This is a genomic window from Pseudomonas sp. C32, assembly GCF_030417915.1.
In the GTDB taxonomy this organism is placed as follows: domain Bacteria; phylum Pseudomonadota; class Gammaproteobacteria; order Pseudomonadales; family Pseudomonadaceae; genus Aquipseudomonas.
Window position 1 is genome coordinate 57,672 of the sequence record NZ_JAUHUK010000017.1, and the last position, 55,355, is coordinate 113,026.

General features: G+C 58.6%; 58 protein-coding genes and 1 pseudogene (2 of these 59 cut by a window edge). 28 read left to right on the plus strand and 31 right to left on the minus strand.

Annotated elements, in window-relative coordinates:
* Positions 1–78 carry the final stretch of a YgdI/YgdR family lipoprotein gene (locus QYH43_RS19440; RefSeq protein WP_095060777.1) on the plus strand. The gene continues 144 nt to the left of window position 1, outside the view, so 78 of the gene's 222 nt are visible here — the last part of the coding sequence; the start codon falls outside the window, past its left edge; it ends in the stop codon at positions 76–78.
* 51 nt (positions 79–129) lie between these two features.
* Here the strand turns inward: QYH43_RS19440 and QYH43_RS19445 are convergent.
* The 6 genes and pseudogenes from QYH43_RS19445 to QYH43_RS19470 form a co-directional block, all read right to left on the minus strand.
* Positions 130–345 (minus strand): annotated as a pseudogene (locus QYH43_RS19445) (IS4 family transposase); the annotation flags it as partial.
* A 238-nt stretch (positions 346–583) separates the two neighbouring features.
* Complete coding sequence (locus tag QYH43_RS19450) at positions 584–1,045, minus strand: glycine zipper domain-containing protein (RefSeq protein WP_095060779.1); 462 nt, start codon at positions 1,043–1,045, stop codon at positions 584–586.
* Between the two features lie 298 nt (positions 1,046–1,343).
* On the minus strand, positions 1,344–2,234 hold the full coding sequence (locus QYH43_RS19455) for a pseudouridine synthase (protein ID WP_301157850.1): 891 nt from the start codon (positions 2,232–2,234) through the stop codon (positions 1,344–1,346).
* A gap of 71 nt (positions 2,235–2,305) precedes the next feature.
* Positions 2,306–2,623: a transcriptional regulator gene (locus tag QYH43_RS19460; RefSeq protein ID WP_095061074.1), complete on the minus strand. Its 318-nt coding sequence runs from the start codon at positions 2,621–2,623 to the stop codon at positions 2,306–2,308.
* Positions 2,624–2,794: 171 nt separating this feature from the next.
* A complete protein-coding gene (locus QYH43_RS19465; RefSeq protein WP_095061076.1) occupies positions 2,795–3,031 on the minus strand; it encodes a glutaredoxin family protein in 237 nt (78 codons plus the stop codon).
* Between the two features lie 93 nt (positions 3,032–3,124).
* Positions 3,125–4,333: an ammonium transporter gene (locus QYH43_RS19470; RefSeq protein ID WP_301157851.1), complete on the minus strand. Its 1,209-nt coding sequence runs from the start codon at positions 4,331–4,333 to the stop codon at positions 3,125–3,127.
* Between the two features lie 326 nt (positions 4,334–4,659).
* Between QYH43_RS19470 and QYH43_RS19475 the strand changes: the two genes are divergently transcribed.
* The 8 genes from QYH43_RS19475 to QYH43_RS19510 all read left to right on the plus strand — a co-directional run bounded on the left by QYH43_RS19475 (position 4,660) and on the right by QYH43_RS19510 (position 15,299).
* Complete coding sequence (locus tag QYH43_RS19475) at positions 4,660–4,974, plus strand: YqjD family protein (protein WP_095061080.1); 315 nt, start codon at positions 4,660–4,662, stop codon at positions 4,972–4,974.
* A 1-nt stretch (position 4,975) separates the two neighbouring features.
* Positions 4,976–5,359 (plus strand): phage holin family protein, encoded by a 384-nt coding sequence (locus QYH43_RS19480; protein ID WP_301157852.1) that lies wholly within the window; start codon positions 4,976–4,978, stop codon positions 5,357–5,359.
* The gene (locus tag QYH43_RS19485; protein WP_095061084.1) at positions 5,356–5,700 is read left to right on the plus strand and encodes a hypothetical protein; all 345 of its coding nucleotides are present in this window, start codon (positions 5,356–5,358) and stop codon (positions 5,698–5,700) included. Before QYH43_RS19480 ends, QYH43_RS19485 begins: the two co-directional genes overlap by 4 nt.
* A 184-nt stretch (positions 5,701–5,884) precedes the next feature.
* Positions 5,885–7,213 carry a deoxyguanosinetriphosphate triphosphohydrolase gene (locus tag QYH43_RS19490; protein WP_301157853.1) on the plus strand — a complete coding sequence of 443 codons (1,329 nt, stop codon included), beginning with the start codon at positions 5,885–5,887 and terminating at the stop codon, positions 7,211–7,213.
* Positions 7,214–7,392: 179 nt separating this feature from the next.
* The gene (locus QYH43_RS19495; protein ID WP_301157854.1) at positions 7,393–7,785 is read left to right on the plus strand and encodes a response regulator; all 393 of its coding nucleotides are present in this window, start codon (positions 7,393–7,395) and stop codon (positions 7,783–7,785) included.
* Positions 7,786–8,028: 243 nt separating this feature from the next.
* On the plus strand, positions 8,029–8,655 hold the full coding sequence (locus tag QYH43_RS19500; protein WP_095061090.1) for a response regulator transcription factor: 627 nt from the start codon (positions 8,029–8,031) through the stop codon (positions 8,653–8,655).
* Between the two features lie 8 nt (positions 8,656–8,663).
* Positions 8,664–12,305 (plus strand): transporter substrate-binding domain-containing protein, encoded by a 3,642-nt coding sequence (locus QYH43_RS19505; RefSeq protein WP_301157855.1) that lies wholly within the window; start codon positions 8,664–8,666, stop codon positions 12,303–12,305.
* A gap of 48 nt (positions 12,306–12,353) precedes the next feature.
* Positions 12,354–15,299 carry an HD domain-containing phosphohydrolase gene (locus tag QYH43_RS19510; RefSeq protein ID WP_301157856.1) on the plus strand — a complete coding sequence of 982 codons (2,946 nt, stop codon included), beginning with the start codon at positions 12,354–12,356 and terminating at the stop codon, positions 15,297–15,299.
* Here the strand turns inward: QYH43_RS19510 and QYH43_RS19515 are convergent, their stop codons facing one another.
* A complete protein-coding gene (locus tag QYH43_RS19515) occupies positions 15,300–15,782 on the minus strand; it encodes a GAF domain-containing protein (RefSeq protein WP_301157857.1) in 483 nt (160 codons plus the stop codon).
* Positions 15,779–16,669, minus strand: a complete 891-nt coding sequence (locus QYH43_RS19520; protein ID WP_095152882.1) for an ATP-binding protein — start codon at positions 16,667–16,669, stop codon at positions 15,779–15,781. The genes QYH43_RS19515 and QYH43_RS19520 overlap by 4 nt, the downstream gene beginning before the upstream one ends.
* Positions 16,670–16,833: 164 nt before the next feature.
* Here QYH43_RS19520 and QYH43_RS19525 point away from each other — a divergent pair, with 164 nt between their 5' ends.
* Positions 16,834–19,155 carry a response regulator gene (locus QYH43_RS19525; protein WP_301157881.1) on the plus strand — a complete coding sequence of 774 codons (2,322 nt, stop codon included), beginning with the start codon at positions 16,834–16,836 and terminating at the stop codon, positions 19,153–19,155.
* On the opposite strand, the gene QYH43_RS19530 is transcribed toward QYH43_RS19525, so the two are convergent.
* The 3 genes from QYH43_RS19530 to msrB all read right to left on the minus strand — a co-directional run bounded on the left by QYH43_RS19530 (position 19,139) and on the right by msrB (position 20,678).
* Complete coding sequence (locus QYH43_RS19530; RefSeq protein ID WP_301157858.1) at positions 19,139–19,600, minus strand: MarR family winged helix-turn-helix transcriptional regulator; 462 nt, start codon at positions 19,598–19,600, stop codon at positions 19,139–19,141. The genes QYH43_RS19525 and QYH43_RS19530 overlap by 17 nt on opposite strands.
* Positions 19,597–20,082, minus strand: coding sequence for a glutathione peroxidase (locus QYH43_RS19535; RefSeq protein ID WP_095061102.1), 486 nt, complete (start codon positions 20,080–20,082; stop codon positions 19,597–19,599). The genes QYH43_RS19530 and QYH43_RS19535 overlap by 4 nt, the downstream gene beginning before the upstream one ends.
* A 200-nt stretch (positions 20,083–20,282) precedes the next feature.
* Positions 20,283–20,678, minus strand: a complete 396-nt coding sequence (gene msrB, locus QYH43_RS19540; RefSeq protein ID WP_095061103.1) for a peptide-methionine (R)-S-oxide reductase MsrB — start codon at positions 20,676–20,678, stop codon at positions 20,283–20,285.
* Between the two features lie 226 nt (positions 20,679–20,904).
* On the opposite strand from msrB, the gene QYH43_RS19545 reads away from it, so the two are divergent.
* Positions 20,905–22,116 carry a pyridoxal phosphate-dependent aminotransferase gene (locus tag QYH43_RS19545; protein ID WP_008030363.1) on the plus strand — a complete coding sequence of 404 codons (1,212 nt, stop codon included), beginning with the start codon at positions 20,905–20,907 and terminating at the stop codon, positions 22,114–22,116.
* A 311-nt stretch (positions 22,117–22,427) separates the two neighbouring features.
* The gene (gene htpX / locus QYH43_RS19550) at positions 22,428–23,318 is read left to right on the plus strand and encodes a protease HtpX (RefSeq protein WP_095061105.1); all 891 of its coding nucleotides are present in this window, start codon (positions 22,428–22,430) and stop codon (positions 23,316–23,318) included.
* A gap of 182 nt (positions 23,319–23,500) precedes the next feature.
* Here the strand turns inward: htpX and QYH43_RS19555 are convergent, their stop codons facing one another.
* Entirely contained in the window at positions 23,501–24,157 is a 657-nt protein-coding gene (locus QYH43_RS19555; RefSeq protein WP_301157882.1) for a thiopurine S-methyltransferase, read from the minus strand.
* A gap of 102 nt (positions 24,158–24,259) precedes the next feature.
* On the opposite strand from QYH43_RS19555, the gene QYH43_RS19560 reads away from it, so the two are divergent.
* Positions 24,260–25,027, plus strand: coding sequence for a class III extradiol ring-cleavage dioxygenase (locus tag QYH43_RS19560; protein ID WP_301157859.1), 768 nt, complete (start codon positions 24,260–24,262; stop codon positions 25,025–25,027).
* A gap of 77 nt (positions 25,028–25,104) precedes the next feature.
* On the opposite strand, the gene QYH43_RS19565 is transcribed toward QYH43_RS19560, so the two are convergent.
* On the minus strand, positions 25,105–26,778 hold the full coding sequence (locus tag QYH43_RS19565) for a DEAD/DEAH box helicase (protein ID WP_095061111.1): 1,674 nt from the start codon (positions 26,776–26,778) through the stop codon (positions 25,105–25,107).
* 423 nt (positions 26,779–27,201) lie between these two features.
* On the opposite strand from QYH43_RS19565, the gene QYH43_RS19570 reads away from it, so the two are divergent.
* Positions 27,202–27,993, plus strand: a complete 792-nt coding sequence (locus QYH43_RS19570) for a crotonase/enoyl-CoA hydratase family protein (RefSeq protein ID WP_301157860.1) — start codon at positions 27,202–27,204, stop codon at positions 27,991–27,993.
* A 55-nt stretch (positions 27,994–28,048) separates the two neighbouring features.
* Here QYH43_RS19570 and QYH43_RS19575 read toward each other — a convergent pair whose 3' ends face one another.
* Positions 28,049–28,804: a spermidine synthase gene (locus QYH43_RS19575; RefSeq protein WP_301157861.1), complete on the minus strand. Its 756-nt coding sequence runs from the start codon at positions 28,802–28,804 to the stop codon at positions 28,049–28,051.
* 148 nt (positions 28,805–28,952) lie between these two features.
* On the opposite strand from QYH43_RS19575, the gene QYH43_RS19580 reads away from it, so the two are divergent.
* The gene (locus QYH43_RS19580; protein WP_095061118.1) at positions 28,953–30,299 is read left to right on the plus strand and encodes a class II 3-deoxy-7-phosphoheptulonate synthase; all 1,347 of its coding nucleotides are present in this window, start codon (positions 28,953–28,955) and stop codon (positions 30,297–30,299) included.
* Positions 30,300–30,386: 87 nt separating this feature from the next.
* Here the strand turns inward: QYH43_RS19580 and QYH43_RS19585 are convergent, their stop codons facing one another.
* Positions 30,387–31,616, minus strand: coding sequence for a winged helix-turn-helix domain-containing protein (locus QYH43_RS19585; RefSeq protein WP_095061120.1), 1,230 nt, complete (start codon positions 31,614–31,616; stop codon positions 30,387–30,389).
* Between the two features lie 64 nt (positions 31,617–31,680).
* Positions 31,681–31,896 (minus strand): DUF1127 domain-containing protein, encoded by a 216-nt coding sequence (locus QYH43_RS19590; RefSeq protein ID WP_095152881.1) that lies wholly within the window; start codon positions 31,894–31,896, stop codon positions 31,681–31,683.
* Between the two features lie 95 nt (positions 31,897–31,991).
* Here QYH43_RS19590 and QYH43_RS19595 point away from each other — a divergent pair, with 95 nt between their 5' ends.
* Positions 31,992–32,846 (plus strand): LysR substrate-binding domain-containing protein, encoded by an 855-nt coding sequence (locus QYH43_RS19595; protein WP_301157862.1) that lies wholly within the window; start codon positions 31,992–31,994, stop codon positions 32,844–32,846.
* On the opposite strand, the gene QYH43_RS19600 is transcribed toward QYH43_RS19595, so the two are convergent.
* Positions 32,836–33,585: a sulfite exporter TauE/SafE family protein gene (locus QYH43_RS19600; RefSeq protein ID WP_095061126.1), complete on the minus strand. Its 750-nt coding sequence runs from the start codon at positions 33,583–33,585 to the stop codon at positions 32,836–32,838. The genes QYH43_RS19595 and QYH43_RS19600 overlap by 11 nt on opposite strands.
* A gap of 170 nt (positions 33,586–33,755) precedes the next feature.
* Between QYH43_RS19600 and QYH43_RS19605 the strand changes: the two genes are divergently transcribed.
* Entirely contained in the window at positions 33,756–34,217 is a 462-nt protein-coding gene (locus tag QYH43_RS19605; protein WP_095061128.1) for a MarR family winged helix-turn-helix transcriptional regulator, read from the plus strand.
* A gap of 294 nt (positions 34,218–34,511) precedes the next feature.
* Positions 34,512–34,931 (plus strand): organic hydroperoxide resistance protein, encoded by a 420-nt coding sequence (locus QYH43_RS19610; RefSeq protein WP_095061130.1) that lies wholly within the window; start codon positions 34,512–34,514, stop codon positions 34,929–34,931.
* Positions 34,932–35,017: 86 nt separating this feature from the next.
* Here QYH43_RS19610 and QYH43_RS19615 read toward each other — a convergent pair whose 3' ends face one another.
* The gene (locus QYH43_RS19615) at positions 35,018–35,587 is read right to left on the minus strand and encodes an elongation factor P (protein WP_003404205.1); all 570 of its coding nucleotides are present in this window, start codon (positions 35,585–35,587) and stop codon (positions 35,018–35,020) included.
* A 48-nt stretch (positions 35,588–35,635) separates the two neighbouring features.
* On the minus strand, positions 35,636–36,778 hold the full coding sequence (gene earP / locus QYH43_RS19620; protein WP_301157863.1) for an elongation factor P maturation arginine rhamnosyltransferase EarP: 1,143 nt from the start codon (positions 36,776–36,778) through the stop codon (positions 35,636–35,638).
* Between the two features lie 124 nt (positions 36,779–36,902).
* Between earP and QYH43_RS19625 the strand changes: the two genes are divergently transcribed.
* Together QYH43_RS19625 and QYH43_RS19630 are read left to right on the plus strand one after the other, a co-directional pair.
* Positions 36,903–37,328 carry a hypothetical protein gene (locus QYH43_RS19625; protein WP_301157864.1) on the plus strand — a complete coding sequence of 142 codons (426 nt, stop codon included), beginning with the start codon at positions 36,903–36,905 and terminating at the stop codon, positions 37,326–37,328.
* Positions 37,321–37,803 carry a GreA/GreB family elongation factor gene (locus QYH43_RS19630; protein ID WP_095061136.1) on the plus strand — a complete coding sequence of 161 codons (483 nt, stop codon included), beginning with the start codon at positions 37,321–37,323 and terminating at the stop codon, positions 37,801–37,803. Before QYH43_RS19625 ends, QYH43_RS19630 begins: the two co-directional genes overlap by 8 nt.
* A 6-nt stretch (positions 37,804–37,809) precedes the next feature.
* On the opposite strand, the gene cysB is transcribed toward QYH43_RS19630, so the two are convergent.
* From cysB to QYH43_RS19655, 5 genes are all read right to left on the minus strand, one after another.
* The gene (gene cysB, locus QYH43_RS19635; RefSeq protein ID WP_053161674.1) at positions 37,810–38,784 is read right to left on the minus strand and encodes an HTH-type transcriptional regulator CysB; all 975 of its coding nucleotides are present in this window, start codon (positions 38,782–38,784) and stop codon (positions 37,810–37,812) included.
* Between the two features lie 113 nt (positions 38,785–38,897).
* Positions 38,898–39,401: a universal stress protein gene (locus tag QYH43_RS19640; protein WP_095061138.1), complete on the minus strand. Its 504-nt coding sequence runs from the start codon at positions 39,399–39,401 to the stop codon at positions 38,898–38,900.
* Between the two features lie 95 nt (positions 39,402–39,496).
* Positions 39,497–40,402: a 5'-nucleotidase gene (locus tag QYH43_RS19645; RefSeq protein WP_095061140.1), complete on the minus strand. Its 906-nt coding sequence runs from the start codon at positions 40,400–40,402 to the stop codon at positions 39,497–39,499.
* 25 nt (positions 40,403–40,427) lie between these two features.
* The gene (locus QYH43_RS19650) at positions 40,428–41,381 is read right to left on the minus strand and encodes a putative 2-dehydropantoate 2-reductase (protein ID WP_095061142.1); all 954 of its coding nucleotides are present in this window, start codon (positions 41,379–41,381) and stop codon (positions 40,428–40,430) included.
* Positions 41,378–41,764, minus strand: coding sequence for a co-chaperone YbbN (locus tag QYH43_RS19655; RefSeq protein ID WP_095061144.1), 387 nt, complete (start codon positions 41,762–41,764; stop codon positions 41,378–41,380). The genes QYH43_RS19650 and QYH43_RS19655 overlap by 4 nt, the downstream gene beginning before the upstream one ends.
* On the opposite strand from QYH43_RS19655, the gene QYH43_RS19660 reads away from it, so the two are divergent.
* Positions 41,763–42,206, plus strand: a complete 444-nt coding sequence (locus QYH43_RS19660; RefSeq protein WP_095061146.1) for a PilZ domain-containing protein — start codon at positions 41,763–41,765, stop codon at positions 42,204–42,206. The genes QYH43_RS19655 and QYH43_RS19660 overlap by 2 nt on opposite strands.
* A gap of 128 nt (positions 42,207–42,334) precedes the next feature.
* Positions 42,335–43,411 carry a 3-deoxy-7-phosphoheptulonate synthase gene (locus QYH43_RS19665; RefSeq protein ID WP_095061148.1) on the plus strand — a complete coding sequence of 359 codons (1,077 nt, stop codon included), beginning with the start codon at positions 42,335–42,337 and terminating at the stop codon, positions 43,409–43,411.
* Positions 43,412–43,483: 72 nt separating this feature from the next.
* Here the strand turns inward: QYH43_RS19665 and QYH43_RS19670 are convergent, their stop codons facing one another.
* The gene (locus tag QYH43_RS19670; protein ID WP_008057026.1) at positions 43,484–43,771 is read right to left on the minus strand and encodes a GNAT family N-acetyltransferase; all 288 of its coding nucleotides are present in this window, start codon (positions 43,769–43,771) and stop codon (positions 43,484–43,486) included.
* A 640-nt stretch (positions 43,772–44,411) separates the two neighbouring features.
* On the opposite strand from QYH43_RS19670, the gene oprI reads away from it, so the two are divergent.
* Entirely contained in the window at positions 44,412–44,663 is a 252-nt protein-coding gene (oprI, locus tag QYH43_RS19675; RefSeq protein ID WP_095061150.1) for an outer membrane lipoprotei OprI, read from the plus strand.
* A 123-nt stretch (positions 44,664–44,786) separates the two neighbouring features.
* On the opposite strand, the gene QYH43_RS19680 is transcribed toward oprI, so the two are convergent.
* The 3 genes from QYH43_RS19680 to QYH43_RS19690 form a co-directional block, all read right to left on the minus strand.
* A complete protein-coding gene (locus QYH43_RS19680) occupies positions 44,787–45,761 on the minus strand; it encodes a L,D-transpeptidase family protein (RefSeq protein ID WP_095061152.1) in 975 nt (324 codons plus the stop codon).
* A gap of 1,159 nt (positions 45,762–46,920) precedes the next feature.
* The gene (locus QYH43_RS19685; protein WP_003226812.1) at positions 46,921–47,214 is read right to left on the minus strand and encodes a hypothetical protein; all 294 of its coding nucleotides are present in this window, start codon (positions 47,212–47,214) and stop codon (positions 46,921–46,923) included.
* Positions 47,215–47,270: 56 nt separating this feature from the next.
* A complete protein-coding gene (locus tag QYH43_RS19690; RefSeq protein ID WP_095153071.1) occupies positions 47,271–47,876 on the minus strand; it encodes an arylesterase in 606 nt (201 codons plus the stop codon).
* 10 nt (positions 47,877–47,886) lie between these two features.
* Between QYH43_RS19690 and QYH43_RS19695 the strand changes: the two genes are divergently transcribed.
* The 3 genes from QYH43_RS19695 to greB are packed head-to-tail and all read left to right on the plus strand — an operon-like array spanning position 47,887 to position 51,606.
* Entirely contained in the window at positions 47,887–48,570 is a 684-nt protein-coding gene (locus tag QYH43_RS19695; RefSeq protein ID WP_095056721.1) for an ABC transporter ATP-binding protein, read from the plus strand.
* A complete protein-coding gene (locus QYH43_RS19700; RefSeq protein WP_301157865.1) occupies positions 48,570–51,074 on the plus strand; it encodes an ABC transporter permease in 2,505 nt (834 codons plus the stop codon). The genes QYH43_RS19695 and QYH43_RS19700 overlap by 1 nt, the downstream gene beginning before the upstream one ends.
* Positions 51,075–51,108: 34 nt before the next feature.
* Positions 51,109–51,606 carry a transcription elongation factor GreB gene (greB, locus tag QYH43_RS19705; RefSeq protein WP_017339816.1) on the plus strand — a complete coding sequence of 166 codons (498 nt, stop codon included), beginning with the start codon at positions 51,109–51,111 and terminating at the stop codon, positions 51,604–51,606.
* 2 nt (positions 51,607–51,608) lie between these two features.
* Here greB and QYH43_RS19710 read toward each other — a convergent pair whose 3' ends face one another.
* The 3 genes from QYH43_RS19710 to QYH43_RS19720 form a co-directional block, all read right to left on the minus strand.
* Entirely contained in the window at positions 51,609–51,917 is a 309-nt protein-coding gene (locus tag QYH43_RS19710) for a hypothetical protein (RefSeq protein ID WP_095056719.1), read from the minus strand.
* Between the two features lie 246 nt (positions 51,918–52,163).
* Entirely contained in the window at positions 52,164–52,598 is a 435-nt protein-coding gene (locus QYH43_RS19715; protein ID WP_095056718.1) for a DoxX family protein, read from the minus strand.
* A gap of 104 nt (positions 52,599–52,702) precedes the next feature.
* On the minus strand, positions 52,703–54,124 hold the full coding sequence (locus QYH43_RS19720) for a transglycosylase SLT domain-containing protein (RefSeq protein ID WP_095152915.1): 1,422 nt from the start codon (positions 54,122–54,124) through the stop codon (positions 52,703–52,705).
* A 234-nt stretch (positions 54,125–54,358) separates the two neighbouring features.
* Here QYH43_RS19720 and QYH43_RS19725 point away from each other — a divergent pair, with 234 nt between their 5' ends.
* Entirely contained in the window at positions 54,359–55,168 is an 810-nt protein-coding gene (locus tag QYH43_RS19725; RefSeq protein WP_301157866.1) for a TatD family hydrolase, read from the plus strand.
* 126 nt (positions 55,169–55,294) lie between these two features.
* A protein-coding gene (locus QYH43_RS19730; protein ID WP_301157867.1) for a methyl-accepting chemotaxis protein crosses the window boundary here: on the plus strand, positions 55,295–55,355 show its beginning. It continues 1,421 nt past the right edge of the window; only the first 61 of its 1,482 coding nucleotides appear in the window; its start codon is at positions 55,295–55,297; its stop codon lies beyond the right edge, outside the window.

Here is a 55,355-nt window from a genome sequence, read left to right on the forward strand (position 1 = left end):
TTCTACGAATTCGAACAGCTGGATGGCAAGCAAACACGCATCAACAAGGATCAGGTTCGTACCGTCAAGGAGCTGTAATCCAGGACGAGATATCAGATACAGAAAAGCCCGCTAGTCGCGTAATGCTGTTCACTTAAGCGGAGCAGCCTTACGGTCCACCGGAAACCGGGTCTTTGAGATCTTCACCGTCCTTGGCCTCAAAGGCCTCGGACGGTGATCCAGAAACATCCCTCCTACACCCGCCCTTAGCTCTGCCAACCGTCTTCCCGTTGCTGAAATCGGATTTGCCGCAGCCATCACGATCAGTTGAACGGCGATGTATTGGCAGGCTGGCTTGAAACGGATGCCTGCCTAGAAAGATCCAGCGCTGAGGCTACCCATTCAACAGGAATGTTTGAGTGAAGGTACTTAGATCAGAGAAGTTGAAAAGGTCGCCGAGGTCGAGCAGGTCTTGTTGAACAGACATAAAAAATCCGATACCAGAAGTCTGGTCTCGGATTTTCTAGGAAGCCCCGCGTGAGCTCAAATGCTTAAGTGAACAGCATTACGGCACGGGGCCGGGTTTTTGCTACTCGATACCGAGTTAGTGGTGTTTGTTTTTATGCTTGTGCTTGTGCTTATGGCCACCACCGGAATGGGAACTGCCATGATCATCGTCGTCGTTGCCCAGGTTATTGCCGACGCCACCACCCGCTGCACCGCCAAGGCCCGCACCAATGGTCGAACCCGTTGAGCCGCCGAGGCTGTTACCAATTATCGAGCCGCCTGCCGCACCTAAGCCACCGCCGATGGCTGCTTCGTTGCGACTGCCCTTATTCGCCCCGACTGCGCTCCCTGCCGCACCGCCGACACCGGCGCCGATGGCTGCGCCCGTGCTGCCGCCCAATTGGCCGCCGACGACGTTACCCAATGCACCACCCAGACCGCCGCCTACAGCAGCGGTGCCGTCATTGGCTGCCATTGCTCCTTGAGCCATCAACAGTCCAGCCACAAACGCGGACAGTGCCAAACGTTTAGTCTTTTTGCCGTTGTTAACCGGTGTCATAGGACGCCTCATGTTCTTCTGGGGTATATGGGCTTCGAGCCTTTGTTTAAAGAATCGTTCATAAAAGAAAAGGTCCGGCATTTACCCATTCTATCGGAATGTTTGAGTGAAGGTACTTAGATCAGAGAAGTTGAAAAGGTCGCCGAGGTCGAGCAGGTCTTGTTGAACAGACATAAAAAATCCGATACCAGAGGTCTGGTCTCGGATTTTCTAGGAAGCCCCGCGTGAGCTCAAATGCTTAAGTGAACAGCATTACGCTAGTCGCGGGCTTTTTCGTGTCTGGGGGAAATTGACCTGATCACCAATTCAGGATGATTTCACTCTCGAACGTTCTTTCCTGGCCTGTCACCGGATCGACGAACTTCAGCCCCTGCGCCAGCAGCTTCAGTGGATTGGCATAATCATCCTGCGCATCCTTGAGTACCACGGGGTAGAACGGGTCGTTGCAGATGCTGGCCCCCAAGGCCGTCATGTGCACCCGTAACTGGTGCTTCTTGCCAGTCACCGGATACAGGCCATAGCGCCACAGATCGCCGTGTTTCTCCCTGACCTCGACGGCTGTTTCGGTATTGCTGGCCCCCGGCCCTTCCTGCATGCGGAAGAACGGCTCGCCATCGACGAGTCGGCTTTTATGAACCAATGGGAAAGCATGTTCCGGCAATGCTCCGGCGATCGCCTCATAGCGTTTCTCGATTTGCCGTGTCGGAAACAATGACTGATACGCCGAACGACTCTGCGGGTTGGCAGAAAACAGCACCAGCCCTGCGGTATGCCGATCAATACGATGCAATGGCACCAGATGCGGATTATCCAGCCGACGGATCAGACGTCTGAGAAGTGTCTGCTCCACATATTCACCCGCCGGCGTCACCGGCAGAAAGTGTGGTTTGTCGGCCACGACCAGATGCTCGTCTGCGTACAGGATTGATTCGATGACCGGGATCGGTTTTTCGTCCGGGACTTCTCGAAAGTAGTGAATCCGCAAACCTTCCTTGTACGCCAGGTCGAGAGCGATCGGCAGGCCCTGCCCATCAAGGACGCGGCCACGAGCGATTCTGTCCAGCCATTGTTCGCGGCCGATGGCGCTGAAGTGCTCACACAGGCAATCGAGTACAGTCAGCCAGGAGCCCGGCGGCAGGTAAAGCGTGCTGGCCTGACTATGTGCCGCGGAAAAAGATGAAGTGGACATACGAACGCTCTAAACCTCAATGCAGAGCGGCATTATCCAACAGCGCCGAGGCCGAGCCTAGCGGAGAATCCTCATGCCGGAATCTGCTTCAGTGCCGCCGCCTCCGTGTACTCCTTGAGCCAGCGCAGCACATCGACCGCCTCCCAGCGAGCTGGGTCGTACAAGGCGTACAACAACCCCTGATAACCAACGACATCCAATTGCCGGTGATAGCCTGCGCGCTGGAACAACGCTTCGATTTCTGCAAAACAGGTGTTGAAATGGGTTTTATTGAAGGGCGTCTTGCCTTCGGTCACGAGGCCGTCCAGACGCAACTCCAGGACGGCCTCGTGCACGACCTCGGCGGACATCCGGTTCACGCTGCTCTTCAATTGTTCGACATTGACCACGATTCATCCCTCTCACACCCGGACCTGCCCGCTCAAACCTGAACATCAGGATCGGCAAGGCAGGCATTGCGAATAGCTGTATGCGCATACAGTATCCGAACAATACCCGTTAAGCCAAGGGGAACCATCGCAAAGTTCGACAGGCGGGAGCACCGCTAACGCAGAAATCGCCTAACGCAGGAACGCCACCACCTGATCGGCACTGAATGGCCAGCCAAGCTCAGCGCCGTTATCCACTCGTCGAAGTACCGGAATTCGCAAGCTGTACGCTGCGAACCACGTTTCGTCTTCAGCGATATCCACCAGTTCCACCAGCAGTCCGCGTTCGACGAACTCCATCAGCATGGCTTCGGCCACTTCGCAGAGATGACACCCTAGGGTGCCGAACAACTGACATTCAGGAAGCATGAGTGATCAACCAGAAAATTGAGTGATCATTCTAGGCTCGCTCCGAAAAACCGTCGAGCCATAGAACCCTGATCACAAGCGCCACAGGGCCGCTCAATCCAGACTCACGGCACCGATCTTGTGGATCGACAGGTCCGCGCCGTAATACTCCTCTTCCTGGCTCAGACGTAGTCCGGTCAACACCTTGATCACGCCATACACCGCGAATCCTCCGACCAGTGCCACCAGCACGCCCAGTGACGTGCCGATCAACTGGCTGATCATGCTCACTCCACCCAGCCCACCCAAGGCACTCTGGCCGAAAATGCCGCAGGCGATTCCGCCCCACGCGCCGCACAACCCGTGCAACGGCCACACGCCCAGTACGTCGTCAATGCGCCATTTGACTTGAGCGGCGGTAAAGCACCAGACGAACAGCGCGCCAGCGATTGCCCCCGTGACCAGCGCCCCCACAGGATGCATCAGATCGGAACCGGCACAGATCGCCACCAACCCCGCCAGCGGGCCGTTATGCAAAAAACCGGGGTCATTACGGCCGACGATCAGCGCGGCCATCGTGCCGCCGACCATGGCCATCAACGAATTCAGTGCCACCAGACCGCTGACCCCTTGCAGGGTTTGCGCGCTCATCACGTTGAAACCGAACCAGCCAACGATCAGGATCCACGAACCCAAGGCCAGAAACGGAATGCTCGATGGCGCGAACGCGACCAGGCGCCCATCCCGGTATCGGCCATTGCGCGGCCCGAGCAACAACACCGCCGCCAATGCCAGCCAACCGCCCATGGCATGAACCACGACTGAACCTGCGAAATCATGGAAACTGGCGCCAAACCGCTCAAACAGCCAGACTTGCAGCCCAAGGTTGCCGTTCCAGACCATGCCTTCAAAGAACGGATAAATGAACGCCACGATCAACACCGTTGCGCATAACTGCGGCACAAACCGCGCACGCTCGGCAATGCCGCCGGAAATGATCGCCGGGATCGCCGCCGCAAAGGTCAGCAGGAAGAAAAATTTCACGAGCCCGTAGCCGTGATCGGCGTTGAGTTCGGCCGCCGGGTGCATGAAGTTCACCCCATAAGAAATCCAATAGCCTATAAAGAAATAGGCAAGGGTCGACACGGCGAAGTCGCTGAGGATTTTCGACAGCGCATTGACCTGGTTCTTTTGTCGGACCGTCCCGACTTCCAGGAAGGCAAAACCGGCGTGCATGGCCAGGACCATGACCGCGCCGATCAGAATAAACAGGGTATTGGAGCTATGGATCAGGCTGTCCACAGCGCTTTGCAGATTTTCCATGGGTTGGCAGACCTTATGGTAAGAAAAAGCACCAAAGCAGTTCGCGTGGGCTGTCCATGCACCAAGTTGCAGCTTCGAAGATCAGTTCGCCGCATCGGTTGAACCGATTTGGCGCACGAGTGGTGTCAAGGCAAACACGTCCCGAACACTTGCACGACGTTTTGAATATTGGTGTTACGGTTCTACCGAAATCCTGCCCGGCATTAGCGCAGGGCTCAGAATGACGCACCATGACATAGCAAAAGTTGTACCAGTCATTTGTACTGAACCTTCGCCGAAGGCTCATACTCGAACGCTTCAGAACGCCACCTATATGGAGATCACCCATGGCCAGCACCAAGGCAAAGACTGCTCAAGAAATCCTGATGACCGACTTCCAGACGCTGGTCAGCGACACGGAACGGCTGCTGGAACATACCGCGACCCTGGCCGGTGATCAGGCTGATGAGTTGCGCGAGCAGATCCACGACAGTCTGTTGCGCGCCCGCGAAACCTTGAAACTGACCGAAGACTCCCTGCGCGAACGCGGCCAGGCTGCTGTCAGCGCGACTGAAGAGTATGTCCAGGCCAACCCATGGCAATCCGTCGGGATCGCGGCGGGTGTGGGTTTCCTGATCGGCCTGCTGGCCAGCCGCCGCTGATATGGCTATCGATGAAGCCGGCTCGTCTGCGACGGGCACAAGCTCGCGGCGCCTGGGTGCCGCATTCCTCGGATTGCTGCACAGCCATGTCGAACTGTTCGGCATTGAACTGCAGGAACAAAAGGCCCGTACCGTAAGCCTGTTGCTGTTCGCAGGCCTGGCGCTGGTGTTTGCGTTGCTGTTGCTGGTAGGGCTGTCGGCTCTGGTGATGATCCTTTTCTGGGACACCTATCGTCTGCCAGCCATCATCGGGCTCTGCGTGTTCTACGCACTCGCGGCGATCTTTTGCGGGATACGCCTGAAATCGGCGATTTACGATGAGTCCTCACCCTTCCATGGCACGCTTGAAGAGCTGGCCAATGATCGGGAGCGCCTGCTGCCATGAGCCTGCCTGAATTGCCACGCAACAGCTCACGCGCGCAAATGCGCAAGGCACTGATTCGCCTGCGCATGGAAATGCATCGCCAGGAAATCCGTCACGAATCCCGGCAACTGCTGCAACCCCTGCAGCGTGTGCGAGGGATGACGCAGAACCTGCAGGAGGGTTTAGGTATCAAACACGCGCCGCTTTGGGGTGTGGCCGCTATCACCTTGCTGGGTTTTCTAACCGGCAAGGGCGCAAAAAACGGCGGTGGCATCGCTAGCCTCACCCGACTGGTCCGGCTCGGCACCACGCTGGCTCCGTTGATCAAACTGATCCTGCAGGGCTCGTCGCGAAAAAACTGATCAGTCGTTTTTTTGGCAATAACGGGATGCCTTTCTCTATCGAGGGAGGCAATCCTGCGCTCCGATCCAATGGCAAATACCTACTGCTCATCGATATCGATGCTGCCGGGCTTTCGTTCCGCTTGCAGGTCCCCGCGCGAAACGGGAAGCTAGGCTATCAGTCACGCAACGGAGAGACCCCGCCTTGGATTGGCATACCCTGCTTACCCGCGAACGCCTCGGAAAACCGCTGCACAGCCCTGAAGAACTCGGCCGCAGTCCTTTTCACAAAGATCACGACCGCATCATTTTCTCGGGCGCGTTCCGCCGCCTCGGACGCAAGACCCAGGTCCATCCGGTCACCAGCAACGACCATATTCATACGCGCCTGACCCATTCGCTGGAAGTCAGTTGTGTGGGGCGCTCTTTGGGCATGCGGGTTGGCGAAACCATTCGCAGCACCCTGCCCGACTGGTGCGAACCGAGCGATCTGGGCATGGTGGTGCAATCGGCCTGTCTGGCCCATGACATTGGCAATCCGCCGTTTGGCCACTCCGGTGAGGACGCCATCCGCCATTGGTTTCAACAAGCCGCCGGCCGTGGCTGGCTGGACGCAATGAGCGAAACCGAACGCAACGACTTCCTGAATTTCGAAGGCAACGCGCAAGGCTTTCGGGTACTGACGCAACTGGAGTATCACCAGTTCGACGGCGGCACACGCCTGACCTATGCGACGCTGGGCACCTACCTGAAGTATCCATGGACGGCGAAGCACGCAGATTCGTTGGGCTACAAGAAGCACAAATTCGGCTGCTATCAGAGCGAGCTGCCACTGCTGGAGCAGATCGCCCATAAACTCGGTCTGCCGCAACTGGAGGATCAACGCTGGGCACGCCACCCGTTGGTGTACCTGATGGAAGCCGCCGATGACATCTGCTACGCATTGATCGACCTGGAAGACGGTCTGGAAATGGAGTTGCTGGAGTACGCCGAGGTCGAGTCCCTGTTGCTCAACCTGGTCGGCGATGATCTGCCAGAAACCTATCGCCAGCTCGGCCCCAACGATTCACGGCGACGCAAACTGGCGATCCTGCGCGGCAAGGCCATTGAACACCTGACCAATGCGGCAGCCCGCGCCTTTGTGGAGCAACAAGAGGCGTTGTTGGCCGGTACGCTTGCAGGTGATCTGGTTGAGCACATGCATGGCCCCGCCAAGCGTTGTGTCCTGAATGCCAAGGACATGGCGCGCAAGAAAATTTTCCAGGACAAGCGCAAAACCCTCCATGAGATCGGCGCCTATACCACCCTGGAAATCCTGCTCAATGCCTTCTGCGGTGCGGCGCTGGAACAGCACAATGGTCGAACGCCGTCCTTTAAAAGCCGTCGTATCCTCGACTTGCTGGGCAACAATGCACCCGATCCCCACGGTCCATTGCATACGTCATTTCTGCGCATGATCGATTTCATCGCCGGCATGACCGACAGCTACGCCAGTGACATGGCACTGGAAATGACCGGTCGCTCCAGCCACTGATCGTGTATCGGTTGATCAGCCATTTCGCCACCCGATATGGCTGATCCCCCCTTCCAAACCCAAGTGCACTCAAGGCTCACGGAATCGCCCTACAGCACACGCTGAGCAAACTGATCGCCAGGTCTGTGTTTATCACGGAACAATCTATATCCCTCTGCTCGACAGATGAAGAGTGTTCCATGGCCAAAGACGATCTACGCATTCTCCTGGTGGAAGACCACCCCTTCCAGCTCAGAGCGACTCAATACTTGCTTGAAAGTTATGGCTTCACCCAACTAACCGCCACGGACAGCGCCAAAGGCGCCGTGGATGAAATGCTCGGAGCCGTGCAACCTTTCGACATTCTGTTATGTGATCAATGTTTACCTGACCTGACAGGTCTTGATCTGGTGCAGTTCGCCAGTCACCGTGGAATGATCAGACAGGCCATTCTTCTGAGCAGCCTGACCTCTATCGAACTGGACGGGCTGGAAAAAAAAGCGACTCAATACGGATTGCCATTATTGGGATACCTGACAAAACCGTTGAAACAAACAGAATTCAGAAACTTGTTGACCTTGGCATCTCTATAAAAAAGCATCAAAAAACCAGATAAACACGCTTTATAAAACTTACGAAAAAAGACATCAGGGACCACAACTAAACAGCTTGATCTTTCAAGATATCTTATAAAAAAACCAATCATCGCGTAGTCCGATTCTCTTTCATACGTAGGACTTATCCTATATTGCTGCTACAGCTCAGTCAGTTCATACGTGACCCAAACTATCTGAGCTAAGGTGCGCGCTTTATTTGAGCTCGCATGGGATTTGATTATGAACTCCGTTTTTATTGTCGACGACCACCCCGTCATCCGCCTTGCCGTTCGAATGTTACTGGAACACGAAGGTTTCAAAGTTGTCGGCGAAACTGACAACGGGGTCGATGCCATGCAGATGGTTCGCGAATGCATGCCTGACCTGGTGATTCTCGACATCAGCATTCCCAAGCTGGATGGCCTGGAAGTGCTTTCCCGTTTCAACGCCATGAGTACTCCAATTAAAACACTGGTACTGACAGCACAATGCCCAACACTTTTCGGTATCCGTTGCATGCAGTCAGGAGCCTCCGGATATGTGTGTAAACAAGAGGACCTGAGTGAGTTGGTCAGTGCGATAAAAGCGGTCCTGTCAGGTTACAACTACTTCCCAAGCGAAGCTCTGAATCCCGTTCGTGGCGATGATGAGCGTTGCGCAGAACTGGAACTTTTCAAATCAGTGAATGACCGGGAGCTGATGGTTCTGCAACTTTTTGCACAAGGGCGCACCAACAAGGAAATTGCCAAAGGTATGTTCCTGAGTAACAAGACCGTCAGCACCTATAAAAAACGACTCATGCAAAAACTCAAGGCCCAATCTCTGGTTGAACTCATCGAGATGGCAAAACGTAACGCACTTGTGTGAGAACCTGGATGCCCAGTCGTTTAAAGGATTATTTGATACGGGTGATAGCGGGTTTATGCCTCAGCGCTTCAGTGTCCGCGGCACAGACCAGTGAGAACTACACGTTGCTCAGTCGTTCAAAGGCCGGGCATGTGGAAGTTCGACTGGATGAATCACAACAGCAATGGCTCAAACAGAAGCGTGAACTGAGCCTCGGAACATCCGCCCCGGATTATCCACCCTTTGACCTGACCACCAGCCGTCACGACTACGAAGGGTATACCGCTGATTACGCCGGCATCCTGGGCAAGGTAACCGGATTGCCCATCAAGGTTCAGCGCTTCGAATCCCGAGGCGCGGCAATCGCGGCGCTCGAGAACGGCGAAGTGGATCTGCTCGGCACCGCCAATGGATTCGAAGCGGGCCATGCCGACATCGTCCTGTCCACGCCCTATGCCGTAGACCAACCCGTCCTGGTGACCCGCGAAGGCGAAACCCGGTCCCTGACCGAAGGTCTTGCGGGTCTGCGGTTGAGCATGGTGTACCACTACTTACCGCTGTCGGAGGTCAAGGCCTTGTACCCCAAGGCAATTATCACGTCGTATCCTTCTTACCAGAATGCGATCAACGCCGTAGCCTTCGACCAGGCAGACGTTTTCCTGGGCGATACCATTTCAACCCATTACATGATCAACAAGGGCTACCTGAACAATATCCGCATGGCCAACTTCGGCAAACATGAAGCCCATGGGTTCAGCTTTGCCGTACGCAAGAATCAGCCGGAATTGCTCGGCATCATCAACACGCTGATCGCGGCCATCCCCGCCAGCGAACGGGAAAACATCGCCAAACGCTGGAGCGCGGGCAGTGACATTCTCCTGACGGACCAAAAGCTGCAACTGACCGACCGTGAAGAGCGCTGGCTGACGCAACATCCAATCGTACGTGTAGTGGTCAATGAAGCCTTTGCTCCGCTGACGTTTTTTGACAGTGACGGCAAGTTTCGCGGCGTCACGGCGGACCTGCTCGAATTGATCCGGCTTCGCACCGGTTTGCGCTTTGATATCCGTCGCAGCCGAAGCGATGAAGAGATGATCGAACAAATCAAAGACAACCAGGCCGATGTGATCGCCGCCCTGCTCCCCAGCAGCCAACGCCAAACCACGCTTAACTTTACCCGCCCGTTTCTTGAAAACTCCTACGTCCTGTTAACCCGTAAAGCCGCCGGCAGCCCGACCAACCTTTCGCAACTGGGTGACAAGCGTCTGGCCATTGCCCGTGGCAATCCGCTCATGAGTTACCTGCGCAAGGAGTTTCCCCGTATCAAACTGATCGAAACCCCGGACACGTTCAGTGCCGTGGAAATGCTGGCCGAGGGGCAGGCCGAAGGGGCGGTGAACTCGCTGATCATTGCCAACTATTTCATCTCGTCACAACTGTTCGAACACACATTGCAGATCAGTACCACCATCGGCACCGAACAGGCTGCGTTTTCCCTCGCCACCGCGACGGACGCCAAGGAGCTGAACGCCATCCTCGAAAAGGCCCTGTTGAGCATCGCACCCGAAGAGCTGGGCATCATCAACAGCCGCTGGCGGGGTTATTCAGCCTCCTCGCAAAGCACCTGGCGCAACTATCACCGGCTGTTCTATCAGATTGTCATCGGTGCGGGCGTGTTGTTGCTGATTTCCGTTGCCTGGAATGACTACATGCGACGCCAGATCAAACAGCGCAAAGCCGCCGAGCGCGCACTGAGCGACCAGTTCGAGTTCATGCGGTCGCTGGTCAATGGCACCCCTCACCCCATTTACGTACGCGATCGCCAGGGCCTGCTGCAAAGCTGCAACGACAGCTACCTGCAAGCGTTCAGCGCCAAACGCGAAGACGTCATTGGCAAAAGCGTCATGCACGGCAACATCAGCAATGTGTTCGAAGCCCGGGAGTTTCAGGCCGACTACCAGTGTGTCGTTGCCGAAGGACGACCGTTGATTGTCGATCGCGAGCTGCACATCGGTGGCCGGCGGTTGACGATTTATCACTGGATACTTCCCTACCGGGATTCGCGCGGTGAAGTGCAAGGCATCATCGGAGGCTGGATCGATATCAGTGAGCGGCGACAACTGTTCGATGACCTACGGTGTGCAAAAGAGCGTGCCGATGACGCGAACCGCGCCAAAAGCACGTTTCTGGCAACGATGAGCCATGAAATACGTACGCCGATGAATGCGATCATCGGCATGCTCGAATTGACCCTCAAGCGCATAGACCAGCGGCACCCGGATCGCCCGGCCATCGATGTCGCGTACAACTCGGCGAAGGATTTGCTGGATCTGATCGGCGACATTCTCGACATCGCCCGGATTGAATCCGGGCACCTGAGCCTGAGCCCGGAGCGTGTCAATCCCGGGGAACTCGTGGCGTCGGTGGTGCGGATTTTCGAAGGTCTGGCTCGACAGAAGAAGCTTGAGCTTTCACTGGCGTTCCATCCGACCAGTCCGGCAGTCGATGTTCTGCTCGACCCTTTGCGCTTCAAGCAAGTGCTGTCGAACCTGATCAGTAATGCCATCAAGTTTACGGAGCAGGGCCAGGTCAAAGTGATCGTCGAACTGCACGCCACTGCGAAGCCCGATCAGGTGCTGCTGCGTTTACATGTCCAAGACAGTGGCATCGGCATTACCGATCAGGATCAACAGCGCCTGTTCGAACCTTTCGCCCAGGCCGACAACGCCGCACAGTCTGCCAGGGGAGGCGCCGGGCTGGGCCTGGTGATCAGCCGAAATCTGTGCGAAATGATGGGCGGCACCCTGCAACTGAGCAGTCAGCCTGGCGTCGGAACCCAGGTCGAAGTATCGCTCCTGCTTGATTCACAGCCTATGCAGCATGTACCGCCAGTGGCCGAGGTAAAAATCAATGTCGCCAAAGCCCCGTTGAATGTATTGGTGGTCGATGATCACTCGGCCAATCGCTTGCTCATGTGCCAGCAGCTGGAGTTTCTCGGGCATCGGTACAGCGTCGCGATGGATGGCCGGGAAGGATTCGAGGTGTGGAACGGCGGGCCGTATGATCTGGTGATTGCCGATTGCAACATGCCTGTCATGAGCGGCTACGAGCTGGCCCGCGCCATTCGTCAGCATGAGCGCCAACACCGGCGTCCTCCCTGCACCATTCTTGGCTTCACCGCCAACGCCCAGCCCGAAGAAACACAACGCTGTAAACAAGCCGGAATGGATGACTGTCTGTTCAAGCCCCTCAGTCTGAATGCCTTGAGTCAATGGGTTGAGGGGGTTACACCGGGCATCGGCAAGCCGGCATTCAGTCTGCAGGGGTTACACCTGCTGACGGGAGGCAACCCGGCGCTGGACAGGCGCTTGCTGACCGAACTGCTGGACAGCAATCGTCAGGACCTGCAAACACTGCAGTCGCTCTCACCGCCTGGGGACACACAGGCATTGCTCGACATCGCCCACAAAATCAAAGGCGCTGCCCGCATCGTACAAGCCTCCCGCTTGATCGAAAGCTGCGAGGCGCTCGAAGCCGCCTGCCATGGGGCTTTCAATGATGAAGAAATAGCCAAATACAGAAAAACCCTTGAGCGCGCCATGGTAGAGCTGGAGCACGTATTACAGCAGCAAATCAGCCAAAACGACGAAAGCAGAATGACTGAGCCTTAACTATGCTTGATCGCTGAGCAGTGCGTTAACCCTCCTGGAGAGCCTGCAATGCCTAGCCCACTGCACCCGGACCCACGCAGGTTTTCGCTGCACGTCCATATCAGCGTGATGTTCACCTTCCTGCTGTTGCTGACCGGGGTGGTGCTGGGCATCTTCAATTATCGGCAAACCACACAAATCATCCTTTCCAGCAGTGAAAAACTCTTCAATCGCATCGAGCAGGATGTCCGGCTGGACCTGCACGCCACTTATGAACCGATTCGTCAACTGTTGAGCCTGCTGGCGACCAACCCGGCGAGTCAGGCGCCTGACCTGGAACAACGCCTGGCGCTGCTCAAACCGTTCAGCCAGTCCCTCAAGGACAATCCCGATCTGGCCTCGCTGTACCTGGGTTATGGCAATGGTGATTTTTTCATGGTTCGCCCGCTGCGCAACCAGCCTCTGAAAAACCTGCTCAAGGCCCCCGAGACAGCGGACTATCAGGTGTGGAGCATCGAGCATGACAACAACGGTCAGCCCCGTTCGCAATCGTTATTCTTCGATCAACATCTGACCTTGCTCAGCCGCCAGGACAACCCAGGCGACACTTACGATCCACGCAGCCGCGCCTGGTTTACCAACGCCAGCAGTGCCGAGAATCAAATTACCACCGAGCCTTATATCTTTTTCTCCACCCATGACATCGGCACGACGCTGGCCCGCCGCAGCGGCGATAACGCGGTCATAGGCGCTGACCTGACCCTGGCCGAACTCAGCGCAACCCTGGCCAAGCATGTCGTGACCCCCAACACTGAAATCGTGCTGTTCGATGCCGAGGGCAATGCCATCGCCTACCCCGACAGCCGCAAGCTGATCATCGCCGATCAGACCGCCCGTCTCGCCAAGGCTGCCGACCTGAGCCCCAGTCTTGGCGCCCTGCTCAAAAGCCCTCCCCAAGGCAATCGCCTGAACGCCGATGGCCGGCAATGGATCGTGGCCCGCAGCAGCATGCAGGAAGGCGGGCCCAATGGACTGCAATTGGCACTGCTGGTGCCCGAGGACGAGTTGCTCGTCGACGCCTACCGCATGCGCTGGCAAGGCACCCTGATTACGCTCGCAACGTTATTGTTGTGTTTGCCTTTGGGATGGCTGACATCAAGAGTTCTGGTCAAACCCCTACGGGCATTGGTGCAGGAAGCCGATGCGATTCGCAGTTTCGACTTCAATTTTCCGGCTTCCCGTCGCTCTCCGGTGCTCGAAGTGGACCAGCTCAGCGTGTCGATGGCGCGTATGAAAGACACGTTGGCCAGTTTCTTCCAGATCACTGACAGCCTGAGCGCTGAAACCCGTTTTGCACCGTTGCTGCAGCGGGTGCTGTTCGAAACCGTGAAAATCGGCCAGGCCCAGGCCGGGCTGATTTACCTGCGCGAAGGTGACGGGGATCGCATGGAACCCCAAGGGTTGGTACTCAATAACAGCGCCGAGGACTGGTCGTCTTTCGACATCGGAGGGCACTCGCTACAGGACTCACAAAGCCCTCAATGGATGCACCAGTTGGCAACGGTCGACAATATCGTCAGCAGTCTCGGGTTCGAACAGGCGGGGGATTTGCAGAAGGTGATGCTCGCACTGGAATGTCCGCGGGTTCACCTGATCGGTATCCGTCTGCACAATCGGCATAACGAAACCGTGGGTCTGCTGGTCTTTCTTTTGCCCGACAGCGGCAGCCAGAATGACCTGGAAAAACTCAAACCGGACCGCATCGCGTTTCTCCAGGCGGTGTCCGGCGCGGCCGCCGTCAGTATTGAAAGCCAGCGCCTGCAAGCCCGGCAGAAGCAGCTGCTGGATGCTTTCATTCAATTACTGGCCGGCGCGATCGACGCCAAAAGCCCCTACACGGGCGGTCATTGCCAGCGCGTGCCGGAACTGACGCTGATGCTCGCCCAAGCGGCGGCCGCCAGCCAGGCGCCGGCCTTCAAAAGCTATCAACCCACCGAAGATGATTGGGAAGCGCTGCACATCGCCGCCTGGCTGCACGATTGCGGCAAGGTCACCACGCCGGAATACGTTGTCGACAAGGCCACGAAACTGGAAACCCTGAACGACCGCATCCACGAAGTCCGCACCCGTTTCGAGGTGCTCAAACGCGATGTCTGGATCAAGTATTGGCAAGCCATTGCCCAGGGAAACGATGAACAGCAGCTAGCGCAGCAGCGCGATGCCGACCTGGCCGGACTGGATGATGATTTCGCCTTCGTCGCCCGCTGCAATCTCGGTGGCGAAGCCATGGCCGAAGCGGACTTGCAGCGCTTGCGCACGTTGGCCCAACGGACCTGGCGTCGAACCCTGGATGACCGGCTAGGTGTGTCCTGGGAAGAAAACCGGCGCCAGGCCCGAACACCCGCGCCCTCCCTGCCCGTCGATGAAGCGTTGCTGGCGGACAAACCTGAACACCTGTTCGAGCGCGCTGACAGCGAACGAATCCCGGACGATAACCCCTGGGGGTTCAAACTCGATGTACCGACCTGCAAATACAATCGGGGCGAGCTGTATAACCTGAGCATTGTCCGGGGCACGCTGACGAGCGAGGAGCGTTACATCATCAATCACCACATGGTGCAGACGATTCTGATGCTCAACCACCTGCCCTTCCCCGGCCACCTGCGCACCGTCGCGGAACTGGCTGGCGGTCACCATGAAAAAATGGACGGCACCGGTTATCCAAAACGCCTGAAGCGCGAAGACATGAGCCTGCCGGCACGGATGATGGCGATTGCCGATATTTTCGAGGCGCTGACCGCCGCCGATCGTCCCTACAAGAAAGCCAAGACCTTGAGCGAAGCGCTGGGGATCATGGCCTTCATGTGCCGTGATGCTCACATCGATCCCGAACTGTTCGGGCTGTTCATCGACGCACACATCTATTTGCAGTACGCCCAGCGCTTTCTCGATCCCCAGCAAATCGATACCGTGGACACGGCAGGCTTGCTGGCCAAGGCTGGTTTGACCGGTTGATCAGCAGTCGGTGAGGCGCAGGAAAATCGCTGCCAACTGTTCGATGCCTTTCTGATCCTGCGCAGTGAAGCGCGCCAGTTTCGGGCTATCGAGGTCAAGCACGCCGATCAATCGACCATCCTTGACCAGCGGCACAACCAGCTCACTGTTCGATGCACTGTCGCAGGCAATGTGCCCGGGAAACGCGTGCACGTCTTCCACCAACTGGGTTTGCAAGGTCGCCGCTGCCGCCCCGCACACACCACGGCCGAACGGAATTCGCACGCAGGCGATCTGCCCCTGGAATGGGCCAAGCACCAGTTCTTCGTTGCGATTGAGATAGAAGCCGGCCCAGTTCAGGTCATCGAGCTGATTGAACAGAAACGCCGAGAACTGCGCGGCATTGGCGATGAAATCCCGCTCGTCCGCCAGCAAAGACTCCAGTTGCGCATGCAACATGCCGTAACCTTCGAGGCCCTGGCCGCTCTTTTGTAAATCGATCATGCCTTGTGCTCCAACAACTTCAGCCCAACCCAATAACGGGCAAATTGATACGCGCAACGTCCATTGCGGTTGCCGCGGCCAGTGGCCCAACGCACGGCCAGGATGTCCAGTTCTTCGGTGCGCTGCCACGCCAGGCCCGACTTGTCGGCCAACTGACCGATCCAGTGCTCGACGACGTTGAGAAAGTGGTCTTGGGTAAACGGGTAGAACGACAACCACAACCCAAACCGGTCCGACAGCGCGATCTTGTCTTCCACCGCCTCGCTGGGATGCAGTTCACCGTCGACGCGTTTCCAGTTTTCGTTATCGCTTTCCTTTTCCGGCACCAGGTGGCGACGGTTGGACGTGGCGTACAACAGCACGTTATCCGGTGCCTGTTCCAGCGAGCCATCGAGTACACTTTTCAGCACCCGGTAGTCACCCTCGCCTGACTCGAACGACAGGTCATCGCAAAACAGCACGAAACGCTGGGGCAATTTGGCGATCTGTTCGACCACACGAGGCAGATCCGCCAGGTGATCGCGCTCGATCTCGATCAAACGCAGACCGGCGTTGGCGTGCTCGGCCAGCAAGGCACGCACCAGCGATGATTTACCCGTACCACGCGAGCCCCACAGCAATGCGTGGTTGGCGGGCATGCCATCCAGGAATTGTTGGGTATTTCGGCCCAGCTGTTCGACTTGCCGATCGACGCCGATCAGGTCGGACAGACGCATGTCGAGACTGACTTCCAACGGTAACAAAAAGCCGCTGCGCCCCTCTCGTTGCCAGCGCGCGGCCAGACATTGAGTCCAGTCAATGGCTGACCGGGGGGCCGGCAACAACGGTTCGATACGGGCCAGAACGGCATCGGCACGTTCAAGAAAAGCATTCAATCGGGAATCCACGACTTCTCCTCGGGCACGTTCACAGTAATGATGGCAATAGAACGACGAAAAACAGCGTCCGGTGAGCGACTTACCCGGTTGTATCAGGCACGCAAGAACATCGGTCGCCAGGCATGATCGACTATGCTGAGCAGCGAAAAGAAAAGGAAGTGGCCCATCCGCCCATGGATATCAAATTCACCCACCGGCTCTCGTACAAACAAGCACGGCTTACCGTGCTGGTCGGTTTCATTCTGGGCACGCTGCTCAGCCTTGTACAAATAGGCATCGATTATGCCAGCGAAGACGCCTCCATCAATCGTGAAATCCTGTCTTTGCTGGAAATCAGCCACAACCCGGCCTCGCGAATCGCCTATAACATCGACGCCGAACTCGCCAAGGAACTCACCCAGGGCCTGTTGCGCTCACCGGCAATCATTGGCGCCAAGCTGACCGATAACAACGGCACCGTGCTGGCCAACATCAAGCGCCCGGCCATGGAGAGCAGCTATCGGGTGATCAGCGACTACCTGTTCGGTGCCAACCGACGCTTCGAGGATCGCCTTTATCTGGGTCAATTCCCGAATGAATCCCTCGGTACGTTGCGGCTCGATGTCGACACCTACCCCTTCGGCAACCGGTTCCTGCGTCGAGCAGAAGTCACGCTGCTCAATGGCTTTGCGCGCAGCCTGATCCTGACGGGCATCCTGCTGGCGCTCTTCTATGTGATGTTGACCAAACCGCTGGTACGGGTGATTCGCGAACTCAGCATCCGTGATCCGCGCAGCCCGGAACCCACGACGCTGGAGTGTCCTGCGGGGCATGCCAAAGATGAAATCGGCGTGCTGGTCAAGGTTGCCAACCGGCAATTCAATAATATCGCCACCGAAATCCAGCAGCGGCGCAACGCCGAAAACCGCCTGACCGATTACCTCGGCCAACTGGAAAACATCGTCTCGGCCCGCACCACCGAACTCAAGGCCATCAATGCCCGGCTCAGCCAGTCCAATCAGGAACTGGAAATCGCCCGCAGCACGGCACTGGATATGGCCGAAGCGCGCTCGGTGTTCCTGGCCAACATGAGCCACGAAATCCGCACGCCCCTCAACGGGTTGCTGGGCATGATTGCCCTGTCCCTCGACGGACCGCTCACTGCCGAACAACAGCAACAACTGTCCATCGCCCATGACTCGGGCAAAGTCCTGGTGGAACTGCTCAACGATATTCTTGATTTGTCGAAATTCGATGCCGGCCAGCTCGAACTCGAAAACATCCCGTTTGATCTCGGCTCACTGATCGAAGACACCGCCAACCTGTTGTCACAGAACGCCGCGCCAAGCGTCGAGCTGACCTGCCTGATCGATCCGCATTTCCCGGCGCTGGTGCTCGGCGATCCGACCCGCGTTCGGCAGATCGTCAGTAACCTTCTTTCCAATGCCCTCAAATTCACCCGCTTCGGTCGAGTCGACGTGCGCCTGTCGGCATTCGAAGGCGGAGTCAGAATCGAAGTCTGCGACACCGGCATCGGTATCCCTCAGGACGCCCAGTTCAAGATTTTCCAGCCGTTCACCCAGGCCGGTGCCGGCATCACTCGGCAATTCGGCGGCACGGGATTGGGCTTGGCGTTGACCTACAACCTCTGCGAAGCCATGCAGGGACGCCTGACGATCAGCTCCGAGGCGGGTTTTGGCAGCCAGTTTTGCGCGATTCTGCCGTTACCCAGTCACACACGCTCGATTGAGCCCGCACCACTCCAAGGCAAGGTCATTGCGATCACTGCCGCCAGCAGTGGCCTGGCAGAGCTGCTGAGTACCGTGTTGCCGGCCTGGGGACTCGAATTTCAGCGGCGCTCCATCGATGACCCGCTGATCGGCGTCGAACTCGACATCCTGATCACCGACTGCCCCGAATGCCTGTTCAACCTGCGCCCGACCGTTACCGCTCCGATTCTGCTGGTGACCGCCTACGGTAACTTCATGCCCAGCGAAGAGGTCAGCGCACTCGCTCCACTGCAGCAACAGGCACGGCCCCTGGCACGCACTGCGCTGTACCAGTCCTTGCAACGAATCCTGCAACCGGAACACTCCACACTCAACAAGGCTCGTCCCGACACACTGAACCTCCTGCGGCGCGGGCGCGTGCTGCTCGTGGAGGACAATCCGGTCAATCAGCTGGTGGCCAAGGGCATGCTCGGCAAACTCGGCTGTGAGGTGGTGACCGCCACCCACGGGGCCGAGGCGCTGGATCATCTGGAGCTGCGGGATTTCGATCTGGTCCTGATGGACTGCAACATGCCGGTGATGGACGGCTATGAAGCCAGTCGGCATATCCGCCGCAGCGGACGTTGGCCACATCTGCCTATTGTTGCGCTGACGGCCAACGCCATGTCCGAAGAACGCGAACGTTGCCGTGCGGCAGGCATGAGCGACTATCTGGCCAAACCCTTCAGGCGCGAGGAGCTGGCCGCCCTGTTGGATTTATGGATCCCCACTATGACAGCGCCTTGATTTGCCCCAGCAGTTGGTCCAGACCATTGCGCAAGTCATTCAAGCGGTCCAGATCCACCCCGCTGTCGCATAACAGCCGAGCCTTGAGCGGTCCGACCTGTTCACGCAAGGCCTGCCCGGCTGGAGACAGGCTCAGATGCACCTCACGCTCGTCCCGCGCCGAACGCTGGCGCTGGACCAATTGCAGTTGCTCGAGGCGCTTGAGCAACGGCGTCAGCGTGCCGGAATCCAGGGCCAGTCGCTCGCCCAACGCCTTGACGGTGGGCTGCTGCGGCGCGGCTTCCTGCCACTCCCACAACACCAGCATCGCCAGGTATTGCGGGTACGTCAGGCCCAATTGATCGAGCATCGGCTTGTAGGCGCGAATCACCGCCCGGGACGCGGCGTACAGCTTGAAGCAGAGCTGGCTGTCGAGTTTCAGGGAATCGGCGGACAAGGTATTCATTTGAGCAGGGCTTCGATCTCGCGGGTCAGGTCCTGCGGTTTGGTTGCCGGAGCGAAGCGCTTGACCAGTTTCCCGTCCTTGCCGATCAGAAACTTGGTGAAGTTCCACTTGATCCCTTGGGAACCCAACAGACCCGGCGCACGTTTTTTCAACTGCACAAACAGCGGATGGGCATCAGAGCCGTTGACATCGATCTTTTTGAACAGCGGAAAACTGACACCGAAGTTCAGCTCGCAGAACTCGGAAATCGCCCCTTCGTTGCCCGGTTCCTGCTTGCCGAACTGGTTGCAGGGAAAACCGAGTACCACCAGACCTTGATCCTTGTAGGTCTGCCACAGCTCTTCCAGACCTTTGTACTGCGGGGTAAAGCCGCATTTACTGGCGGTATTGACCACCAACACAGCTTTGCCGGCGAAATCCGCCAGGGTCTTTTGCTCACCCTTGATGGTGGTGCAAGGAATGCTCAGCAGATTGTCGCTCATGGTTCAGGTTTCCGATTGGAAGGACGATGCACAAAAATAGCGAGCAATTGAATTGTGTGCAATTTAAATAATTGATCTGTCCCATGCTTTTTTACTGTAGGAGCTGGCTTGCCAGCGAAGAGGCCCTCAAATACTGCATCGCATTTAAGGGCGCCATCGCTGGCAAGCCAGCTCCTACAGGGGAATAGCGAGGCGTCGCATTACGAGCGCGGTACCAGGTCCAGGCACACCGAGTTGATGCAATAACGCAGTCCGGTCGGCGGAGGACCGTCCGGGAACACATGCCCCAGGTGGGCATCGCATTTGGCGCAAACCACTTCGGTGCGGATCATGCCGTGGCTGACATCGCGGATCTCGGTCATCGCATTGTCGCCGATCGGCGCGTAGAAGCTCGGCCAGCCGCAGCCGGAATCAAATTTGGTTTGGGAGTCGAACAGTGGCTCGTTGCAGCAAATGCAGTGGTACACACCGTCTGTCTTGGTGGCGTTGTATTTGCCGGAGAATGGTCGTTCGGTGCCTTTTAGACGGCACACGTTGTATTGCTCTGGATCGAGCATTGCTTTCCATTCTTCCTGGGTTTTTTCCAACTTTTCCATCATCACACCTCTGCAGCTGAAAAAGCCCGATCTGTACCTTTTCCACTGATCGGGCGGCACGTATGATTGCGCCTCGTCAAAGCCCAGTCTGGCAGCCAGACCACGCGCATTCAAACGGTTTTATGGGTGCTGCATCTCAAGGCGTCAGGCCTGTGTGAATACGCAGGATTCCCAGTACGGCTGTTCACTCGCCGCCTGGATCGTTCATTTTCGGGAACACATCGCCATGCAGGTCAGCAAATCGAACAAGCTCGCCAACGTCTGCTACGACATTCGCGGCCCAGTGCTCAAGCACGCCAAACGCCTGGAAGAGGAAGGCCATCGCATCCTCAAGCTGAACATCGGCAACCCTGCGCCTTTTGGTTTCGAAGCGCCGGATGAAATCCTCCAGGACGTGATCCGCAATTTGCCGACGGCACAAGGCTACAGCGACTCCAAGGGCCTGTTCAGCGCGCGCAAGGCCGTCATGCAGTACTACCAGCAAAAGCAGGTGGAAGGCGTCGGCATTGAAGACATCTATCTGGGTAACGGCGTTTCCGAACTGATCGTGATGTCGATGCAGGCCCTGCTCAACAACGGCGACGAAGTGCTGGTCCCGGCGCCTGACTATCCGCTGTGGACTGCTGCGGTGAGCCTGTCCGGCGGTAATCCGGTGCATTATCTGTGCGACGAGCAAGCCAACTGGTGGCCGGACCTGGCGGACATCAAGGCCAAGATCACCCCGAACACCAAGGCGCTGGTAATCATCAACCCGAACAACCCGACCGGTGCCGTGTACTCGAAGGAAGTGTTGCTGGGCATGCTGGAGCTGGCCCGCCAGCACAATCTGGTGGTGTTCTCCGACGAGATCTACGACAAGATTCTCTACGACGATGCCGTGCACATCTGCACCGCCTCTCTGGCGCCGGACTTGCTGTGCCTGACCTTCAACGGTCTGTCCAAGTCTTACCGCGTGGCCGGCTTCCGCTCCGGCTGGATCGCCATTTCCGGCCCGAAACACCACGCCCAGAGCTACATCGAAGGCATCGACATGCTGGCCAACATGCGCCTGTGTGCCAACGTACCGAGCCAGCACGCGATCCAGACCGCACTCGGTGGCTATCAGAGCATCAATGACCTGGTGCTGCCGCAGGGCCGCCTGCTGGAGCAACGCAACCGCACCTGGGAGTTGCTCAACGACATTCCGGGCGTGAGCTGCGTCAAGCCGATGGGCGCGCTGTATGCATTCCCGCGCATCGACCCGAAAGTTTGCCCGATCCACAACGACGAGAAATTCGTTCTGGACCTGCTGCTTTCCGAGAAGCTGCTGGTGGTGCAAGGCACTGCGTTCAACTGGCCATGGCCGGACCACTTCCGTGTCGTGACCCTGCCACGGGTGGACGACCTGGACATGGCCATCGGGCGTATCGGCAACTTCCTCAAGTCCTATCGCCAGTAAGCGGTCTGTTCACCGTGTGACACACGTCGCACGGTGATTCATTCAGCAACACTTGCTGACGCGCTGTCATTCACTGCTGCAGCTACCCTCAACCGATAACGTCGTACCTTCCTGTGTCTAACGACTCCGGGGTTCGTGACGTCAATTGACTTACAAACACTTCCGTCTTTCACCTCGGAAATGTCCTGCAAACAGCTAAGCTGTTGTCGTAGGACACAGTTTGAAATAGTCACCCGGTTGAATACCCCGGTGCAGCACCTTATATACCCCGCAGTACGCTACATCTTTAGCTCAAGGAGATTTCTACAACCATGATGCGCATCCTGCTGTTTTTGGCCACTAACCTGGCGGTCGTGCTGATTGCCAGCATCACCCTGAGCCTTTTCGGCTTCAACGGGTTCATGGCGGCCAATGGGGTTGATCTCAACCTCAATCAGCTGCTGATTTTCTGTGCGGTCTTTGGTTTCGCAGGTTCGCTGTTCTCGCTGTTCATCTCCAAGTGGATGGCGAAAATGAGCACCAGCACCCAGATCATCACCCAGCCACGCACTCGTCATGAGCAATGGCTGCTGCAAACCGTCGAGCAACTGTCCCGCGAAGCCGGGATCAAGATGCCCGAAGTCGGTATCTTCCCGGCCTACGAGGCGAACGCCTTCGCCACTGGCTGGAACAAGAACGACGCGTTGGTCGCGGTCAGCCAGGGTTTGCTCGAGCGATTCTCGCCGGACGAAGTGAAAGCCGTTCTGGCTCACGAAATCGGCCACGTTGCCAATGGCGACATGGTCACCCTGGCGCTGATCCAGGGCGTGGTGAACACCTTCGTGATGTTCTTCGCACGGATCATCGGCAACTTCGTCGACAAAGTGATCTTCAAGAACGAAGAAGGCCAGGGCATTGCCTACTACGTGGCGACCATCTTCGCCGAACTTGTTCTGGGCATCCTCGCCAGCTCCATCGTCATGTGGTTCTCGCGCAAGCGTGAGTTCCGCGCCGACGAGGCCGGTGCAAACCTGGCCGGTACTGCCGCGATGATCGGCGCCCTGCAACGCCTGCGCGCCGAACAGGGGCTGCCGGTGCACATGCCGGACACCCTGAATGCCTTTGGCATCAACGGTGGCATCAAGCAAGGCTTTGCCCGCATGTTCATGAGCCACCCGCCGCTGGAAGAGCGTATCGACGCTCTGGCACGTCGTCGGGGCTAACAGTCGTTGTACAAATAGAAAAGGCCCGCAGTGATGCGGGCCTTTTTTTGTTTGCTGATCATTGGGGTGTTTGTGAGGGCCTCATCGCGAGCAAGCTTGCTCCTACATGGGATCCGTGAAAACCGCAGAACCCTTGTGGGAGCAAGCTTGCTCGCGATGAAGCCAGCAAAAACAATACGCCTCTACCGACTGGAAACCCGATACACCCGCTCCTCAAGCCGCGTGACACCCGCCTCCAGAAACTTCCCGCTCTCGCTCAACACATCCTGATCTTCCAGAATCTTCAGCGCCCACGAGTCCCCGAACAACCGCTGTACCTCATCATCGAGTACAGCGAACGGCGGGCCGGGCATTTGCGTCTGGTCATAGTCCAGGGTAATCACCAGGCCATGGGACTCCTTCGGCAGTATCCGCTTCAAATGAACGGCATAGCGCTCTCGCATTTCTGTCGGCAGCGCGATCAAGGCGGCGCGGTCATACAGCGCCGTGCAATCGGCAACATCGCCGGCCGTCAGCTCGAAGAAATCACCGCACCACAGCTCGATGGAGCCTGCCCGATAAACCTTGAACGGACCCTGCTCGCTGACGGCCGGATCAAAGCCATGTTCGCTGAAAAATTCCTCAATGGCCTTTTCCGACAGTTCGACCCCCAGGACCTCATGACCTTGGTGGGCGAGCCACAGCAAATCCAGGCTCTTCCCACATAACGGCACCAACACGCGTGCGCCTTCTTCAAGGCTTAACGCTGGCCAGAACCGCTTCAGATGAGGGTTCACCTGCGGCAGATGAAAGCCGATCTGGTTCGATGCCCACTTCTTGTGCCAAAACTCCGGCTGCATAAATAACCCCGAAAATTCGATCAAAACACCCTAAAACTTATATTAGATTTAGATCAATGACTGATTGAAGATGGTGACATCTTAACTCTCAGGAGCGCTTTCATGTTCCCCAGCCTTTACATATCCCATGGCTCCCCCATGCTGGCCCTCGAACCAGGCGCCAGCGGACCGGCCCTCGCGCGTCTTGCCGCCGAGATGCCAAAACCCAAGGCCATCGTGATTGTTTCTGCGCACTGGGAAAGCCATGAGCTGCTGGTCAGCGCAAATCCGCAACCTGAAACCTGGCATGACTTCGGCGGTTTCCCAAAAGCCTTGTTCGACGTGCAGTACCCGGCACTGGGGGACCCGTCGTTGGCCGCAGAGGTTGTGGAGCTGTTGAGGTCCAATGACCTTGCCGCGCGCCTCGACAGCCAGCGACCGTTCGACCATGGCGTCTGGGTCCCCTTGTCGTTGATGTATCCGCAGGCGGATATCCCGATTGTTCAGGTTTCCCTGCCCACCCGTGGCGGTCCTGCCCTGCAAACCCGCGTCGGGCATGCCTTGGCCAGTCTTCGCGAACATGGCGTGCTTTTGATCGGCTCGGGCAGCATTACCCACAATCTGCGGGAGCTCGACTGGCACGCCGGCCCGGAAAGCGTCGAGCCCTGGGCACAATCCTTCCGTGACTGGATGATTGAGAAACTGGCGGCGAACGATGAAGCCGCATTGCATGACTATCGCCAACAGGCACCGAATGCAGTGCGAAATCATCCGAGTGATGAACACCTGCTGCCGCTGTACTTTGCTCGCGCTGCCGGTGGCGACTTCAGCTTTGCGCATCAAGGGTTCACCTTGGGAGCACTTGGCATGGACATCTATCGCTTCGGCTAGCGATCTTTTTCCAGGCAAAAAAAATCCCCGAACCAGTCGGGGATTTTTTATGTTCGATCAATCAGCCCGAGAGCGGATCAATCTTCGCGGTAGCGACGCAGCTTCAACTGCTTACCGGCAACGCGAGTGTCCTTCAGCTTGGTCAGCAACTTCTCCAGACCATCTTCCGGCAGCTCGACGAGGCTGAAGCTGTCACGCACCTGGATGCGACCGATCGCTTCACGTGCCAGACCACCTTCGTTGAGGATGGCGCCCAGCAGGTTCTTGGCAGCGATACCGTCACGCGCACCCAGCGCGGTACGGCAACGTGCACGACCTTCACCCAGTGGCATCGGAGCGCGACGCTCGCGGTCACCACGCTCAGGACGATCACCGGAACGCTCTGGACGATCGCCACGCGGTGCGTTGTTCGGCACCAGTGGACGCTCTTTCTCGATAGCGGCCAGGTTCAGCGCTTGACCGTTGGTAGCCTTGCGCAGCAGGGCTGCGGCCAGGGCACGTGGGCTGCAACCGATGTCGGCGGTCAGGCGATCAAGCAGATCACCGTGGGTCGATTCGGCTTCAGCCACCAGCGGCGACAGGCTGTTGGTCAGTTTCTTGATGCGCGCATCCAGAACGGCTTGAGCGTCCGGCAGGCGAACTTCAGCAACCTTCTGACCGGTTACACGCTCGATCACTTGCAGCATGCGGCGCTCACGTGGAGTCACCAGCAGCAGTGCACGACCTTCGCGACCGGCACGGCCGGTACGGCCGATACGGTGAACGTAGGACTCTGGGTCGTACGGCATGTCAACGTTGAACACGTGAGTGATGCGCGGAACGTCCAGACCACGAGCAGCAACGTCGGTCGCCACAACGATGTCCAGACGGCCATCCTTGAGGGAGTCGATCACGCGCTCACGCTGGTTCTGGGCGATGTCACCGTTCAGCGCAGCGGCTTTGTAGCCTTTGGCTTCCAGGGCGCTGGCCAGATCCAGGGTCGCTTGCTTGGTGCGCACGAACATGATCAGGGCGTCGAAATCTTCCACTTCCAGCAAGCTGAGAACGGCCGAAGTCTTCTGGTCAGCGTGAACCAACAGGTGAGCCTGTTCGATCGCGGTAACGGTCTGGGTCTTGGTCTGGATCTTCACGTGTTGCGGATCGCGCAGGTGGCGTTCGGCAATGGCACGGATCGACTGCGGCAAGGTGGCCGAGAACAATACGGTCTGACGGGTTGCAGGCAGCGCCTTGAAGATAACTTCCAGGTCGTCCATGAAGCCCAGCTTGAGCATTTCGTCGGCTTCGTCGAGAACCAGGTGGTTCACGGTCGCCAGTACTTTTTCGTCGCGACGCAGGTGATCGCACAGACGGCCCGGAGTGGCGACAACGATCTGTGCGCCATTACGGATTGCTTTCAATTGTGGGCCCATCGGCGCGCCGCCGTAGACAGCCACAACAGTTACGCCCGGCATTTGCTTGGCATAGGTTTCGAAAGCGGTTGCAACTTGTAGCGCCAACTCACGAGTTGGGGCCAGGATCAGGGCTTGCGGCTCGCGCTTTGCAGGATCGATGCGATGCAGGATCGGCAGGGCGAACGCAGCGGTTTTACCCGTACCGGTTTGCGCCTGACCAATCATGTCGTGACCGGCCATGATGATCGGGATCGATTGCTGCTGAATAGCCGAAGGCTCTTCGTAGCCGGTCGCGATGACGGCTGCAAGAATATTCGGATTAAGATTAAAAGCGGCGAAGCCGCCGGTTTCCTGGGTCATGGGTCTGCCTCTAAGTGCATCCGCAAAGACCCATGCTCCAAAGCTGCGCGTGCCGTGTTGAGACTCAAGAGTCGCCCTGGCAGCTTTGTCGGCGGGGATTTGCGAAAACGAATGAATGAAAAGAATCGTCAAGGAAGAGTCCGCGGGGCGGACGTGCAGCCGAAGCTGGCTTCGGGGAATTGCGCTACCTAAACGCGGCCCGGTTAAAGGCCGGCGCGCACTATACCGGAATTAGCCCGAAAAGGGAGCTTTTTTTATCAGAAATGCGCCGAATACACCTTTGTGTCACCGGCTTTGCGGATTATCGCTCGACCGTCTACTTTTCAAAGGGCCCGGCCTTGCGGGTGATGGCGCTAAAACGGTTCACCCCATGCCGTGCAGACCGCCGGTCTGACACGCCTTTCCCGCCCCGAGGACCGCTCCATGAATCAGCCTTGCTCCAGTCGCGTCAGCCGTGAACGGCGCGGTCATGTATTCCTGATCGGCCTGGACAGGGTGGCCAAGCGCAATGCCTTTGATCTCGACCTGCTCAATGAACTGAGCCTGGCCTACGGCGAGTTTGAAGCCGACACCGAAGCGCGGGTGGCCGTGGTGTTCGGCCATGGAGAGCACTTTACTGCCGGGCTCGATCTGGTGGATGCCAGCGTGACACTGGCCGAAGGCTGGCAGGTACCACCCGGCGGTTGTGATCCGTGGGGCGTGTTCGCGGGTCCGCGGGTCAATAAACCGGTGATTGTTGCAGCACAAGGCTACTGCCTGACCATCGGCATCGAATTGATGCTGGCGGCCGACATCAACCTGTGCGCCAGCAACACCCGGTTCGCACAGATGGAAGTGCAGCGCGGCATTTTCCCGTTCGGCGGCGCCACCCTGCGACTGCATCAAGTCGCTGGCTGGGGCAATGCGATGCGTTGGCTGCTGACCGGCGATGAGTTCGATGCCCACGATGCGCTGCACCTGGGCTTGGTGCAGGAAGTCATGGCCAGTGAAGATCTGCTGCCCCGGGCGATTGAACTGGCCGAGCGCATTGCCCGGCAGGCACCGCTTGGCGTTCAGGCCACGCTGATGTCGGCACGGCAGGCGCGCTATGAAGGTGAAACCGCTGCGGCGCAGGGGTTGCCGCCGCTGGTGAAGAAATTGATGGCCAGCGAGGATGCCCGGGAGGGTGTGCGATCAATGGTTGAGCGGCGGCCCGGAGTCTTCAAAGGTCACTGACACACCCTTTGTGGCGAGGGGGCTTGCCCCCTCGCCACAGCAATTTTTCTAACTTTCAAGTGGCCGGGCGAATGCTCTTGATCAACGACTGCAACGAATACCCCAGCAGTGGCGCCAGCGCTTCGGCACGAGCCGTCAGGCCTTGCATGTCCAGCTCCTGATCCAGTTCGGACGGTACGATCAGAATCACATTGCCCTCCTTCACCGGCAGCTCCCAATAGTGGCGGTGATACAACCCGCGCAGCAATGCGGCGCCCAACGGTTTGCCATCGTCGGTGGCCCACTGGTTGATCACCAGCCAGCCACCGGGATTCAGGCGTTTCTGGCAGTTTTCCAGAAAGCTCCAGGCCAAATGCCCGACACCAGGACCGACGTCGGTGTAGAGGTCGACAAAAATCAGGTCCGCCGGCTCTGCGGTATCGAGCAATTCCAGCGCATCGCCCACCCGGATATACAGGCGCGGATCGTCATCCAGCCCCAGGTACTCGATAGCCAAACGCGGGACGTCGGGGCGCAACTCGATGGCCTCGACATCTTCCAGCGGCAGGAACTTGAGGCAGGCCTGGGTCAGCGTACCCGCACCAAGACCGAGGAACAGTGCGCTTTCCGGTTGCTCATGGCACAGCGCGCCAATCAGCATCGCCCGGGTGTAGTCGTATTCGAGCCAGCTCGGATCGGCCGTAAACACACAGCTTTGCTCGATGGCATCACCGAATTCGAGAAAACGGTAATCAGCCACCTCCAGCACGCGAATCACACCAAACTCGTCCTGCACCTCGGCGAGCAAATGCTCGACGCGCTCCTCAGTCATTTCGTCTCCTGATCGTCACCGGACCCGGCGACGCGATGCGCCGCAACATGAAGCGGCAAAGGCGCGATTGTCCGCGAAGCGACGGGAACAGGTCACGCACTAATTGCTGATAACATGGACGTCCGAGCGTAAAACACTAGAGATGATGATGAGCCAACCCTGGAGTCCTGACAGCTGGCGCGCCCTGCCGATCCAGCAACAACCTCAATATCCCGACGCTGCGCATCTGCAGCAGGTCGAGCAAACGCTGGCCAGCTATCCGCCGCTGGTGTTTGCCGGTGAAGCCCGGGAATTGCGTCGTCAGTTTGCCGAGGTGACTCAGGGTCGCGCGTTCCTGTTGCAGGGCGGTGATTGCGCCGAGAGTTTCGCCGAATTCTCCGCGGCGAAGATCCGCGACACCTTCAAGGTGTTGCTGCAAATGGCGATTGTCATGACGTTTGCGGCCGGTTGCCCGGTGGTTAAGGTCGGGCGCATGGCGGGGCAGTTCGCCAAGCCGCGTTCGGCCAACGACGAAACCATCGATGGCGTGACCCTGCCCGCCTACCGTGGCGATATCGTCAACGGCATCGGTTTCGACGAGAAAAGCCGCGTGCCGGACCCGGAGCGCCTGCTTCAGTCGTATCACCAATCCACCGCCACCCTGAACCTGTTGCGCGCCTTCGCCCAGGGCGGGTTTGCTGATTTGCATCAGGTGCACAAGTGGAACCTGGACTTCATTGCCAACTCGGCCCTGGCGGAAAAGTACAGCCATCTGGCCGACCGCATCGATGAAACCCTGGCATTCATGCGCGCTTGTGGCATGGACACTTCGCCACAACTGCGCGAAACCAGTTTCTTTACCGCCCACGAAGCGCTGCTGCTGAACTACGAAGAAGCCTTCGTGCGTCGCGACAGCCTGACCAACGATTATTACGACTGCTCGGCGCACATGCTGTGGATCGGCGACCGCACCCGTCAGCTCGACGGCGCCCACGTCGAATTCCTGCGCGGGGTGAACAATCCGATCGGGGTCAAAGTCGGCCCGAGCATGAACCCGGACGACCTGATTCGTCTGATCGACGTGCTCAACCCGGACAACGACCCGGGCCGCCTGAACCTGATTGCGCGGATGGGCGCGAACAAGGTCGGCGATCACTTGCCACAGCTGATCCGTGCGGTACAGCGCGAAGGCAAGCAAGTGCTGTGGAGTTCGGACCCGATGCACGGCAACACCATCAAGGCCAGCAGCGGCTACAAGACCCGCGATTTCGCGCAGATCCTGGGTGAAGTGAAGCAGTTCTTCCAGGTCCACGAAGCGGAAGGCACCTATGCCGGCGGTATCCACATCGAGATGACCGGGCAAAACGTCACCGAGTGCATTGGCGGTGCGCGACCGATTACCGAAGATGGGTTGTCGGATCGCTACCACACCCATTGCGACCCGCGGATGAATGCCGATCAGTCGCTGGAACTGGCGTTTTTGATTGCCGAAACCTTGAAGCAGGTTCGACGCTAAATCGCGTCGCACTTATCGCCGGCAAGCCAGCTCCTACAGGAATGTGCAACCCCTTGTAGGAGCTGGCTTGCCAGCGATGGCGTCAACTCAGTCACCATCAACCTGTGCCAATGCAACCCGTAACCTGTCCGCACTCGCCCGCGGGCAATTCAACTGAACCTGCGCCAACCCCAGCCAATCCGCCATCTGCCGCAGATTGACCGCCAGCGCCAGCATCCCCTCGTCATCCAGCCCCGACGTTTCCTCATGCACCGCGTGCACCGCCAATCGCCCCGCCGCCCTCTCCGCACGCAGATCAACCCGTGCAGCAATCCGTTCGTTGTGCAAAAACGGCAAGACGTAATAGCCGTAGACCCGCTTGTCCTGCGGCGTGTAAATCTCCAGCCGATAGCGAAAGTCGAACAGACGCTCCGTCCGGCTGCGCTCCCAGATCAGCGAATCGAAAGGTGACAGCAATGCACTGGCCTCGACCTTGCGCGGCACCTTGGGCTCGGGCAGGCAATAGGCCGGTTGCTTCCAGCCCTGAACTTCACAGGTGAGCAACTCGCCCGCCTCGACCAACTCCGCCAGACGCGGACGACTGTCCGCGGGATTGAGTCGAAAGTAGTCGCGCAGGTCCTTTTCCGTGCCGACGCCCAACGCGGTCGCTGCATGCAGCAACAGTCCACGCTGCGCTTCGGCTTCATTCAGAGGCGGTTGCGCAAGGATCGCCGAAGGAATCACCCGCTCCGGCAAATCATAAAGTCGTTCGAATCCGCGACGCCCGGCCACAGTTACCTCGCCAGCGGCGAACAACCATTCCAGTGCATGCTTTTCCGCGCTCCAGTCCCACCATGGTCCGGCCCGCTCCTGACGGGTCGACAGGCTGCCAGCCCCCAGCGCGCCCTGCTCCTCGACCGAAGCCAGCACCCGACGAATCGTGTCTTGCTGTTCATGACCAAAGCGCGCCAATTGCTGATAAATGTCTTCGCCACGGCTCGCGCGCTGCATGCGCCAGCGCATCAACGGGTACATCGACAGAGGCAGCAACGAAGCTTCATGCCCCCAATACTCGAACAACGTACGACGGCGACCCTGACTCCAGGCAGCCTGATCGAGCAAATCGGATGAGTAATTGCCGAGGCGGGAAAACAGCGGAAGGTAGTGCGAACGCACCAACGCATTGACTGAATCGATCTGCAAGATGCCCAGCCGTTCGATCAGGCGATTGAGCGCAACAGCCTTGATCGTCGCTGGCGACTGGCGCCCGTTGAACCCTTGGGCGGCCAGCGCCAGACGCCGAGCCTGTTTGAGGGTAAAGGACAATGTTGCGGGCATGGGCATCTCCTTGTCTGCTCGCAACCTACCTCACCGGTAAGGGGTTTGTGTAGCGTGGCTCCCATCATTTATGCATCGGGTCATTCCAGAACGGCTTGATCGACTCGCTCTCCACATCCGCACGACTCATGCCGATGTCCTTGAGTGCCTCGTCGCTCAGGCTCGCCAGCAATTCGCGCTCGCGATGCAGTTCGTACCAGCGGCTGACCTTGTGCAGCAGATCGGAGATCAGGTGAACCGAATGGTGTTCCGTGCCTTGAAACTCATGTTGACCTTTCATCTTGTTGCCCTCCGTTTGGATGGCTCCAGTCTCGCGCCGGGTCTAAGATCAATCCAACGAATGTTTCTGATGTCACATATCTCGGAGATTGATGAATGTCGGCCTACCCGAGTATCGATACCGACGTATTGCGCACCTTCGTCGCGATTGCCGACCAGGGTGGTTTTACCCGTGCCGGTGAACTGGTCAATCGCACCCAGTCGGCGGTGAGCATGCAGATGAAGCGGCTGGAAGAGGATGTGCTGCAACGCCAGTTGTTCCAGCGTGACGGGCGGCAAGTGCGCCTGACCGCCGAAGGTCAGGTGCTGCTCGGTTATGCGCGGCGCATCCTCAAGCTGCACAGCGAGGTGTTCAATACGCTGCGCGAGCCGGACATGGTCGGCATGGTGCGCATCGGTACGCCGGACGATTATGTGATGCGTTTCCTGCCGGGGATTTTGCGGCAGTTTGCCCAGTCCTATCCGCTGATCCAGATCGAAGTGCACTGCGAATCCTCGAAACAACTGCTGATGCGGCAGGACCTCGACCTGTCCATCGTTACCCGCGAGCCGGGCAATGAAATCGGTCAGTTGTTGCGCAAGGAGCGTTTTGTCTGGGCCGAGGCGCAGTGCTACAGCGCCCACGAACAGACGCCGTTGCCTCTGGCGATGTTCAACAGCGATTGTTTCTGCCGCTTGTGGGCCTGCAATGCCCTTGATGCCCAAGGGCGCGATTACCGCGTGGCGTACAACAGCGACAGCCTGTCGGCGATCATGGCAGTAGTCAGTGCTGGCCTCGCGGTCACAGCGCAACTGGAAAGCCTGATCACCCCGGACATGCGCATTCTCGGTAAAGCCGAGGATCTGCCGATATTGCCAGAAGCCAGCATCATGCTGGTGCGCAACCTGCACAACCCGTCACCGATTACCGAGTGCCTGGCCGAGCACATCATCGAAGGCTTCAAACTTTAAACGCGAGCATCACCGCGCAAAACACCAGGAAGCCACAGAACAGCCCGCGCAGCAGTCGCTCCGGCAGCGCGTGGGCGATTTTCACGCCCCAACTGATGCTCATCAGGCCTCCAATCGCCAAGGGCACGCCAATCAGCCAGTCGACCTGGTGGTGCACGGCGTACGTCACCAGCGTGACGCCCGTGCTGGGCAGCGCCAATGCCAGCGACAGCCCCTGCGCCACCACCTGACTGGTGCCGAACACACTGGTCAGTACCGGCGTCGCCACCACCGCCCCGCCCACACCAAACAATCCGCCCATCACACCGGATGCAGCGCCCAGCACACCCAGCCATGGCCACGAATAGTTCATCTGCGAAGCGCCGGGCGCACTGGCGGTGAACATTCGCAGCAGGTTGTAGACCGATAGCGCCACCAGGAACGCAACGAAACCGATCCGCATGGTTTGCGCATCGATGCCCACCGCCCAGATCGACCCCAGCCAGGCAAAGCAGAATCCCATGCTCGCCAACGGCAAAGCGTGGCGCAGTTCAATGCGGTTGCGCTGGTGATAGCGCCACAACGCGAGCATCACGTTCGGCACCACCATCACCAGCGCTGTGCCTTGGGCGATCTGCTGATCGAGGCCGAACAGTACGCCCAGCAGCGGTATGGCGATCAACCCGCCGCCAATGCCGAACAATCCACCCAGCGTGCCCAGGGCTGCGCCAAAAACCAGATACATCAAAAATTCAATCACAGGCGATTTTCCTTTGCATCACGCCGTTCATCCTACGCAGTTGATTCTGCTGCGCAAACATCAAGTAACACCTCGGCTTTGCGGGACTCGCATCAACGCTGGGCCAGAATTATCTGGCGCATTAAAGATTTGGCCGCTAGATTCCAAGGATCACTGAACAAGGCTTTGACATGACCACCGAGCGCATCACACCGGATAACTGCGACCACCTGTTGCTGGACAACCAGGTCTGCTTCGCCCTGCATTCCACGTCGCTGATGATGACCAAGGTCTATAAACCGCTGCTGCAAGCACTGGGCCTGACCTATCCGCAGTACTTGGCAATGATGGTGCTGTGGGAACGGGACGGTTTGACCGTGAGCGAAATCAGCTCGCGCCTGCTGACCGATCCAGGCTCACTCACGCCACTGCTCAAACGCCTGGAAGCTGAAGGCTTGCTCAGCCGCACACGCAGCCGGGAAGATGAACGGGTGGTGATTGTTGAACTCACGGAAAAAGGTCGTGCGTTGCGGGACAAGGCTCGTGATATTCCCCAATGCATCCTCGGCGCCAGTGGCCTGACCCTGGAGCGATTGCAGCAGCTGCAAGCCGAGCTGCAAGAGCTGCGCAGCCACCTGCAAGACAGCCTGTAATCTTCCAGCCAACAAAAATCCCCTGTAGGAGCGAGCTTGCTCGCGATAGCGGTATTTCAGTCAATATCATTGCTGAATGAGCGGACGCTATCGCGAGCAAGCTCACTCCTACATTTGTAGAGTCACGTCTCCCCCGAACAATCTCATCTACTCCCCCAGCCGTTCGTCCGTCTCTCTCTAAATCTTTGAATATTTATCTTGCGCACAAAACATTAGCGAGATACATTTATTTCGCACTTACTTAGCGCGCAAACATTTAGCGCAAACAACCCAAACCAAAACGAGGCTTCCACCATGCAAACTCTCTACACCGCCATCGCAACTTCCACCGGTGGCCGCGACGGTCGTGCGGTTTCCAGCGACAACATCCTCGACGTCAAACTCGCCACGCCGAAAGAGCTCGGTGGTGCCGGTGGCGCTGCCACCAACCCTGAGCAACTGTTCGCTGCCGGTTACTCCGCCTGCTTCATCGGCGCGTTGAAGTTTGTCGCCAGCCAGACCAAACGCACTATCCCCAACGACGCTTCGATTACCGCCCATGTCGGCATCGGTCAGATCCCTGGCGGTTTCGGCCTGGACATTGACCTGCACATCAGCCTGCCGGGCCTTGAACAAGCCGATGCACAAGCACTGGTCGATGCGGCTCATCAGGTTTGCCCGTACTCCAACGCCACCCGGGGCAACGTCGATGTGCGCCTGCACGTCACCGTCTGATCCCGCAGGTTTTATCGCTGGTGCTGAAATTCAGGCACAAAAAAGCCCGACTCAAAGGTCGGGCTTTTTCATTCCTGAAGCGGTGCTTATTTAGCACGGCCTTTGTAGGAACCGCCTTCGCGGGTATCGATCTCGATCATGTCGCCGATTTCGATGAAGTCAGCAACCGACAGCTCGGTACCGTTCTTCAGTTTGGCAGGCTTCATTACCTTGCCGGAAGTGTCGCCGCGAGCGGAACCTTCGGTGTAGTCAACCTGACGCACGATGGTGGTCGGCAGTTCTACGGAAACCAGACGGTCTTCGAAGAAGACGGCTTCGCAAACGTCGGTCATGCCTTCTTCAACGAATGGCAGAACGCTTTCGATGTCTTCGGCGTTCAGCTCATACATGGTGTAGTCGGAGGTGTCCATGAACGTGTAGGTGTCGCCGCTGATGAAGGACAGGGTCGCTTCTTTGCGGTCGAGGATCACGTCGTCCAGTTTGTCGTCGGCGCTGTAAACGATCTCGGTCTTGTAACCGGTCAGCAGGTTTTTCAGCTTGGTCTTCATGATCGCGCTGTTACGACCCGACTTGGTGAATTCAGCTTTCTGAACCAGCCAAGGATCGTTTTCGAGACGGATCACGGTACCGGGTTTCAGTTCTTTACCAGTTTTCATTGCGAATATCCGAATTTGGATGGGATTTACAAAAATCTAGGCCGCATATCATATCCAATTTCCATAAAACTGTACCAGCGCCGTGGCAAGATCGTCCTGCAAGGCCTGTTCCAGACACCACGTCTCGGCGTGTTTTTCCAGCTCTGGCCAGTGTTTACGTGTGGATTGCCAGTGGTCGGTCATTTTCTCACCGGCGTTCCACGCCCGCCAGAGACCGCTGATCGCCTCCCGTGCCGGCGCCGACAAGCCCTTCGTGTACAGCTCAAGAAAGGCTTCGAGCTTATCCAGGTGAATGTCTTCCTCCTGCTGATAGATATGCCACAGCAGCGGGCGCCCTGCCCATTGGGCGCGGACAAAGGAATCTTCGCCGCGCACGGCATTGAAATCGCAACTCCAGAGCAACCGGTCATATTGGTCCTGCCGGACGAAGGGCAGCACCTGCACGGTCAGGGCGTCACGCACATGCAGGTCACCCGCCACCAGCTCATCGACTCCGAGCCAGCGCGCGACGTCGCCGAGTATTCGTCCCTCGGGCACCAACAGATGTGTGTGCGTCGAATCGGCGGCCATTGAATCGAGCCAACTGGCCAGCCCGGTATTTTCGTAAGCAAACAATGAGATCAACTGCGCGCCAGGTGCGCGATCGATCCCCAATCCCTGCAGGAATTCTCGCTGGGCTTCGGGGCTTTGCTGAAACTGCCGACGTTGCTCAAGCAAATCGCGCTCACGCAACAACCCACCCGTCCCCTTCTGGAAGCCCGGGAAGAAAAAGAATTTCTGCACGTGCCTGAACTTCACCGATGGCAAACCATGGCAGCCAATCACCCAATCCTCGGCGCTCAGGTAATCGAGGTTCATCCACAACGGCGGTTTTTCCCGCTCGGCCATGGCTTCCATGTAAGCACTGGGCAACTGACAAGCGAAGGCGGCGATCACCACGTCTGCGGCTTCGGTCGGCTGCCACTGGGCCGGCCACTGGCGGACCTCGACATGTTCCTGCCACTGTTGCGCGGCGTGGATGTCGATCGCCGGGCACAGACGCTCGAACGCACGCAGATCATCGACCCATAAACGCACCGCCAAACCGTGTTCGGCCACCAGTTGACGGGCCAGCCGCCAGGTCACGCCGATGTCGCCAAAGTTATCGACCACGGTACAAAAAACATCCCAGCGGGTTTTCATTTCAGGCATTCCAGGCTCCCGTTGGCAAAGGTGCCGATTGTCCGCATAAATTACCCCGCGCAGAAGAGCCGACGGCGATTAATCTTCATGCGACAATCGCCATTCGCCCGCGACTATTCGCCAGGAGGCCGCCATGCCCTATCGTCCCACTCCGCGCCGATCCTTCCCGATTCGACTCAGTGCCTTGTACCTGACCGGCAGTATCGCGCTCGGCATGTGGCTGGGGTTCATTGCCATTGCGCTGACCTGTTGGCTCGCTTCGCGTCTGTTCAGCGAGCAATTGGCACCGGTCGCGGCCGCAGTGGAGCATTTGGCCAACCCACCGGCAGCCACGCAACCGGGCCCGGACATCGCGCCCCAGAGCCCTCTGTTCGAGCAATACGAAGAGAACCTGCGCAAGAACGAACAGGCGCAACGGCTCGATCAGGCACGCAGCAGCAGTCGCAACCTGGCCAACCCGACCTGTCAGTTCTGGCTGCAACAGGATCGAACCATCCCCAGCGAAAAAAGCCGCGCCAACGTCCTGCAATTCTGCGATTCTGCGATTGATCATGAATAAACACACGGTTCACCAACTGATTCTCGACAAGCTGCGCATCGATCTCGACATCGCCGAACGTGCCGCGCAAACCGCTTACGAAACCGCGACCCACGAAGAAAACATCGCCGAGAACAAGTACGACACACTGGGGCTGGAGGCGTCCTATCTGGCTGCCGGACAGGCCAAGCGTGTGGAGGAAATTCGCCACTCGCTGACGCTTTGCCAGAACCTGAACTTGCGTGCGTATGACGAGCAGCGCGGTATCGAGGTCGGCGCCCTGCTCGGTCTGGAAGACGAAAAAGGTCGCGAGCAATGGCTGTTTCTGGCGCCGGATGCGGCGGGCCTGAAAGTTGATCTGGTGGGACAGTTGATTACCGTCATCACCCCGCGCTCGCCGTTGGGCAAAAGCCTGTTGGGCAAATTCGAGGGCGATGAGGTGGAGATTCTGGTGGCGGGCGCTCGGCAACAGTTTGCTGTCACCGAGGTCGTCTGACCGGCATTAGTGAACGGGCAGTTCAACACCGTCGAACAGTTCTTCGAGTTCCTGCTTGTTGTGGCAAGCAATGGCTTTGGCCATGACTTCGCGCGTCAGGTGTGGGGCGAACTTCTCGATGAAGTCGCACATGAACCCACGCAGGAAAGTGCCGCGACGGAAACCGATCTTGGTCACGCTGGATTCGAACAGTTCGCTGGCATCGAGCACCACCAGGTCGCTGTCGAGTTTGGTATCGACGGCCATTTTCGCCACGATGCCTACGCCCAGACCGAGGCGAACATAAGTTTTGATGACGTCAGCGTCGGCGGCGGTGAACACCACTTTCGGCGTCAGGCCACGGTGACTGAAGGCTTCGTCGAGTTTTGAACGACCGGTAAAACCGAACACGTAGGTCACGATCGGGTATTCAGCCAGCGCTTCGAGGGTCAACTTCGACAGTTTGGTCAGCGGATGCCCTTGTGGCACGACCACGCAACGGTTCCAGCGATAGCACGGCATCATCACCAGATCACCGAACAGCTCAAGCGCTTCGGTGGCGATGGCGAAATCCACGGTGCCGTCAGCAGCCATTTCGGCGATCTGCATCGGCGAACCCTGGTGCATGTGCAAAGCCACATCCGGGTATTGCTTGATGAAATTGCTGATCACCGGCGGCAATGCATAACGCGCCTGGGTGTGGGTGGTGGCGATCGACAGGGTGCCTTTCTTCTCGTTGGAGAATTCCTGGGCGATCTGCTTGATGCTTTCAACCTTGCGCAGAATCTCGCCAGCGGTGGTGATGATGCGCTCGCCGGCAGGGGTGACGCGGGTCAGGTGTTTGCCGCTGCGGGCGAAGACCTCAACGCCCAGCTCGTCTTCCAACAGGCGGATCTGTTTACTGATGCCGGGTTGAGAGGTGTACAGGCTTTGGGCCGTAGCGGAAACGTTGAGGTCGTGGTGCGCCACTTCCCAGATGTAGCGCAATTGTTGGAGCTTCATATGAATCCCTCAAAGCAGGTAGACGCCACGGGCATCAGCGACGATATATAACTATATTAATGGCTCGAAGAATAAATCTAGAACTTTTTTATCAAATTGCCATTATTCGTGTTCTAGCGATCCTCCTGGCGACGACGTTGCACCAGTGGCACCAGATAAACGGGCACTTTGGCCAGTTGCAGCACGCGCGCAGCGGTCCGCCCCAAGGGTGTTTCCGCTCCCGCACCATGGCTGTGACTGCCTAAGATCAACAAATCCACAGAGAGTTTCTGCGCCTGGTCCAGAATCACCTGCGACGGATCGCCCTGCAGCACCCGCACTGCCTGGATCCGCTCCAGGTCATGTTCGTTCTCCTCGCCCAATTCTTCGCGAAAACTGTCCAGCACCCGCTGTTCAATATTGGCAATCACCGTGTTCAGCCCCTGGCTGTGAAACTCGTTCAGCGCTTGCTCGTCGAGGTAACTTTGCAGCACCGATTCGGCAAACAGCCCCATGGGTTCAACGGCGTGCACCACGTACAAGTCGGCATTGAAGGTTCGGGCCAACTCCAGGGCATGCTGCATCACCACGGGGGCGTACAGACCGAGGTCAGTGGCATACAGCATCGAACGAATCATATGACCTCCTCGAATGCCAACATGGCGGAGATTTGATTCAGCTTAGCAGTGCCTTGCCGACCGCGGCGCCCGGCGTAACGCGTTGAACGGCAGGCTTAAACCTTTTGCTCGTTGCTTATACCGTGGGGCACGTGGCCGGTGGCGACGACTTCACGGGCCAACTCGCAATGCCCGGCCTGATCGTCGAAAAATACGTCGGCGGCGAAGGCTTCGAGAAACGCCGATTTGGTCAGGCCACCGAGGAACAGCGACTCGTCCAGGCGGATGTCCCATTCGCGCAAGGTGCGAATCACCCGCTCATGGGCCGGAGCCGAGCGCGCCGTCACCAGCGCAGTGCGGATCGGGCAGGCGTCATCCGGGAACTCGCGCTGCAACAGATTGAGGGCGGCGAGGAAGCCTTTGAACGGTCCGCCGCGCAACGGTTCGCGGGCGGATTCACGCTCACTGGCCTGGAACGCCTCCAGACCTCCAGACTGGTAGATACGCTCCGACTCATCGGAAAACAGCACCGCGTCACCGTCGAAAGCGATGCGCAATTCGTCACTGGCCGCACGACTGGCACCGCCCGACAAAATGGTCGCCGCCGCGAAACCTTCGTCCAGCGCACTGCGCACGTCTTCGGCATGGGTCGAGAGAAACAGATCGCAGCCAAAGGCCTTGAGATACGGATACGGACTGCGACCACCGACAAATGCCGCGCGGGAAATCGCCAGCCCGTAGTGATCGATCGAGTTGAACACCCGCAATCCGGTGTCGGCGCTGTTGCGCGACACCAGGATCACTTCGACCCGGGCGCGGCCCAGGTGAGTGTTGAGGTTCAGAAGTTTTTGCACCAACGGGAAGGCATCGCCGGGTTCGAGGATTTCGTCCTCGTGCTCGATCTGATACTGCCGGTAGGCTTCAACACCACTCGACAGGTAAACCTTGTGGCTTTCGCTCAGGTCGAACAGCGCCCGCGAAGAAATCGCCAGCACCAGCTTGTCGTCGATAGTCTTTGCCATGCCCTTCCCCCTCAGGTCGATCGACTCAAGTATTTCGTCGATCAATAAAACTCAAGCTGCGATACAAGGCTTCGATACGAGGCATCTCACATCCGGCCGCCTTGGCTGCCGCCAGTGGCCGGGCATAAATCGCCTCCAGCTCAAGCGGTCGCTTGTGCAGGAAATCGTGGTACATGCTCGGCCAGTAGTCGGGCATTTTTTCGGTCACCATGAACAGATGTTCGGCATAACCCGCCGGCACGTCGTGACCACAAGCGGTTGCGCCCCGAACCACTTCGGCCATCAGCGCCTTGATCAGTTCGCGACTGTCGCTGTCGGCCATCAGCGGCGTGGTGCTGGCCCCGAGCAACACCGAGAGCCCGTTGTACGGAATATTCCAGACCAGTTTTTGCCAGCGCGCCTGATGCAGGTTCGCCATGGCCTGGGAATCGATGCCGGCGGCGAGGAACAGCCCGACACCTTCCTCGACAATGACCCTGCGCGCCGATTCATCAGCGGGACCGCTATGGTAGCCAACATGCACCGCGCCGAGCGCCTGATGGATGATCACACCCGGCCCCTCGCGATGGACGCAGATATAGCAAAGCCCGCCGAGCACATGCAGGGAATCAGGGAGCAACTCGCGCAGGCTGTCTTCAACATCCAGGCCATTTTGCAGCAGCAGCACCTTGGCACCCGGTGCGGCGGCCTGGAGGATGGCCGGTGCCAGATCGGCATTGCTGGTGGTTTTCGCGCCGACCAGCAACCAGTCGCAGGGCGGCATGTCTTCGGCGCACGAATACGCTTGCACCGGGTTCAACGTCAGCGCGCCATAGGGCGCGCTATCGACTCGCAGACCGCGCTCGGTCACTGCGGAAAATTCGCTTCGCAGCAAGAAATGTACATCGAAGCCGGCACGCGCCAGCATCACTCCATAGAAACCGCCGATTGCGCCGGTCCCGATAATGCCGATTCTCGGCTTGGCCACTGCCCCGCTCATGGCAACTCCTCTGCTGTACGACTCAGCGCCTGCGCCACGGCAGCATTAAGCTCCGAGCGGGTCAGACGCGATGTCAATGGTCCATGGAATTCACCGTCGCGCACGACAAACAGCGCCGGCAAATGAAAAACCGAATATCGCTCGACCACCCCGCCGTTGGTCCCGGCATCGATCCAGCACAGTCGATCGACGGCCAGATCAAGTCCAGGCAACTGCTCACGGGCAAACCGGCAACTGGCACAGCCAACGCTGGTGAAAATAACCAGCGACACACCACTCATCGCCAGCAGCCGTTGGTCGGCGTCGAAATCGGTGAGGTCCAATTCGACCACTATACTGGGTGGAACAATGTCAGATGGCCGACACATGGAGTCTGTGTTCATGGGACGTTTTATTCCTCACCCTGACGATGTGCCCGTCGAATTAACGTTGCTCAAACCCGAGTGTATTTCGCGGCAACAACTGCACACTACCAGTCTGGGGGGCATGGCTTGCAATTACCATCGGGCCTGGCGCTATGGTACGGCGGTTGAAGTGCGCATGCCGACCCTGAACCCCGACATGCGTTTTCTGGGCTACGTCGCCTGGTGCCTGCGGCGCAAACGCGGGTATCTGGTGGGCATTGCCTTCGTCGACGAGCAGACACTGTTCAGCGCCCGGATGGGCGAGCAGGTCTGCCAGATCGATCGCTACTGCCGCCTGCATGACGCCCACGACGATTTGCAGGATATTCAGGCCCTGGCCCTGGAATGGGTCCAGGAGCATGCCAACGAGTTCTCTCATGAGTCGGTGCGCAAGGCGTTTGCGCAGCCTGTGCTGGATTAAAGCGGTGTCTGCCCATTGTCGAGGCACGGTGTAACGCGCTAAGGTTCGGGTCCCCGACGCGCTTAATTTGCTGTGCTCCGCCGCGCGGGTTCGCTGGCGGCCGGCACCCGTGACCTGACGAGTAAACGATGGCTGATTTACCGATCAACGACCTTAACGTCGCCTCCAACGAGACGCTGATCACTCCCGATCAGCTCAAGCGCGATATTCCCCTGAGCGATGCTGCCCTGCGCACCGTCACCAAGGGCCGCGAAGTCATTCGCAACATTCTGGATGGCACCGACCATCGCCTGTTCGTCGTCATCGGGCCTTGCTCGATCCACGACATCAAGGCTGCCCACGAATACGCCGACCGCTTGAAAGCCCTCGCGGCCGAAGTGTCCGATACCCTGTATCTGGTCATGCGCGTGTATTTCGAGAAGCCGCGTACCACCGTCGGCTGGAAAGGCTTGATCAACGACCCGTACCTGGACGACTCGTTCAAGATTCAGGACGGTCTGCACATCGGTCGCCAGTTGCTGCTGGACCTGGCTGAAAAAGGCCTGCCGACCGCCACCGAAGCCCTCGACCCGATCTCCCCGCAATACTTGCAGGACCTGATCAGCTGGTCGGCCATCGGCGCGCGCACCACCGAATCCCAGACCCACCGTGAAATGGCTTCCGGCCTGTCCTCGGCAGTCGGCTTCAAGAACGGCACCGACGGCGGCCTGACAGTGGCGATCAACGCCCTGCAATCGGTTTCCAGCCCGCACCGTTTCCTGGGCATCAACCAGGAAGGTGGCGTGTCCATCGTGACCACCAAGGGCAATGCCTACGGCCACGTGGTACTGCGCGGTGGCAACGGCAAGCCGAACTACGACTCGGTCAGCGTCGCACTCTGCGAACAAGCGCTGAACAAAGCGAAGATCAAGCCGAACATCATGGTCGACTGCAGCCACGCCAACTCCAACAAGGACCCGGCCCTGCAACCGCTGGTGATGGAGAACGTCGCCAACCAGATTCTCGAAGGCAACCAGTCGATCATCGGACTGATGGTCGAGAGCCACCTGAACTGGGGCTGCCAGGCGATCCCGAAAGACCTCGCCGACCTGCAATACGGCGTGTCGATCACCGACGCCTGCATTGACTGGACCGCGACTGAAAACACCTTGCGCAGCATGCACGCCAAGCTCAAGGATGTGTTGCCGAAACGCGATCGCAGCTGATCGCCGTTTACAGCAGACAAAAAAACGCCGGGCTGAACCCGGCGTTTTTTTATGCGTTCGTTTTGTAGACGGTCACTGACTCAGTTTGGCCGCGTGGCGCTGGTGACGCTCCATGTAGCGCTCGACATAGGAGCACGAAGGGATGACGGTGTAGCCCATCTCCTCGGCGTACTCCAGCGCCTTCTCGGTCAACGCTGCTGCAATACCGCGACCGCGCAATGCGTTGGGCACGAAGGTGCGATAGATGTCCAGGGTCTGTTTCCCCAGATCCATATAGGTCAGATACGCACGATGACCGTCCACATTGGTCTCGAACTGATGACCAGCCTGGTCATGGTGGATGGACAACGCCTCGCTCATCACTACTCCTCGCGGGTCGGGAATTCCGACCCCTACCTTACCGATGTTTTTCCGGCGAAGGAACATCTACGCCACCCCGTGCCTGAATGGACACCGAGAAGAACTGCACCGATCTCGCGCTACCGAGCACGTACAAATAGTAGGCACCATTGCCCGAAATGCTCAAGGTGCGCTCGTCATTACGCGGGTTGCCGGGGTGCGGCTCCGGGTCACGCAGGAAAGGCCCGCCCCAGGATTTCCAAGGTCAAAGGCCTGAACATTGCCGGATGTTGAGACTTAAGACGAACGCCCGTTGTTAAAGTCACCTGAACATGGAGAAAGATATGAGAAGCGCCGCACAGATCCCGCGGGAAAGTGTAGACGAATCCATATAGGCAGACTTTAGCCAAGACTGAAAAAAAGAGCGTTGGGAATGAGGAACTTTTACCAGGCAGCTCGCTCAGGGTCGGGGCTTGTAGCTGAGTGTTTTTTAAACAACGCAGTTAAAAGTTGCTCGAAAAAGAATCAACGCCTACAATTTTTTAGGCTTCTTGCTTCACGTCAGTTTTACTTACTACAAGTAATGGGTAGTATGTACGCCGGCTCTTTCCTCACTCTGAGGAGACAGCTACTTAATAGAAAGTCCTTGAAGGGGAACACGATGAACAACGTTCTGAAATTCTCTGCTCTGGCTCTGGCCGCAGTTCTGGCTACCGGTTGCAGCAGCACATCGAAAGAAACCGAAGCACGTCTGACCGCTACTGAAGACGCAGCTGCTCGCTCCCAGGCTCGTGCAGACGAAGCTTACCGTAAAGCTGATGAAGCTCTGGCTGCTGCTCAAAAAGCACAACAGACTGCTGACGAAGCTAACGAGCGTGCTCTGCGCATGCTGGAAAAAGCTAGCCGTAAGTAATAATCCCTCGGGATTGTTATCAAGCCGACCCATTTTTTGGGTCGGCTTTTTTATTGCCCGCCGTTTACCGCAGGCAATAAAAAACCCGCCGACGCGGCTGCGTCGGCGGGTTTCTTTCAAGCCTTACTGCAGCGGATCGAGGGGTGCACTCGACATCATCGGAGCAGCCGTGTTGTTCGGCACACCGATTTCCACCGGCAGGCCGTCTTCGGCAGCCACAACATCACGCACCACATCCCAGTTCATGCGCAGGTTGTTGGTGATGTCTTCACGCTTGAGCATCGCATTGATGACTGCGGTGTGCTTGTCGACCACCGACGGGTTGCCCTTGTCGTCCAGCGGTGTGTGCGCTTCCAGATAAACCTTGCCACCGCTCACGCCGAACTTGTACGAGTCGTTGATGATCCGCACCGACGTACCGACCGGCACCATGCCCGCCATTTGCAGCACATTGTTGTTGAACATGCGGAAGCAGCCGTGGCTGGTACGCATGCCGATGCCGAACTTCTTGTTCGAACCGTGAATCAGGTAGCCCGGGGTCCCCAGAGTGAACTTGAACGGTCCCAGCGGGTTGTCTGGACCTGCCGGCACTACGTTCGGCAGCGGGTCACCGTCGGCAGCGTGCTCGGCCTTGATTGACGCCGGAGGCGTCCAGGTCGGGTTCGGCGTCTTGGCGGTGATGCTGGTGTGAGCAATCGGCGACCCCCAGCCTTCACGACCGATACCCAGCGGGAACGTGTACACCACGTTCTTGCCTTTCGGGAAGTAGTAGAGGCGGTATTCGGCGAGGTTGATCACGATGCCTTCACGGGGGCCCGGCGGCAGGATGAAACGCGTCGGCAGAATGATTTCGGTGCCAGCACCGGGCAGCCATGGGTCGACACCCGGGTTGGCCGCGACCATTTCCGTGTAGCCCAGGTCGTAGGTGGTACCAAGGTCAGCGAAGGTATCTTCGTATTTGGCCTTGACCACTTGCACCTGGCCGACGATGTCTTCACCAGGCGGTGGTAGAGGCAGCTCCAAGGCTGCGACAGGACCGGCCACAAACAGGGCGGCAAGGGTCAGGCAGCGGGTGACGGCAGGAAAGCGCGGCAACATCCGGAAAATCCTTCGCATTGATCAACAGAGGGTATAAGTGCGCGATTGTACACCGCTGTCTGTTTTTCGGGGAGATCGCCCGACTTCAGGTGATGGTTCCGCCCTTACGAGGGGGCGAGTGCGTCCGAGCCTACCGACCGGCCAGGTTCCGATGCGTGCGTATTTCCCTGTAGGAGCTGTCGAGTGCAACGAGGCTGCGATCTTTTGACCCTGCTTTTTACAGGCAAGATCAAAAGATCGCAGCCTTCGGCAGCTCCTACGGAGTGATACATCCGCGAATTCAGGCCGCCATCGCTGGCAAGCCAGCTCCTACAATGGATCAGCGCACACCCATGCTCTTCACCACTCACCAGGCCGAGCGTTAGCTCGCCTTTCGCTTTTGATCCACCCGCCCCCTCGGGAGAGTGATACATCCGCGAATTCAGGTCGGCTGTCAGGCCGCCATCGCTGGCAAGCCAGCTCCTACAATGGATCAGCGTACACCCACGCTTTTCACCACTCACCAGGCCGAGCGTTAGCTCGCCTACCGCTTTTGATCCACCCGCCCCCTCGGGAGAGTGATACATCCGCGAAATCAGGCCGGCTGTCAGGCCGCCACCGCTGGCAAGCCAGCTCCTACAATGGATCAGCGTACACCCACGCTCTTCACCACTCACCAGGCCGAGCGTTAGCTCGCCTTTCGCTTTTGATCCACCCGCCAACTCGGGAGAGTGATACATCCGCGAATTCAGGTCGGCTGTCAGGCCGCCATCGCTGGCAAGCCAGCTCCTACAGTTGATCGGCGTACCTCCACGCTTCTCACCACTCACCAGGCCGAGCGTTAGCTCGCCTTCCGCTTTTGATCCACCCGCCCCCTCGGGAGGCTGAGTGGAGGTGTTTATCCGGGGATTGGCGCGCAGCGCCGTTCGACGCAGTCGAACTCATTGCATGTAGGTCGTAGCGAAGCAGACCGGAGGGCAATGCCCCCGGATGAATGCCGGAGCGAAGGAACGCCGAGCCTCAGCGAGGGGCCGTACGTAAGGGGCGAGACCTTTTGGTTCCTTTTGTGTCGTTTGACAAAAGGGACTCGCCGTAAGGGCGAAACCATAAGCAGCCGTTACCGCAGAAACGGATATGTACTCGGTCAACCAAAGTCAGGCCGCCAAGACGGGATCAAAGCTCACAGCTCAAACCGCAACTCAGGCCAGATCGGCGACGTACCCCGCTTCTGCGACTCAAGAATCGCCCGACACAACGAACACAACCGCTGATCCTGAAACACCCGCCGATCAACACTCGACCAACGCGGTTGCGCAGGCAACAGGCTGCCACACAGCGTACGGTCCGCCGAGCCGCCCAACTCCAGTTGACGGGTCACCAGATGCACCCGCACTTCCTGGCAGGCGAACAGATCCAGCTGTTCGTCAGGCTCGATCAGTTGATAGGCAAAAAGTGACCAGGCGGGACGCGGCATCGGGGGCTCCAAATCGGGGGCGCCACCTTAGCCGAAAGCCTGCGACTAGAAAAGCGTCATAACAGCGGTTTTAGAGTAGGCCAGACATTTTCCAGCAACTTGTCCTGAGCCCCGGCTGCCGGGTGGATGCCGTCGGCCTGCATCAGCTCCGGGTGACCGCCCACGCCCTCGAGAAAAAACGGCACCAACGGAATTTTCTTCTCATCGGCCAGGTTGCTGTAAACCTCCGCAAACGCCTTGGTGTAGCGCACCCCATAATTGGGTGGCAATTGCATGCCCAGCAGCAACACCTTGGCACCGCTGGCCCGGGAGCTGTCGATCATCGACGCAAGATTTTGTTGCAATTGTGTTGGCAGCAATCCACGCAGGCCATCATTGCCGCCCAACTCCAGCACAACCAGCTCCGGCTTATGCTCTGCAAGCAGCGCCGGCAGGCGCGCCTGACCTCCGGCACTGGTGTCACCACTGATGGACGCGTTGACGACTTTATCGTCGAAACCTTCGCGCTTGAGCCGCTGTTCGAGCAACGACACCCACCCCAACCGGGTATCCAGGCCGAAACCGGCGCTGATACTATCGCCAACGATCAGGACAGTACCCGCCGCTGCGTTCTGGGCCATGCACATCAGGGCCAGACCGGCACTCAAAAACCACACACGCATCGGATTCTCCATGGGCGCAAGCATTCTCATCGCGAAGGACCTTAGCAAAGTGGTTCCCAGCGCGGAAGGTGAACTGACCATCCTGCACGAACTCAGCCTGGAACTGAACAAGGGCGACAGCCTGGCCATCGTTGGCGCGTCCGGTTCCGGCAAATCCACGCTCCTGGGCCTGCTCGCCGGCCTCGACCTGCCGAGCAGCGGCGAAGTCACCCTCGCCGGCCAAGCCCTGAGCAACCTCGACGAAGACCAGCGCGCACGCATCCGCGCCGAGCATGTGGGTTTTGTCTTCCAGTCTTTCCAACTGCTCGACAGCCTCAACGCCCTGGAAAACGTCATGCTGCCGCTGGAGCTCGATGGCCGCAAAGACGCCCGCAGCCGGGCCACGGAGTTGCTGCAACGGGTTGGACTCGGCCAACGCCTGACCCACTCGCCACGCCAGCTATCCGGGGGTGAGCAACAACGCGTAGCGATTGCCCGGGCGTTTGCCGCCGAACCCGATGTGCTGTTCGCCGATGAACCCACCGGCAACCTCGATAGCCACACGGGTGAGCGCATCAGCGACCTGCTGTTCGAACTCAACCAGGAACGCGGCACGACCCTGGTGCTGGTGACTCACGACGAACGCCTGGCCCATCGCTGCCGGCGCCTGATCCGACTTGAAGCGGGCCTGCTGGTCGCCCCTCTGGAGCCTTGATGGCACGTCTGCCGCTGTTGCGCCTGTTCAGTCTCGCCATCCGCCAACTGCTGCGCGACGCCCGCGCCGGTGAGTTGCGCGTGTTGTTCTTCGCGTTGCTGGTGGCCGTGGCCGCGAGTACCGCCATCGGTTACTTCGGTGCCCGCCTGAACGGCGCGATGATGTTGCGTGCTACGGAGTTCCTCGGCGCCGACCTGCTGCTAGAAGGCAGTTCACCGGCGCGGCCCGAACAGATCAAAAGCGGCACCGAACTGGGCCTGGTACACGCGCAAGTGGTGGAGTTCTCCAGCGTTATCGCCACCGACAACGGCATTCAGCTGTCCAGTATCAAAGCGGCGGACAGCATCTATCCGCTACGTGGTGAACTGAAGAGCGCGCCCGCCCCGTTCGCTCAGGAAGTACCCGGTGGCGGACCGAAGCCCGGTGAAGCCTGGGTCGAAGCGCGGCTGCTGACCGCGCTCGACTTGAAGATCGGCGACAGCGTCGATGTCGGCATGAAAACCCTGAAGCTGGCGCGCGTGCTGACTTACGAACCCGACCGCGCCGGCAACTTCTACAGCCTGACGCCACGGGTGCTGATCAACCTCGACGACCTTGCCGCAACCGGCGTGGTGCAGCCCGGCAGCCGAGTCAGTTACCGCGAACTCTGGCGCGGCAATGCCGAAGCGCTGGAAACCTATCGGCAATTGATCAAACCCGGACTGGCGGCCAATCAGCGCATCCAGGATGCCCGCGATGGCAACCGGCAGATCGGCGGCGCCTTGGGCAAAGCAGAGCGTTACCTGAACATGGCCAGTCTGGTGGCGGTGTTGCTGGCCGGTGTGGCGGTGGCGCTGTCGGCGACGCGTTTCGCGACCCGCCGTTTCGATGCCAGCGCACTGCTGCGTTGCCTGGGTCTGTCACGCCGGGAAACCCTGGTGTTGTTCAGCCTTCAACTGACCGTGCTCGGACTACTCGCCAGCCTCACCGGCGCCGCAATTGGTTGGCTGGCACAGCTGGGGCTGTTTGCCTTGTTGCATGATTTGCTACCGACCGACGTGCCACCGGGCGGTCTGTTTCCGGCCATCGCCGGGATCGGCACCGGACTCGTGGCACTGGCCGGTTTCGCCTTGCCGCCGCTGGCTGCCTTGGGTCGGGTGCCGCCATTGCGGGTGTTGCGTCGGGACATGCTGCCGATTCCCTCCAGTACGTGGATGGTCTACGGCGCGGCGCTGGGTGCTCTTGGCCTGATCATGTGGCGCCTGAGCCTGGATCTGCTGCTGACCTTTGCCCTGCTCGGCGGTGGCGTGGTTGCCGCGCTGGTGCTGGGTGGTCTGTTATTGCTGCTGCTCAAAAGCCTGCGACGGATGCTCGCCCGCGCCTCCCTGCCGTGGCGCCTCGGCCTGGGCCAACTGCTGCGTCACCCACTGGCCGCCGCAGGCCAGGCCCTGGCGTTCGGCCTGATCCTGCTGTCGATGGCGCTGATCGCCCTGCTGCGTGGCGAGCTGCTCGATACCTGGCAGAACCAGCTGCCGAAAAACGCACCGAACTACTTTGCGCTGAACATCCTGCCCGCGGACAAACAGGCCTTTACCGATCGCCTGATCGCCGTGTCGGCACAATCGGCGCCGCTGTATCCGGTGGTGCCGGGGCGCCTGATCAGCATCAATGGCGAGCCCGTGCAACAAGTCGTCACCAAAGAATCGGCCGGTGACCGGGCCATCCAGCGTGATCTGAGCCTGACCTGGGCGGCGGACCTGCCCGCCGGCAACAAACTCACCGCCGGCAACTGGTGGCCCGAGCAACCGCCCGATGAAATCCCCGGCGTCTCGGTAGAAGGCAAAGTTGCCGAAAGCCTGAAGCTGAAACTGGGTGATCATTTGGTCTTTACGGTCGGCGGGGTCAATCGCGAGGCGAAAGTCACCAGCCTGCGGGACATCAACTGGGACAACTTCCAGCCGAACTTTTTCATGATCTTCCAGCCCGGCACCCTGAAGGATCTGCCGGCGACGTACCTGACGAGTTTTTATCTGGCGGCGGGCCATGACCAGCAGATCGTCGACCTGTCCCGGTCTTTCCCGGCGGTGACCATTCTGCAAGTCGAGGCGCTGCTGGCGCAGCTTCGCAGCATCCTCGCCCAAGTCACCCTGGCGGTAGAGTACGTGCTGTTGTTCGTGCTGGCGGCGGGGATGGCAGTGTTGTTCTCCGGTCTGCAAGCAACGCTGGATGAACGCATTCGCCAAGGCGCATTACTGAGGGCGTTGGGCGCGGAACGGCAATTGCTGGTCAAGGCGCGGCGGATCGAATTTGGCTTGCTGGGTGCGGTCAGCGGCTTGCTGGCAGCGCTGGGCTCGGAAGTCGTGAGCCTGGTGCTTTACCGGTATGCGTTCGACCTGCCCTGGCATCCACATCCGTGGCTATTGATACTCCCATTGATGGGTGCGCTGCTGATCGGTGGCGCCGGTGTGTTCGGTACCCGCCGGGCGTTGAACGCAAGTCCCCTGACAGTGCTGCGCGAGGGTTGATAAACTCAAGCGCACTTAATCACAAGAAGTCGCCATGAGCCGTTATCGCCCTCCCCGCACCGCCGGTACCGCGCTGATCACCCCTGAGGGTGAAGCGCGGATGCGCGCCGAATTTCATGAGCTCTGGCACGTTCGACGACCGCAAGTGACGCAGTCTGTCAGCGAAGCAGCGGCACAGGGCGATCGCTCGGAGAACGCCGAATACACTTACGGCAAAAAGATGCTGCGCGAGATCGACAGCCGCGTGCGCTTTCTCACTAAACGCCTGGAGGCGCTCAAGGTCGTCAGCGAAAAACCCAGTGATCCGAACAAGGTCTATTTCGGCGCCTGGGTCACGATCGAGGACGAGGACGGCAAAGAGTCGCGCTACCGCATTGTCGGGCCGGATGAACTGGACCTCAAACTGGGTTTGATCAGCATCGACTCACCGCTGGCCCGCGCCCTGATTGGCAAGGCCCTGGACGCCGAAGTACGGGTCCAGACGCCAACCGGCGAGCAATGCGTGTACATCGTGGCTATTGAGTATCCGTAGCCTCAGCGACGGGTAATCAACCCTTGCCGGGCAACGCGAGTCAGTTGCCTGATCACTTCAGGTGCGTCCTCGAGGCTGGGGGACTGAATCACTGCCAGATCGAAACTGTCGTTGGCAAATCGCGCCAGGGACTCGCCGTCTTCGACAAACTGGATCAGGAACGCAGCAGGGCCGCCGGTACGACGTGGCCAGCCGTCGAGATAACGCAGGAGCGTCGGCTGATGTTTGCCGCCAAGCAGGATTTTTGGATTGCGCTGGGTGAGATGTGCCGTGATCGGCGCGGGACGTATAACGGGGCTTAATGCATTCATTGGGTCGTGTCTCTGCCTCAAAAGTCTGCATGGCAGGTGAGAGGCAACACCGAACCAGCGCTTTAGCGGTATTTCGAAGCCTGTTTCAAGCTTCTGTCGGTAACTGATCGAGTTACCTGGCGCCCCGCAAGTAGCTGTTTAAATCGGCGCATGAGCAGCATCCTAGAGAAGCTGACTGGACAGTGTCAAGAATGACGAACAACAAAAAAGGCCCGCAATGCGGGCCTTTTCATTGAGCCAGAGCCGTCAGCCCGCGATGACGCGATCGGCCGAGAGCTTGCCGGCCCCTTCGATCAGTACCGCAATACTGCCACCGAGCAGGGCCAGGGCGAATTCATAACCGTTGTTGGCCATGAACAGACCGTTACTGATGTGCACCGAAAAAATAGCGACCAGCGAAAGGAAGGTCAGGCCCAACGCTGCCGGCCGCGCCAGCAGGCCGATGATCAAGGCCAGACCGGCAAAGAACTCGGTGCCGCCCGCGAGCGTCGCCATCAAGTAGCCCGGTGCCAGGCCGATGCTTTCCATGTATTGCGCAGTCCCGGCCAGACCATAACCACCGAATGCCCCGAAGAGTTTCTGCGAGCCGTGAGCAGCGAAGATGATGCCGACGACAATTCGCAGAACAGTCAGGCCGTAGCCAGCGCGGGTGAACAGAACCTTGTTGATCAGAGTGCTCATGCTGTGTCTTCCATCGTGAGGTGTGTGTGGGTTGGTCGCTATATTAATCAGTAAATATCATGTTAAAAGCGCAAAAAACCCACCAATCCAATCAGTTTATTCGATCACTTTCGCGAAGTGACGTTTGGCCCCTGAGGCTCCAGCGATTCCCGCTCTCGATCGAATGCCAAGTAGTACTTGTTCACGCTATTAACATAGCTGACAGGTCCCATTCCGACTTGCTCCATGGCAATCCGCTCGACCTGGAAGAACCATTGATTCGGATTCAAGCCGCGCCGCCGCGCCTCGGCACGCATGCCTTGCACTCGCTCTGGCCCAATGTTGTAGGCCGCCAGCACGAAGGCCATGCGTTCGCGTTCGTTGAGCTTGGTGCTGGCAAAAAACTTGCGCCGGATCAGGGCGAGGTACTTGGCGCCGGCCTGCACATTGCCGTCGAGGTCTTGGATGTTGTTGACCCCTACCCGCTGGGCTGCAGACGGCGTGATCTGCATCAGGCCAGTCGGCGCACCACCACTGCGCGCCGCGGGTTGCAGGCCGGACTCCTTGAACGCCAGCGCCGCGAGATTCAGCCAGTCCATGCCTTGGGCGTCAGCGTGCTTTTGCAGCACCGGACGCAGTTTTTCCAGTCGCTGCCGGTCCGCCTTGGCCAAGGGGTAGTGAACCTGGTACAGGCGCCGATAGATCCGCAGGAACGCAACGTCCTGGTCCGATGGTTTTTTGTAACCGGTCAGGAAGCGATCAATGCTCGCACGCAGCATTGACGCATCGCGGCGCACGAACCAGAACTCTTCGCCCGGATCACTGATGAGCACTTGTTTGTCGAATCTAAGTTTCGGCAGGATCTTGCCCCAGCGCTCGGCAATCGGTTGCTCGACGATGGTCAGATGAAAGATGCCGCCCTGGACCATTTCCAGCACATCCTCGACCGCCAGACTCGGATCGACCCACTCGATCGTTATCGGAGGCAGCTTGTGCAAGGCAAGTTTCTGATTGATCTGGCTGACGGCGTCACCGGCAGCACTGCCGGTGGGCAATGCCACGGTCTTGCCCGATAGCTGTTCGAGACGGGTATAGCGACGTTCGCCCTTGATCCCCACCAGCACCAATGGAATGTTGCTGGCAAGCGGTTCGCTGGTGCTGACGGCGTAGCCCGGTTGCAGGTCGAGCAATTCGCCTGGGGCTACCAGATCACCCTCCCCGCGCTGCAAAGCGCCGAGCAGTTGGTCCTTGCCCTTGGGGATAATCTTGAGGGTGATTTCCTGACCGTCGCGGGCATGGCCGTTGAGGTATTGCTCGAACGCTCGCAAGCGGTGGTACTCGACGCCAATGGCCTGGCCCTGGACTTCGCCGGAACTGTTGCGGCTCTGGTTGACCAGCACCCGCAGCACGCGGCTGCTACGAATGTCCGGGAGGTCACGAACTTTTGCGGCCGGCACGGCTTGCTGTGGTCCGGGCAGCCGCGCAACCGCCGACAGCGGCAGTAGCAACGAACAACACAGCAGTAGCAAAACCGAGGGACGAATCATCCACTCTCCGGAAAGAATTCGGGCTGATCACATGAATAAGTCATGCGATCAATCGACAAAAACAGAGCGCCTGAAGCGCTGGCAAGGTGCGAGAAACCGGCACATTGATGGTAAAGCTACCAGTCCAGTTTCGTTCGCGGCTCAAGAGACAGCGTTAACTCCTTGTAGTTCTTGGCTTTTCTTATCAATCAACAGCTCTGATATGCTTTCCGGCCTTTGGTCCGAGGTAGCACCATGCAACTCATCGATATCGGCGTCAACCTGACCAACCCCAGTTTTGCCGACAAACACCAGGCGGTACTCGACCGCGCCTACGCGGCCGGGGTGTGCCAATTGGTGCTCACCGGCACCAGCGTCGAGGGTAGCGAACAGGCCCTGGAGCTGTGCCAGCAACTGGACGAAAGCGCGCAACGGCTGTTCGCCACGGCGGGCATTCACCCCCATTCGGCCAGCGACTGGAATGCCGACAGCGCCCGACGCCTGCGCGGTTTGCTCAAAGAGCCGAACGTGGTGGCCGTGGGTGAATGCGGGCTGGATTTCAATCGAGATTTCTCACCGCGCCCGCAGCAGGAGAAAGTCCTCGAAGAACATCTGGCGATGGCGGTCGAATTGCAGTTGCCCGTGTTTCTGCACGAACGTGATGCCAGTCAGCGCCTGCTGGAAATCCTGCGCGACTACCGAGATCAATTGCCCGCCGCTGTCGTGCACTGTTTCACCGGCGAACAGAAAGCGCTGTTCAGCTACCTCGATCTGGACCTGCACATCGGCATTACCGGCTGGATCTGCGATGAGCGCCGGGGCACGCATTTACATCCGTTGGTTAAAGAGATCAAGCGCGGACGCCTGATGCTGGAGAGCGATGCGCCGTATCTGCTACCGCGCAGCCTGCGCCCCAAGCCGAAGAACGGGCGCAATGAGCCGGCGTACCTGACCGAAGTGTTGCGAGAGGTCGCACTGCATCGCGCAGAGACCCTTGAAGATCTGGCGGCGCACAGCACAGCAACTGCGAGAGCATTCTTCGGCTTGCCGCCAATCCCCCAGTAATCACCTGCCCCCTGGGGGAGTGGGCTGGCTCGCTCCCACCTTGACCTGCATCAAAAGCCGATTTCTGCATGGCGGCACAATGCTGGCACCTTGCCAATACTGTTTCCGCTATCAGAGAAAACCTCCATGGGTGCCTGGCTTAGCAATATCTCGCTGAAATACAAATTCTGGGCAGTCAATGCCGTCG

Excerpts from the sequence above, each read along its gene's own strand:
- QYH43_RS19450 (WP_095060779.1), bottom strand. The coding sequence starts at position 1,045 with ATGACACCGGTTAACAACGGCAAAAAGACTAAACGTTTGGCACTGTCC.
- QYH43_RS19455 (WP_301157850.1), bottom strand. The coding sequence starts at position 2,234 with ATGTCCACTTCATCTTTTTCCGCGGCACATAGTCAGGCCAGCACGCTT.
- QYH43_RS19465 (WP_095061076.1), bottom strand. The coding sequence starts at position 3,031 with ATGCTTCCTGAATGTCAGTTGTTCGGCACCCTAGGGTGTCATCTCTGC.
- QYH43_RS19470 (WP_301157851.1), bottom strand. The coding sequence starts at position 4,333 with ATGGAAAATCTGCAAAGCGCTGTGGACAGCCTGATCCATAGCTCCAAT.
- QYH43_RS19475 (WP_095061080.1), top strand. The coding sequence starts at position 4,660 with ATGGCCAGCACCAAGGCAAAGACTGCTCAAGAAATCCTGATGACCGAC.
- QYH43_RS19480 (WP_301157852.1), top strand. The coding sequence starts at position 4,976 with ATGGCTATCGATGAAGCCGGCTCGTCTGCGACGGGCACAAGCTCGCGG.
- QYH43_RS19485 (WP_095061084.1), top strand. The coding sequence starts at position 5,356 with ATGAGCCTGCCTGAATTGCCACGCAACAGCTCACGCGCGCAAATGCGC.
- QYH43_RS19495 (WP_301157854.1), top strand. The coding sequence starts at position 7,393 with ATGGCCAAAGACGATCTACGCATTCTCCTGGTGGAAGACCACCCCTTC.
- QYH43_RS19500 (WP_095061090.1), top strand. The coding sequence starts at position 8,029 with ATGAACTCCGTTTTTATTGTCGACGACCACCCCGTCATCCGCCTTGCC.
- QYH43_RS19505 (WP_301157855.1), top strand. The coding sequence starts at position 8,664 with ATGCCCAGTCGTTTAAAGGATTATTTGATACGGGTGATAGCGGGTTTA.
- QYH43_RS19510 (WP_301157856.1), top strand. The coding sequence starts at position 12,354 with ATGCCTAGCCCACTGCACCCGGACCCACGCAGGTTTTCGCTGCACGTC.
- QYH43_RS19515 (WP_301157857.1), bottom strand. The coding sequence starts at position 15,782 with ATGATCGATTTACAAAAGAGCGGCCAGGGCCTCGAAGGTTACGGCATG.
- QYH43_RS19525 (WP_301157881.1), top strand. The coding sequence starts at position 16,834 with ATGGATATCAAATTCACCCACCGGCTCTCGTACAAACAAGCACGGCTT.
- QYH43_RS19530 (WP_301157858.1), bottom strand. The coding sequence starts at position 19,600 with ATGAATACCTTGTCCGCCGATTCCCTGAAACTCGACAGCCAGCTCTGC.
- QYH43_RS19535 (WP_095061102.1), bottom strand. The coding sequence starts at position 20,082 with ATGAGCGACAATCTGCTGAGCATTCCTTGCACCACCATCAAGGGTGAG.
- msrB (WP_095061103.1), bottom strand. The coding sequence starts at position 20,678 with ATGGAAAAGTTGGAAAAAACCCAGGAAGAATGGAAAGCAATGCTCGAT.
- QYH43_RS19545 (WP_008030363.1), top strand. The coding sequence starts at position 20,905 with ATGCAGGTCAGCAAATCGAACAAGCTCGCCAACGTCTGCTACGACATT.
- htpX (WP_095061105.1), top strand. The coding sequence starts at position 22,428 with ATGATGCGCATCCTGCTGTTTTTGGCCACTAACCTGGCGGTCGTGCTG.
- QYH43_RS19555 (WP_301157882.1), bottom strand. The coding sequence starts at position 24,157 with ATGCAGCCGGAGTTTTGGCACAAGAAGTGGGCATCGAACCAGATCGGC.
- QYH43_RS19560 (WP_301157859.1), top strand. The coding sequence starts at position 24,260 with ATGTTCCCCAGCCTTTACATATCCCATGGCTCCCCCATGCTGGCCCTC.
- QYH43_RS19565 (WP_095061111.1), bottom strand. The coding sequence starts at position 26,778 with ATGACCCAGGAAACCGGCGGCTTCGCCGCTTTTAATCTTAATCCGAAT.
- QYH43_RS19570 (WP_301157860.1), top strand. The coding sequence starts at position 27,202 with ATGAATCAGCCTTGCTCCAGTCGCGTCAGCCGTGAACGGCGCGGTCAT.
- QYH43_RS19575 (WP_301157861.1), bottom strand. The coding sequence starts at position 28,804 with ATGACTGAGGAGCGCGTCGAGCATTTGCTCGCCGAGGTGCAGGACGAG.
- QYH43_RS19580 (WP_095061118.1), top strand. The coding sequence starts at position 28,953 with ATGAGCCAACCCTGGAGTCCTGACAGCTGGCGCGCCCTGCCGATCCAG.
- QYH43_RS19585 (WP_095061120.1), bottom strand. The coding sequence starts at position 31,616 with ATGCCCGCAACATTGTCCTTTACCCTCAAACAGGCTCGGCGTCTGGCG.
- QYH43_RS19590 (WP_095152881.1), bottom strand. The coding sequence starts at position 31,896 with ATGAAAGGTCAACATGAGTTTCAAGGCACGGAACACCATTCGGTTCAC.
- QYH43_RS19595 (WP_301157862.1), top strand. The coding sequence starts at position 31,992 with ATGTCGGCCTACCCGAGTATCGATACCGACGTATTGCGCACCTTCGTC.
- QYH43_RS19605 (WP_095061128.1), top strand. The coding sequence starts at position 33,756 with ATGACCACCGAGCGCATCACACCGGATAACTGCGACCACCTGTTGCTG.
- QYH43_RS19610 (WP_095061130.1), top strand. The coding sequence starts at position 34,512 with ATGCAAACTCTCTACACCGCCATCGCAACTTCCACCGGTGGCCGCGAC.
- QYH43_RS19615 (WP_003404205.1), bottom strand. The coding sequence starts at position 35,587 with ATGAAAACTGGTAAAGAACTGAAACCCGGTACCGTGATCCGTCTCGAA.
- earP (WP_301157863.1), bottom strand. The coding sequence starts at position 36,778 with ATGCCTGAAATGAAAACCCGCTGGGATGTTTTTTGTACCGTGGTCGAT.
- QYH43_RS19625 (WP_301157864.1), top strand. The coding sequence starts at position 36,903 with ATGCCCTATCGTCCCACTCCGCGCCGATCCTTCCCGATTCGACTCAGT.
- QYH43_RS19630 (WP_095061136.1), top strand. The coding sequence starts at position 37,321 with ATGAATAAACACACGGTTCACCAACTGATTCTCGACAAGCTGCGCATC.
- cysB (WP_053161674.1), bottom strand. The coding sequence starts at position 38,784 with ATGAAGCTCCAACAATTGCGCTACATCTGGGAAGTGGCGCACCACGAC.
- QYH43_RS19640 (WP_095061138.1), bottom strand. The coding sequence starts at position 39,401 with ATGATTCGTTCGATGCTGTATGCCACTGACCTCGGTCTGTACGCCCCC.
- QYH43_RS19645 (WP_095061140.1), bottom strand. The coding sequence starts at position 40,402 with ATGGCAAAGACTATCGACGACAAGCTGGTGCTGGCGATTTCTTCGCGG.
- QYH43_RS19650 (WP_095061142.1), bottom strand. The coding sequence starts at position 41,381 with ATGAGCGGGGCAGTGGCCAAGCCGAGAATCGGCATTATCGGGACCGGC.
- QYH43_RS19660 (WP_095061146.1), top strand. The coding sequence starts at position 41,763 with ATGGGACGTTTTATTCCTCACCCTGACGATGTGCCCGTCGAATTAACG.
- QYH43_RS19655 (WP_095061144.1), bottom strand. The coding sequence starts at position 41,764 with ATGAACACAGACTCCATGTGTCGGCCATCTGACATTGTTCCACCCAGT.
- QYH43_RS19665 (WP_095061148.1), top strand. The coding sequence starts at position 42,335 with ATGGCTGATTTACCGATCAACGACCTTAACGTCGCCTCCAACGAGACG.
- QYH43_RS19670 (WP_008057026.1), bottom strand. The coding sequence starts at position 43,771 with ATGAGCGAGGCGTTGTCCATCCACCATGACCAGGCTGGTCATCAGTTC.
- oprI (WP_095061150.1), top strand. The coding sequence starts at position 44,412 with ATGAACAACGTTCTGAAATTCTCTGCTCTGGCTCTGGCCGCAGTTCTG.
- QYH43_RS19680 (WP_095061152.1), bottom strand. The coding sequence starts at position 45,761 with ATGTTGCCGCGCTTTCCTGCCGTCACCCGCTGCCTGACCCTTGCCGCC.
- QYH43_RS19685 (WP_003226812.1), bottom strand. The coding sequence starts at position 47,214 with ATGCCGCGTCCCGCCTGGTCACTTTTTGCCTATCAACTGATCGAGCCT.
- QYH43_RS19690 (WP_095153071.1), bottom strand. The coding sequence starts at position 47,876 with ATGCGTGTGTGGTTTTTGAGTGCCGGTCTGGCCCTGATGTGCATGGCC.
- QYH43_RS19695 (WP_095056721.1), top strand. The coding sequence starts at position 47,887 with ATGGGCGCAAGCATTCTCATCGCGAAGGACCTTAGCAAAGTGGTTCCC.
- QYH43_RS19700 (WP_301157865.1), top strand. The coding sequence starts at position 48,570 with ATGGCACGTCTGCCGCTGTTGCGCCTGTTCAGTCTCGCCATCCGCCAA.
- greB (WP_017339816.1), top strand. The coding sequence starts at position 51,109 with ATGAGCCGTTATCGCCCTCCCCGCACCGCCGGTACCGCGCTGATCACC.
- QYH43_RS19710 (WP_095056719.1), bottom strand. The coding sequence starts at position 51,917 with ATGAATGCATTAAGCCCCGTTATACGTCCCGCGCCGATCACGGCACAT.
- QYH43_RS19715 (WP_095056718.1), bottom strand. The coding sequence starts at position 52,598 with ATGAGCACTCTGATCAACAAGGTTCTGTTCACCCGCGCTGGCTACGGC.
- QYH43_RS19720 (WP_095152915.1), bottom strand. The coding sequence starts at position 54,124 with ATGATTCGTCCCTCGGTTTTGCTACTGCTGTGTTGTTCGTTGCTACTG.
- QYH43_RS19725 (WP_301157866.1), top strand. The coding sequence starts at position 54,359 with ATGCAACTCATCGATATCGGCGTCAACCTGACCAACCCCAGTTTTGCC.